The following is a 57,671-nucleotide window of genomic DNA, read 5'->3' as shown; positions in this document are numbered from 1 at the left end:
CAATGCGATTAAGAGAAAAAGAAGGAATCAGCTACGGCGCAGGTTCTTATGTTTCGATTCCAAGCGATCCTAAAAACGACGTTTCTTCTTGGGGATATTATGCATTCTTGAATCCAACAAAACGTGAAGCGGTTGAAAAAGCATTGAAAGAAGAAGTTGCAAAAGCATTGAAAGATGGTTTCACAGCGGACGAATTGAAAACAAATATTGTAAGTTGGAAAAACGGACGTACGACTTCTTTGGGAACTGACGGAACTTTATTAGGTTTATCGAATGGTTATTTATTGAACGGAATTTCGTTTGATGAATTTGATAATTTAGAGAAAAAAGTAGATGCATTGAATGTAAACCAAGTAAACGAGGTTTTCAAAAAGTACATTTCTTTGGATAAATTGACTTCTGTTTACACAGGAACTTTTGATAAAAAGTAAATACAATTCATATTAATTAAAAGAAAGCTTCAGATTATTCTGGAGCTTTTTTTATGATTTATTTAGAATAAAATTCTATCTGATTATTCATTTTCGGTCTAAAATGTGAAAAAATTTGTTAAAAAACCCTCATTTTAACATCATCATAAGTTTTTGGCATCATAATTTCTTAACACTAGAAACAATAAAAAAACAATTAACCTTAAATAATAATTCATATGCAAGGATTAGAAGAAAACAATCAACCAACAAACAAAGGAAAAAACGGTTTAGTAGTTCCTTTGGCATTAGTCGGAATCTTATTAGCAGGAAGCGTAGGATATAATATTTATCAAGCAAACCAAATCGGGAATCTTGAAAAAAATGAATCTTTAAATTCTCAAATCCTTAAAAACGAAACGGGTCAAAAAGATCAAATTCGTAAACAATATGATTCTATTTTAAACGACTATACACAATATAAAGCTCGTATCGAAGATCGTAACAATTTATTGGGCGATAAAGAAAATATGATTCAGTTAAAGAATCAAGATATTCAAGAAATTCTAGATAAAGACAATCCTACTGCAGAAGAAATGAATCGTGCTCGTAAAATGATCAACGATTTAGAAGGAAGTGTAAAAAATTACAAATCTGAAGTTGCTCGTTTACAAAAAGAAAATGCAATTCTTGTACGTAGCGTTGACGAATTAAATAATAAAAATTCTGCTTTAACAACAGACAACAACAATTTAAGAGAAAACAATAAAGAGTTAACATATAACTACGAAACAGAAAAAAGTGTTCGTCAAAAAGACAATGCAATTTCGAAAGGAAAGATCAATGAATTAAGTTCAACTTTATCTGTTTCTAATCAACAAATCAAAGGAATTCGTGTAAGAAATAGCGGAAAAGAAGTTGAAAAAACACGTGCAAAACGTATTGATAAAATTCGTGTTTCTTTTGATGTAGATCGTAATTCGAGAACAGAATCTGGAGACAAAAAATTATATGTTGCTATCTATAATCCTGACGGAACATTAGGAAGATATGGAAATGCGCAAGGCGGACAAATTGAATTGAGATCTGGAGATACAGTTAATTTCTCTGATGCAATCAACTTTAATTACACAAACGGACAAACAAAAAATATTACGTTTGATTGGGAAAACGAGGAATTCCAAAAAGGAGTTTACACGTTCAATGTTTACGAAAATGGATTTAAGATTAGTCAAGCAAAAATAACCCTAAACTAATTATTGACACAAGACTAACCAAGAAAGCTCAGCAATTGCTGAGCTTTTTTTGATTTAATATATCTTTTAAATATTATCGTTTCAAAAGATTGATACTAACAGTTGCCAATTCACTGTTTGGATATTTTTTGAACAATGTTTTATCTGGAACTAAACCAGTTTCTTGACAAATTCGATGAAAAACATCGACTTCTACAATATATTGATCCGAAAATCCATGCGTTGCATCATACGCTGTTGCAGGTGTATTTCCTAAATTCTCCGCCGTTAAATCTGGAGCAATCGTATGTAATTCGATCAATAACAAACCAAATTTATCTACATAAGGCGCCCATTTTTTGAGATGATTCAATAAATTTTGTTCCACATCATTATTTGACAATCGTTTTCCTCTAAACGCAAAAGCTCCTGTAGAAGCACTAATTCGATTTGTTTTGATATCTTCTACATCTTCCCAAATTCGATTATGATCTAAAAATGTTCTAATGTTTAATAAATCACTCAACTCTATTGAATAATCATTTTTCAAATCTGTTGCCAAACGATCTGGATCACCAATATCACCCCAAATCACTTTTGCCCAAATATCATTTTTAATTAAATTGGCACGCGTTACTTTCAGCGCTGCTTGATTATAATCTGCACCAACCAAAAAAAGTGGATATTCGTCGAGATGTTTTCCCCGTAAGGTTTGACGTTCTATCACATCATACAAATGTTGTAAAAGCGCTCCATTCCCGCATCCCATATCCAAAATTCCTTTCGGTTGCTCTTCTATTGGACGATTAAAAATATCTACAATAAACTCATCAATCACTTTGAAATAAGTGGAATGCGCTCCTCCACTACCCCAAACATTCATTTCGCGATTCACGTGTTGTTCATCTTCGCCTTCGGTAATTTCACGCAATTTTGTTGGCGAACCAAAAAGCAAATCATTCAACTTCGCGAACATTGGTAAATAAGAAACTGTAACACCATAAGATGTTGCACGGCGCGCAAAAAATAATCCTATTTCTGTGAATTTATAGTTTTTTTCGTGTTTTGTAAACCAACCTAATTCGGTTAATCGTTCCAATATTTTCTCGAAAGTTTGTGGGTTTTTGTGAAATTCATCTGGATTGAAAGAAGCTTCCATAAAGTATTTATGAAACAAACCACTCATTCCCATTCGCACAATAATTGGTCCAACTAAAACGCCTTCGATATGTTTGGTAATTTGATAATGCAAAGGTTTTTCAAGAAACTCTTCGTCGTCAGCAGTCATCAAATAAGTTTTATATTTATCAAATAATTTAATCCATTTTTTACAAAATTCATCCGAAAAATCATGTTGATTAATTACTTCATTTTCTGCCAAAAAAACAGCTAAATCATGGTAAATATCAACATTAGTAAATGCGCGATCTGAATATTTATTGGTTTGAATCTCGACGCTATTTTCTGCATTATTCACTGAATATTCTAACATATTCTGCGAAGCCAACACACGCAAAGCAACATTTAGATAACCTTCGTTTGCCTGAAATTCGTTTGTCAATTCTTCTAACTGTATAGTTTTACGCTCGACGATATAATGCAAAGCTCCTTTTTTAGCCAAAGCACTTAATACCGGAGCCGTTACCAAACCATCGAGATGTCTAAAAATTAACGATCTCAAATATTTTTTATCCATTTTGGGCGATTTTTTCTACTATAAATATATTGAAAATTGCGAAAAGTTGATGTGAAGGTTATTGTAAAATTTTAAAAATTAGAAATTAAAAAAAACCTCATCTATTGACAAGGTTTTTGATGTATTTGATTAATCAATTTTGATAAAATTACCATTCAAATCAAATTTCAAATCGACATTATTTTGTAACAATTCTACTTTTATTTCTTTGTCTTTTGTATCCATTTCAATTGATTTCGCATCGATTTTAGGATATTTTGATTGAAGATATTTTTGAATATTATCTGGGAAAAATTTAATCGGAATCGCTTTTCCTAAACCATTTTTCACCTCCTTCCAATCACCATTATCTGTAAATTCTATTTTTGTTCCGTCTTTCAACTGAATATTATATGTTGTGATATTGCGTTCAACTTCTTTTATCGCATTCACAAACTCCATATTACCAAAGTTTTTCGAAACAAAATTTTGTGCATTAATAGGTAAACTATTTGCTGAAATCACCGTTTCATTTGGATCAATATTTACCGTTTTTTGTTGACCATTATCTTGTAAAACCTCATAAGTATTTTGTGAAGTCGATGACTCTGGATGATTCGCAATATCACTTTCCGAAACAATTGGCTGTTCTGCAACTTCAGATTTACTTGTGATAACTTCTGAGTTTTCTGTTTTCTTCGATTCACACGAAGAGAAAACTAAGCTTAAAATGGCGGCTGTTGATAAAATTATTTTTCTCATGATTTGGATTTTAAACGTTTATCAACAAGCATTATACCATAAAAAAAGCTGATTAAAAATTTAACCAGCTTTTAAGAATTTATTTTTTCTTCTGAACTAAAATCAGGTATTCCCAAGGTTTTAATTTCAGTTTTGTTGTTGCATCAAATGTAACATCTTCGTTGTTCATAAAGTTTTTGTACACACCATTAATTGGAACTATAATTTCTTTATTTGCTTTCGTAAAATTCGCAATAAAATAAGCTTCTGTCGTATTTTTATGACGTTTGAACGCTAAGATAGATTTATCATCAGATGTTTTCAAACGTTCGTAAGAAGCCGCTTTTTTCGCTCCATTAAATGCTTCATTTGTGATTTTAAGTTCTCCTAACTTTTCATAAACGCCACGCATTTTTGCTGTTGGATTACGATCAATAGAATCTTTGACAAAGAATTTTAAACGACGATTAAAATCTTCTTCTTGTCCATTATAAATCAATGGAATTCCAGGTAAAGTATACGTTAATGCAGCAAATGTTTCTACCGCATCACCCATTCTTTCGTATTCAGTTCCAGCCCAAGAATTTTCGTCATGATTTGATGTGAATAATAATTTGTAATCATCTGCTTGCCATTTTTTCGGAATCGAATCCATGTACGCATCAATCGCAGAAACATTCTTTTTACCTTTTGCAATATCATTCATGATATGATGAATTTCCCATCCGTAAGCGGCGTCAAATGCATCATTTGCTAATAATTCTGGTTTCTCCGTTTCAGCTAACATAAAAATTTCGCGACCATTTGCCAATTGCGGTTTTGCTTCATTCCAAAAATCTGTCGGAACTTCGTGCGCCATATCACAACGGAAACCATCAATTTTGAAATCATCTAACCAATATTTCATATCGGCAATCATCTGTTTGCGCATTTCTTTGTTATCGAAATTTAATGCCACAACATCCGACCAATCGTAAGGAGAATGCATTTTTCCGTTCTTATCTTGTTCGTACCAATCGGGATGTTGTTTTACCCAAGGATGATCCCAAGCCGTGTGATTCGCAACCCAATCCAAAATCACATAGATTCCGTTTTTGTGCGCTTCATCAACTAATTTCTTAAAATCTTCGGCATTTCCAAATTCTGGATTGATTCCTCTATAATCTTTGATCGAATAATACGAACCTAAACCTTCTTTTCGATTTTCTTCTCCAATTGGATAAATAGGCATAATCCAAAGGATTTTAACACCTAATTTTTTGATATTCGAAATCTCATTTGTTACCGCAGCAAAAGTTCCTTCTGGCGAAAATTGACGAACATTCACTTCATAAATCACAGAAGTTTCCGCCATATCAGCCGTAAAAGGCAAAATACTTTGTTCTTTCCTTTCTTTTTTAACGTCTTCTGACTTTGTTTCCTTTTTGCTTTCACAACTTGTCAAAAACAAAGTTGTTATCAAGGTTAAACCAACTATTTTTTTTATCATTTTTCTTCTATTACTTCTCAAAAAATTAATTCACTTTTTCCAATAATACAATATCAGAAGTCGTATTCAATTCTAAATTTCCGTTCACAACTTTTCCTGAAAAACCTGAATAAGCATCGCGAATTTTAGTACCATCTTTCCAGATAGAACTTACATTAATTGTTTTTTTACCAATTGGCATTTCCAATCCAATCACCACTTCGTCTGTTTTATATTTTCTTGTAAAAATATACGGAGAATTTTGCAAATCTGTTTGATTTCCTGCTCCAACCGCTGGATGATCTCGTCTAAATTGTCCTAATTTTTGGTAATGATTCAATAATGATTCCGTTTCTGAATTTGGTTTAATAACTTCCCAGTTCATATTCGAACGAAGATTTGCATCTCCATCAACACCTTCAATCTCTAACGGACGAGCCGTTTCGTCTCCATAATAAATTTGCGAAATCCCTGGCGCCAATAACAATCGAGTTCCTGCATCCCAAGGATTTTGACGATTTTTATCAAAAGGCGAACCGTCATCGTGCGAGGTAATGTAGCTCATCACAGACTTTCCTTTCATCTTATTTTGAAGAATATCATTGTATCGATCAAAAACAGTTTGATTAGATTCTTTTTGAGTTGAACGCAAATCGAAATTGATTAATGCATCAAATCCATTCTCGAAATAATTAACTGTTTTATCAGGAAAATTATATTGCTGACCATCATTAATCGAATATCCATAAACTTCTCCTAACAAGAAAAACTTATTTTGATCCAATACTTTTGTAGGATTATTCGTTTTATATTCTGCGAAAGCATCTTGACAAATTTCTTCGAATTTCTTCCAAACATTTTCTTCCGTATGTTTCACCGTATCGACACGATAACCATCAATTCCATACTTTCTAATATAATCTGAAAGCCATTTCATAATATAATATTTCGGTGCTTTTGGAAGATTATATTTCGCGAAAAAAGCATTCAATTCAGCAACTTCTTTGTCTAAACGACCTTCTTGCGACCATTTTGCTAACAATTGCGGGGGCAACATCACATCATTTTCTGATTCCGTTAAAATGTCTGGAAGATTTTTTACCAACGTACATTCAATCGTCGTTTTGTAAGACTCATAAGTACATTGTGGCGAAACACGAACCCAATCAGCAGGAAACACACCATCCGAATTTGTAACTGGACCTGTGTGATTAATCACCGCGTCCAACATAATACGAATGCCTTTCGCATGTGCTTTGTCTACTAATTCCTGTAACTCTTTTTCAGTTCCCCAGTTTTTATCAATCGACGTCCAATCTTTTGTCCAATAACCGTGAAATCCATATGTTTTTCCTTGTCCTTCATCAACATATCCATGAATTTGCTCCACAATCGGTGTCATCCAAATCGCATTAACTCCTAAATCTGAAAAATAATTATCTTCGATTTTATTGATTACCCCACGAAAATCTCCTCCTTCAAAACCTCTTAATTTAGATGTTTTAGCAGTTCTCCCGTAATTAACATCATTCTTTTTATCTCCATTCTCGAAACGATCGGTCAATAAAAAATAAATATTTGCACCATTCCAAACAAATAGTTGTTTTTCTGAATGATTTGTCTGCGTAGCTTGTGTTGTTGTTTTTGAACAAGAGCTTAAAAACAATGAAGCTATTCCTAACGTGAAAAGTATTTTTTTCATACTAAAAAGTTTTGAGTAGTAAGTTTTGAGTATTGAGTAACAAGTTTCTCAATACTCATCACTCATTACTTATTTAATTTCTTTGATACTAATTGCAAAACCTCCACCAGCTTGAGATGTTAAATCTAAAACAGATTTTGAATCAACCTTTTTTGTTTCAATTTTATAGGCTTGTGGATTTGTTTTGTAATGCGCATCTTTTGCATCTGCATAAATTTTCGCTTCGTATTTTTTTCCTTTATCTAAGAAATCTAATTTAATTTTTGTTGAACGAGGCGTTTCACCATTTACATTTCCAACAAACCAATTGTTCGAATTTTTATCTTTACGCGCAATTGTTAAATATCTTCCTGGTTCAGCTTCCAAATAATTAGAATCTTGCCAATCTACAGGCACATCTTTGATGAATTGAAATGCATCAGAAAATTGTTTGTAATGCTCGATAATATCAGCAGCCATTTGTAAAGGAGAATACATTGTCACGTATAAAGCCAACTGATTTGCAATCGTAGAATTAACGTGAGAATGATTGTTTGGATTTAATTTTTTCACATCCATTTCGAAAATACCAGGCGTGTAATCCATTGGTCCACCTAATAGACGTGTGAAAGGTAAAACCGTTACGTGATTTGGTTTAGAACCACCGAAAGCTTGGTATTCTGTTCCACGTGCAGATTCGTTTCCGATTAAATTTGGCCATGTACGCGCAACTCCTGTAGGACGAACCGCTTCGTGTGCGTTGACCATTATTTTATAATCAGCCGCTTTTTCGATTGCATATTGATAATGATTAATTGTATTTTGGCTGTAATGATAATCTCCACGAGGAACGATATCACCAACATATCCACTTTTTACAGATGTATAACCATTATCGTTCATGAATTTATATGCTTTATCCAAATGTCTTTCGTAATTACGAATTGATCCCGAAGTTTCGTGATGCATCATAATTTTTACACCTTTTGATTTTGCATATTCATTTAATGCTTTTACATCAAAATCTGGATAAGGCGTTACAAAATCGAACACATAATCTTTGTGATTTCCGAACCAATCTTCCCAACCTTCGTTCCAACCTTCTACCAATACCGCATCGAAACCATGTTTTGCAGCAAAGTCAATGTAATTTTTTACATTTTCGTTATTAGCCGCATGTTTTCCATTTGGTTTTGCGTTTTTATAATCCGTTATTCCTAATTGCACTGTAGAAAAATCGTCTGTATAAGCCCAAGAACCACGACCTGTAATCATTTCCCACCAAATACCTACATACTTCACTGGTTTGATCCATGAAGTATCTTCAATCTTTGATGGTTCATTTAAATTATATACTAATTGTGGCCCTTTAAACGCAATATCTGCCGCATTATCACTTGCAATAACTGTTCTCCAAGGTGTATTAAAAGGCGCTTGTAAATATCCTTTATCACCTAATGCATCAGGCGTTAACCACGATTCAAATACTAAATTTTTATCGTTTAAATTTAGATTCATTGCTGGATAATTGATTAAAGCTGCTTCATGAATGTTGATGTATAATCCATTCTCAGCTTTCATCATTAATGAAGTCTGAACTCCTGTTTTAGAAAATGATTTTTGTGATGCATTTCCAGTATAGGCTTGATCAAATAATCCTCTAATTTCTGATAACTTTGATTCTGTGTAATCATATTCTTGCGTATCATAGTCACCCGGAATCCACCATGTTTTGTGATCTCCTGCCATAGCAAATTGAGAATGCTCTTCTTTTATCACAAAATATTTTAAATTCTTTTGCTCAGGAAATTCGTAACGGAATCCTAAACCATCATCAAATAATCGGAATCTAATCACCATTTGACGATCTGTTTTCGGTTGAGAAACTGTAACTGCTAATTCGTTAAAATTATTTCTGATTTTAGCTACTTCTCCCCAAACTGGTGTCCACGTTTCATCAAAAGTTGAAGTCTTTGTATCTACGATTTGAAAACCAGATACAAAATTTGTAAATGCATTTTTATCTCCGACTTGATTTTCCCATTCAAAACTCATTTGATTGTTCGCTTTAAATTCGAATCCTAAAGTTGAAGGTTTGATGACATCTTTCCCTTTGTATTTTAATTGATACGTTGGTTTTCCATCTTTCGATAAAGAAAAATCTAATTTGAAATTTCCATTTGGTGATTTCAATTCTTGACCGTAAACGACGCTCATCATTGAAATTCCTAACGCTATAATTGATTTTAAGTGTTTCATTATAATTTGTTTATTTTTTATATCTATATTTTTTTGTCTTTTTGAGATTGCCGAAGAATTAATTCTCCAATATTCTTTTCTTGATAAAAAAGTATTCAAATTGTCAAGCTAAATTTATTTCAGCTTCTCATCATCTTTAATTTGATCCTGCACTTCGACTTCGCTCAGTGACCTATTCAAGATTACTTTAAATAACATTCTAAGCTTATCAAAGAAGCTTAAAAATACACTTCGACAAGCTCAGTGTGACAATTTATTAATGAGAATTGAAAGAAGTTCTACGTAAAACGTATCACGTAGAACTTAAAACATTTTCTACTTTATTGGAAAAATCGAAATTGCTGTTCCTCCACTCGCCGCTAAATTCAATTTCAGTTTTGATTTTGAATTTACTTTTACTTTTTTGATGTCGTATGCTTTTGGATTTTTATCCCAATGTGCATTTTTCGCATCTTGGTAAATTGTTGCTTCGTAAGTTACTCCAGGCGTTAAGAAATCTAATTTAATTTCAGTTTTTCGAGGATTTTCATCTGTAATCGCACCTACAAACCAATTCTCCCTTCCTTTTGCTTTACGCGCTACTGTTAAATAATCACCAGGCTCAGCTTCTAAGTATTTTGTATCGTCCCAATCCACTGCCACATCTTTGATGAATTGGAAAGCATCGGCATACTTCTCGTAGTTTTCTGGTAAATCGGCAGCCATTTGTAACGGAGAATATAACGTCACATATAAAGCCAATTGTTTCGCTAAAGTGGTATGCACTTTTGTATCACGACCAACATTATACACTTTCATTTCTGTTTCAAAAATACCAGGCGTATAATCCATAGGACCACCTAACTGACGTGTGAAGGGTAGAATGGTTTCGTGCGCTGGAGGATTTCCATAACTCCATGCATTAAACTCGTTTCCTCTCCCTGCCTCAGCAGCAATATAATTTGGATACGTACGGTGATAACCCGAAGGACGAGAACTCTCGTGTGTATTGACTAAAATTTTATTTTCAGCGAAACGCTCTACCGTCCAATTGAAATGATTGACCATTGTTTGTCCATCGTGATATTCTCCTCTTGGAATGATGCGACCAACATAACCTGTTTTTACTGCAGGATATTCGTAATGTTTCATTACCTCCATTGCACGGTCAAAACGACGTTCGTAGTTGGCTACTGAACCAGAAGTTTCGTGGTGCATAATCATTTTTACACCTTTTGATTTTGCATAAGCAGAAATTTCTTTGATATCGAAATCAGCATAAGGTGTTGTGAAATCGAAAACATCTTCTTTCCAGTTCCCATACCAATCTTCCCATCCTTCATTCCAACCTTCCACTAAAACTCCGTCGAATCCGTGTTTCGCTGCAAAGTCGATGTAACGTTTTGTATTTTCTGTAGTCGCTCCGTGAGGAAATTTAATTGCCTCCTGTCCGACTTGGTTTTGTGCGTTTTGAGTTCCTTGACGATCCCACGTTGATTTCCCAACGTGCATTTCCCACCAAATTCCGACATATTTCATTGGTTTAATCCAAGATGTATCTTCAATTTTTGATGGTTCATTTAAATTTAAAATCATTTGAGGACCTTTCCCTACGATATCTCGGGCATCATCTGATACCATTATTGTACGCCAAGGTGTGTTGAAAGGCGCTTGTAAATAAGCTAAATCTCCAATTGCGTTTGGTGCTAAATGCGATTTGAATTGATAGGAGTTTTTATCAAATTCTAAATGCATTACTGGATAATTAACCACTGCAGCTTCGAAAATATTTAAGTAAATATTATCCGAAGTTTTCATTTGTAATGGCGTTTGAACTGAATTTGGTTTCCCAATTGATTTCACTCCAATCCCATTATTCATATCAATTTTACTGTGATCGATTCCTGAAATCTTCGATTCGATGTATGTATATTCTTGTGTATCGAAATCACCAGGTAACCAAAATGTTTGATGATCTCCTGTTAAATTAAATTGTGTTTTTTCTTCTTTTACGACAAAGTAATTTAAGTTTTGTTGCTTCGGAAATTCATAGCGAAAAGCTACACCTTCATCAAAAACTCGAAACGTAACATTTACATTTCGGTTAGTAGAAGTTTGCGTTAATTGAAACGTACCTTCGTTATGAATATCTTTAATTTCTTTGTATTCTCCTAAAACAGGTTGCCAAGCATCATTTACTGATTTAGTCGTATAATTTGTAACTGTAAATCCGTTTTCTAAAGCTTCTGCATCTTTTAAAATGAAACCTAATGTTGAAGGTTTTACAATTTCTTTTCCTTTATAAGTTACCGAATACGATGGTTGACCATTAGCTGTTAATTCGAAGTTAACTTTTACTTCCTTTGATGGCGATTCAATGATTTGGGCATTTAATGCGCCTATGGCAAGTAAAGTAAATATAGTTGTTGTTAATTTTTTCATTTGCTTTTTACGTTGTACGTGATATGTTTTACGTTATACGATTTTGTTATTCTGAGCTTTTTAAGAATTATAAAAAACATTTCGACAAGCTCAGTGTGACAGTAATTCTATTTCATCAATTCAATAATCATCGAAGATTTTCCATCAATTGTGATTTCACCGTTTGGATGAATTGTGAAATCTTGATTCGATAAAATATCTTTTCCAGTATGATATCCTTTGATCGATTCTTCAAAACGATCCAATTGGAGGGTTTGCTTATCTAATTTATTATTTAAAATCACCATTACCGATTCGTTGTCATTGTATCGGAAATACACATAGACATCATTGATTGGTGCATAATGTTTGGTTTTACCGGAATGAATCACCTCTTTATTTTTACGCCAATTGAATACTTTCGCTGTAAAATCATAGAACGCTTTTTGCGTTGCTGTTCGTGAATTTGGATTAAATGCATTTTGTGTATCAGACTTCCAACCACCAAGAAAATCTTGACGAATTGCTGCATCTCCACCAGTATTTTTATCTCCAGCCATACCGATTTCAGTGCCGTAATAAATTTGTGGAATTCCACGAACCGTTCCGATTAAAGTCGTTGCTAGTTGATACGGCTTAATATCTCCTTTGTAGATTTCGTTCCAACGTTCGGTATCGTGATTTTCAAAAAAGACCAATAAATTATTGATGTCTGGATATAAGAAATCATTCGTGAATGATTCGTAGATTTTCACCAAACCTTTATCCCACGATTCTTCTTCCTGAAAAGCTTTCGTCATATTTGCATACAACGAAAAATCCATCACCGCTGGTAAATTCGAATTGTACCCCGCCATTTCACCGATTTTCGAATCTTTTTGCCAATACGATACATGAGCTGGCGAATGCATCCACGCCTCTCCTACTACATTTAGATTGGGATATTCATCTGTAATTGCTTTTACCCAAGTTGCCATTCCTTCTTTGTTATTGTAAGGATATGTATCTACACGTAAACCTCCTAATTCGGCATATTCTATCCACCAAATGGCATTTTGAGTGATGTACTTTAATACTAATGGATTTGCTTGATTGATGTCTGGCATCGTCGTATCGAACCAACCATTTAATGCGCCTATTTTATCAATCTCTGAAGCATTAGGATCAAATTGGGTTGTTGTTCTATAATTCGAACGACGGAATCCATTTTCTCCTTCTGGAAATGTATGGATCCAATCTTTTGAAGGTAAATCCTGAATCATCCAATGTGAGATTCCCCAGTGATTCGTGACATAATCTTGAATCAAATACATTCCACGTTGATTCAATTTCTGAGACAATTCACGGTATTCTTCGTTTGTCCCGTAACGACCATCAATTTTATATAAATCGGTTTGAGCATACCCGTGATACGAATATTCTTTTTCATTGTCTTCGTTTACTGGAGTTAACCAAACTGCAGTGGCTCCTAAATTTTGGATATAATCTAAGTTGTTGATAATTCCTCGTAAATCTCCTCCGTGACGACCACCTGGCAATTGACGATTAACTTTCTCACGCAATTCTTTTTTCGAATCATTGCTTTCATCTCCATTGGCGAAACGATCCGGCATAATTAAATACACCACATCTTTTGATGAAAACGATGAACGATTCGCTGAATTTGGTTGACGATCTTTTAACTCGTATGTATACGAATCAACGATTTTATTTTTGTTTTTGATGTTAATTTTGAATGATGATTTGTTTACTTCATTCGTATTAATCGTTACAAAAACATAATTTGGATTTTCAGTTTTCTGTAAATTTTGAATTTTTACATTATCCGATAATTCAATATTGTATTTACTAATATCTTTTCCATAAACCAGAATTTGAACTTCTGGATTTTTCATTCCTTTCCACCAAAACATTGGCTCTACTTTTTGAATCTGTGCAAAAGCAAATGTTGATAGGAAAGATGATAATAATAGTATTTTTTTCATGTGTTTTGTTTTTTAGATTCCTCCATTCTGCGGAATGACATTTACTTTATTGTCGTTAATGAACTTGTCATTCTGAGTTTATCAAAGAATCTTTTTAAATTCTCTGTCCAGCTGAACTTGTTTCAGCTTCTCATTCTCTGCTTCATGCGATCCTGAAATGAATTCAGGATGACTTTTTTAAAATACGTTTTCAGAATAAACTTAGAACTTAAAACATCTATTCTAAATAAAAATACCCTGAAAACCGAAGCCTTCAAGGTATTAGATTCCCTTTATTAAATCGAAGGCTGAACAACTACTTTCTGGTCGAAAACATAAACCTCTAACGGTTCTGTTCCTTCCAGTTCAAAAATTGTTTCTCCTTTATTTACAATAACTTTTAGGATTTGATGACGGAAATTGACTTTGAACGAAAAACCTTCCCATTGTTCTGGTAAACGCGGCTCAAAATACAATTGATCGTTTTTCACACGCATTCCACCAAATCCTTCTACAATCGACATCCAAGTTCCAGCCATAGATGTGATGTGTAATCCTTCGTGAACTTCTTTGTTATAATCATCTAAATCTAAACGAGAAGTTCTCAAATAAAATGTATATGCTTGCTCCATTCTTCCTAACGTTGCTGCTTGGATGGAATGAACACAAGGCGATAATGATGATTCGTGAACCGTTAATGGTTCGTAAAAATCAAAATGTTTTTCTAATTGATCTTTCGAAAATTGATCTTCGAAATAATAGAACGATTGTAAAACGTCTGCTTGTTTGATATAAGCTGAACGTAAAATTCTATCCCAAGACCATTTTTGATTAATCGGACGTTCTTCTTTTGGTAATTCAGAAACAGGTGTTAAATCTTTATCCAAGAAACCATCTTGCTGTAAATAAATTCCTAATTCTTCACTGAATGGAAAATAAATATTCTCTGCAACTTCTTTCATTTCTGCTAATTCAGCATCAGTAATACTTCTCTTTGCAGCGATTCGAGCGAAATCCTCTGGATAATTTGTTTTGACGTTTTCAACTTGTTCCAACAAATAATTCATACACCATTGTGCACAATAATTTGAATGGAAATTGTTGTTGACATTATTTTCATATTCGTTAGGTCCCGTAACTCCTAACATCACATATTGTTTTTTGTCGTTTGACCAATTCACACGCTGTTTCCAAAAACGTGCAATTCCTAATAAAACCTCTAAACCAGCTTCTGGAATATACGTTTGATCTCCCGTAAAACGAACATAGTTGTAAATCGCAAATGCAATAGCTCCATTACGGTGAATTTCCTCGAATGTAATTTCCCATTCGTTATGGCATTCTTCACCATTCATCGTAACCATCGGATACAAAGCTGCACCTTTGTTGAAGCCTAATTTTTCTCCATTTTCAATCGCTTTATCCAATTGATTAAAACGATACATTAATAAGTTTCGCGCAACTTCTTGATTTTTTGTTACCATGTAAAATGGCAAACAATATGCTTCTGTATCCCAATATGTAGAACCTCCATATTTCTCTCCCGTAAAGCCTTTTGGACCGATATTCAAACGCTCATCTTTTCCAGAATACGTTTGATTTAATTGAAAAATATTAAAACGAATACCTTGTTGCGCTTTTGTATCACCTTCTATAGTGATATCAGCCATTTCCCAAATCTTTGCCCAAGCTTCTTTTTGGTTTATTAACAATTGTTCATAACCTTGTTCATTTGCTTGAGATAATACATTTTCGGCAGCGTTAATTAATTCATTTTTAGGATGATTTGTCGAAACTACATAACCTCCAAATTTCTCAATTGTCGCGGTATCATTCGCTTTTACCTCAACTTCATATGTAAATTCTACTTTTGTTTCAGTTTTAACATCACTTGTTGGTGTATTTTGTTGATAACTTCCATTTACCAAGATTTTATTCTGCATAAATGTTACGACTTCAAAATGAGTTTTGAACGTACGCGCTTGTACAAAACCTTGTTCACCTTTAATTTCAGAAAAAATTGGTTCCCAAAAAATCTCTTCCCAGTTCGCATCTTCGTTCTTTACAGCTGCATCAACATAAGGTTTGAAGACAATTTTCGCATCATCATTGATTGGTTTGATGTCATATTTAATTGCTCCTAATTCATCTAAATCAGCAGAAAGAAAACGTCGAACAAAAACCTCAATTTCTAATCCTGAAGGTAAAATCGCAATAAATGAACGATCCAATAAACCTTCTTTCATATTCAATTCGCGACGGAAATTTTTAACTTCTTTACAAGTGTTTAAATCAAATTTTTCACCGTTAATTTCGATGTCAATTCCAATCCAAACTGGCGCATTTAATACTTTTGCAAAATATTCTGGATAACCGTTTTTCCACCATCCCACTTTTGTCTTGTCAGGATAATAAACGCCGGCAATATAGCTTCCTTGAAATGTATCACCTGAATAAAATTCTTCGAAATTGGCACGTTGTCCCATTGCTCCATTTCCGATAGAAAATAAACTTTCAGACGATTTTACACGATCTTTTTCAAACCCTTCTTCGATAATTGACCACGCATTCGGGATGATATAATCTTGATTCATTTTGTTTGTTGTATGTAGTTTGTATAATTATTGATTGATTAATTCGACCAAGAAATCCTCTGAGATTTCAGTAAAATTTTTAAAGTTGTATTTCGCTTCATTCAAAACCGAAGCTTCTCCAATTCCGATGCTTGTCATTCCTGCTACATTTGCTGCTTCAATTCCTGCAACAGAATCTTCAAATACAATTGAATTTTCGTTTGTTTGATTCGCTTTTTTCGCTCCAACGATAAAAACTTCTGGATCTGGTTTTGCGTTAGAAACATCGTTTCCATCTACGATATCATCGAAATAATTTAGAATATTAACTTTCTCTAAAATTGGACGTGCATTTTTAGAAGCTGATCCCAAAATAATTGGTTGATTGTTTTCTTTTAGAAAGTTTAAAACGTCCATAACGCCTGGTAAAATTTCAGAATCGTCCATCTTATCAATGTATTCTAAATATTCTTTGTTCTTCTGAATTAACCATTCGTTTTTCTGCTCATCAGAAGCTTCAACATTTCCCAATCCAAGAATAATTTCTAATGATCGCACACGAGAAACACCTTTCAATAATTCGTTATGTTCGTGCGTAAAATCGATGTTTAGATTATTCGCTAATTTTTTCCATGCTAAATAATGGTACTTTGCAGTGTCGACGATGACACCATCTAAATCAAAAATAAATGCTTTAGTTTTCAAAATGATTATGCTTTGATTGGTTCATCCACATCTTTTACGCGCGTTACAAAAAGTGCTGCAATAATTAGCGCAACACCGCTGGTAACAATGGCGAAAATTGGATTATCGTGATATAAATATTTTACAATTGGACCGCCTAACAATGCGTTGACGATTTGAGGCATACAAATGAAGAAATTGAAAATTCCCATGTAAACACCCATTTTTTTCGCTGGAATTGCTCCCGCTAAAATTGCATAAGGCATCGATAAGATACTTGCCCAAGCGATTCCTACTCCGATCATGGAAAGGATTAGTAATTTTGGATCGTGAATAAAATAGATTGAAATTAATCCTAATCCTCCACAAATTAATGAAATAGCATGTGTTGTTTTTCGACCAAATTTTAAGGCTATTGCTGGTAAAAAGAAGGCGAATATTGCAGAAATTCCGTTGTAAACTCCGAAGATAATTCCAACCCAATCCCCTGCTTTTTGGTACGTTTCTGAATGTGTATCACTCAAAGACAAACCGTACACATGATGAGCGATTGCAGGCGTAGCAAATACCCACATACCGAATAATGCAAACCACGTAAAGAACTGTACCAAACCTAATTGTTTCATCGTTTTTGGCATATTCCCAAAATCGGTAAAAATCTGTGTTAAGCTTGCTTTTTCTTCAACAATTGGTTCTCTACCTTCTGCTTTTTCGAAAGCGTCTAATTCTTCTGGCGAATATTCTTTTGTGGTAAAAATGGTAATTAAAACGGTTACAATAATTGCAATTGCTCCAATAATGAATGATAAAATTAAGTGAAACGGAACTTCTCCTTCCGCTGCAATACTTGAAACACCAAACCAGTTGCTCAAAATATAAGGCAACCACGAACCGACAACAGCTCCTAAACCAATAATTACAGTTTGAATTGAATATCCTAATGTACGTTGATCCGAAGGCAACATATCTGCTACAAATGCACGCATCGGTTCCATCGCGATATTGAATGAAGCATCCATTATCATCAAGAATCCAGCACCCATCCATAATGCAGGCATCAATGCCGTAAATGCACCTGCTTGTGGCATTAAGATTAATCCGAAAGAAGCCAATAAAGCTCCTACTAAAAAGTATGGTTTTCTTCGTCCAAATTTAGACCAAGTATTATCTGAATAATGACCAATAATAGGTTGAACAATCAATCCCATTAGCGGTGCAACAATCCAAAACCAAGACAATTCGTGCACATCGGCACCAAATGAACTTAGAATACGGCTCGCATTTGCGTTTTGCAAGGCGAAACCCATTTGAACTCCTAGATATCCGAAACTTAAATTCCAGATTTCAAGAAATCCTAATCTACGCTTTCTCATTATCGTAATTTTTTTATGTATTTTACGATAAGCGTTTTATGCTTATCAAAACTATATTTTTGTAATTTGAGAAGTAAAAATATGTTTTGATTTGTTTACAATGTTAAAACTTTTTTTTGGGATTATTGCAACTGTAACAATTATTTAACCAAAAAAAACTTACTAAATCGTTGTAGTTTCTCTGTGTAATAATTCTGTTCCGACAACTTCGGTAATGTAATGCTCATGCTCGTTTTCTGACTCTAATTTTTGAATCAATAAACGCGCTGCAATCTCACCCATTTTGAATGCATTTTGTTTGACTGTAGAAATGCTTGGAATTGAGTTCTTGGAAATTACACCATCTGTAAAAGCTATTAAATGTAATTCTTCTGGCACTTTGATTCCTTTTTTCAGTGCTGCTCTCAACACTTTTACGGCATATAATTCATTTACTGCCATTACTGCGTCAAATTTATTTTTTTCGAAAAACTCATCAATCATAGTGTCCAACTGACTCTCGTCTTCTACACGCAAAATCAAGTTTTCGTCAACTGCAATTCCATTCGCTTCTAATGTTCTTTTATATCCTTCGGTTCTTAAGCGTCCAACACTTATATAATCTGGCGTTGTGATAAAACCGATTTTCTTGCGTTCTTTACTTATAAAATACTGAATTGCTTCTTGTGTCGCAAGTACATCATCAATAATCACTTTATCAGTATAAACCTCACGCGTTACACGGTCGAACATCACAACTGGCATTCCTTGGTTGATGATTTCTTTGATATGATGATAATCTTTTTTGGCTTGAGTTTCTTTCGAAAGAGAAATCACAAATCCGTCTATACTACCCGCTGCAAGCATCTCCATATTAATCACTTCACGTTCGTACGATTCATTTGACAAACATATTAAGACATTATAACCATATTGATTGGCTAAATTTTCGATTCCACTAATTACCATCGCAAAAAAATCGTGAACGATTTCGGGAATAATCACGGCAATGGTTTTCGTTTTACGATTCTTTAGACTTAATGCTATATTATTCGGTTTGTAGTTGTATAATTTTGCAAATGCCTGAATCTTTTGTTTCGTTACAGCACTAATCTCTTCGCTATTTTTCAACGCCTTAGAAACCGTTGATATCGAAACATCTAACTCTTTTGCAATCTGTTTTAATGTCAAATTCTTTTTCATAATCTTCTTTCTACCTTAACCATCAATCTTATTCTACTAATTTCCGTCTTTTTTATTAAAAATTAACATGCTATAACAATTAATTTAATTATTTATTAACACGAAAACGTTTTCGTTTAACTAGTTAGTGTATTACATACACAATCAATCAATTAAACAACTTATATTTGGTAATGAGAAGTAAAAATATAAATTAATAATTAACGAAACAAAACAAAAAATATATGAGGATTTTAAAACAATCTCTTCTAGCATTAGTTTTATCAAGCCCTGCTATTTTATCTGCACAAACTGCGATAAAAGGAACAGTACAAGATAGCGCTAATAACACGGTTTTAGCTGGTGCAGATGTTTCGAACATTACAACAGGAGAATCGACAGTTTCTGATGAAAAAGGAAATTTTACATTAGAAGCGAACGATGGTGATATAATTGTTATCAGTTTTTTTGGTTATGACGATCAAGAAATAACTTTTGCGGGACAAACGCAATTACAACTTCGTATGTCTAAAACGACAGAAAACTTGAAAGAAGTAGTTGTAATTGGATATGGTACAGCTAAAAAAGAAGATGTCACAGGTTCTGTAAATCAATTAAATTCAGAAGATTTCAACAAAGGATCAATCACTTCTGCGCAAGAATTAATGACAGGGAAAATCGCTGGTGTTGTGGTAACATCTGCTGGTGGAGCTCCTGGTGACGGTCAAAACATTATCATTCGTGGTAATAGTTCGTTATCATTAAACTCTCAACCATTATATGTAGTTGATGGTGTTCCTTTATCTGAAGTAAATATTGGAGGTTCTCGAAATCCTTTGGATTTCTTAAATCCTAACGACATCGAAACGATGACTATTTTGAAAGATGCTTCTGCAACTGCCATTTATGGTTCTCGTGCTGCGAATGGGGTTGTAATGGTTACAACTAAAAAAGGAAAAGGAAAAAAATTCCGTTTTAATTATAATTCAATTACATCAATTTATCAACCAGAAGGTTATATTGATGTAATGAATGCAGATCAATTCCGTGAATTGGTAAAATCTGTAGGAACAGCTGACGAAATTTCTCGTTTAGGTAACGCAAATACAGATTGGCAAAAAGAAATTTATAGAACAGCTGTAGGTTTTGATCACAACTTTAGTGCAACAGGAAATATTGGAGGTAAAATGCCGTCTCGTTTTTCTATTTCTAACACAGATCAAGATGGTATTTTGAAAGGAGATAACATCAATCGTACAACAGCTTCTATGAACTTAAGTCCATCTTTCTTAGATGATCACTTAAAATTTGAATTGAATGCTCGAGGTTCTTATATCGAAAATCAATTTGCAAACAGAGGTGCAATTGGAGCTGCTTTAGAGTATGATCCAACTCAACCAGTTTATTCTGGAGCAAATATATTTGGAGGTTACCACACTTGGATGGACGGATCTGTTAAACACAATTTAGCGCCAACTAACCCAGTTGCATTAATCAACGAAAACAGAGATACATCAGAAGTTCGTCGTTTTGTAGGAAATGCAAAAATGGATTATAAATTACATTTCTTACCATCTGTTACTGCAACAGTTAATGTAGGTTATGATATTTCTAATGCGAATGGACGTAATGTAACAACTGCAAATATGCCAAACTCTTCTTTGACATGGGATGGTTCTAAAACAACATTTAGCGCACAATTCTACAACAAATTATTTGATGCATATTTAACATTCAACAAAGATTTTGGACAACACGGATTAACTGTTGTTGGAGGTTACAGTTATCAATACTTTAATACATACAACACCAATTACGATAGTGAATTAGAACAACAAGGTTCTGATCAATTTACATTCGTAGACCGTGATCACTATTCTTTACTATCATACTTCGGACGTTTAAACTATAATTTTGATAATCGTTACATCTTAACAGCTACTATGCGTGCAGATGCTTCATCAAAATTAAGCCATGACAACCAATGGGGTTATTTCCCTTCTGCAGCTATTGCATGGAATATCTCTAAAGAAGAATTCTTGAAAGGAAGTTCTGTTGTAAATGATTTGAAATTACGTGTTGGATATGGTAAAGTTGGTAATGTGAACGGATTAGGAAACTTCCAATTCTTAACGCGTTATCAAGGATCAGAATCAACTGCTTATTATCAATTTGGTTCAACATTCTATCAAACTTATCGTCCTCAACCATTTAATGGTGATTTAAAATGGGAAATTTCTAGTACATTAAATGCTGGTATTGATTACTCTTTATTCAAAAATAGAATCTATGGTACATTAGACGTTTACAAGAAAAAAACAAGTGATTTAATTGCGAGTGTTTATGTAGATCCATTTACAAACTTTGGAAATATGATCGATAAAAATATCGGTGATATGGAAAATAAAGGAATCGAATTTAGCATCAATGCTGATATCGTAAAAACAAAAGATTTTGATTGGTCTTTTGGATACAACATCGCTTTTAATGATAATAAAATTGTCAACTTACCTACTGATAATTTAACAGGTGGTATCGATGGAGGAACTGGTAACAATATTCAAATTCAACGTGAAGGAGAAGAACCATTTAGTTTCTACGTATACAAACAAATTTATGATGCAAACGGAAAGCCTATCGAAGGAGCTTACGAAGATTTGAACAACGACGGAATCATCAACGAAAAAGACCGTTATATTCACAAAAGTCCTTTCGCAAAAGTAACAATGGGATTCAATACATTCTTCCGTTACAAAAATTGGGATTTAAGTGCAACTGCTCGTGCTAATATCGGAAACTATGCTTACAATAACATGGCTTCGTCTAAAGGTTACAGCAAAAAAGCGACAGGAAATGGTCAAAACTATTTATCTAATGTGCTTTCAAGCTACTACAACACAGGTTTCACAAGTATCACAGAAACTAATTTGTTAAGTGACCACTTTATAGAAGATGCATCTTTCTTCCGTATTGATAACATTACATTAGGTTACAACCTAAAACAAGCAATCAAAGGATTAGATATTCGTCTTTATGGAGCGGTTCAAAACGTAGCTGTATTCACAAATTACAGTGGTTTAGATCCTGAAATTTACCGCGGAATTGATAATAGTTTTTATCCAAGACCGAGAACGTATGTATTTGGTTTAAATGTTAATTTCTAAGAAAACTACAATGAAAAAGATTAAAATTTCAACATATATTTTAGCTGCGGCATTGGCTTTCTCTGTTTCTTCATGTCATGATGATTTAGATTTAATGCCAAATGATCCAGATACTTATACACAATTTGATGTATTCAAAGATGTTGCTACTGCAAAATCTGCTTTAGCAAAAGTATATTCTTCTTTAGCACTTACTGGACAAAAAGGTCCAGCGGGAAGTGGAGATATTCAAGGTATTGACGAAGGTGCTTCTCAATATACTCGTTTAATGTTCAACTTAAATGTATTAACAACAGACGAATCTATTGTTGGCTGGGGAGATCCAGGTTTACCAAACTTGCATGAGATTTCTTGGGGAGCAAGTAACAGTTTTGTTGAAGCGATGTATTATCGTTTAGCACAAACCGTTTCTTTCTCTAATTCATTTATTGCAAACGCTGAAGCTTTATCAAGCACAACTCCAGAAGTGAAAGAATATGTAGCTGAAGCGCGTTTCATTAGAGCATATGCTTATTATAGCTTAATGGATTTATATGCGAATGTTCCGTTAGTAACAGAAGTTTCTTCTGAATTACCGAAACAAAGCAATCGTAAAGAGATTTTCACTTTCGTTGAAAGCGAACTAAAAGCTATCGAAGCTGAATTAAAAGCTGGTCGTACAAACGAATACGGACGTGTAGACAAAGCAGCTGCCGAAGCATTATTATCTCGTTTATATCTAAATGCAGAAACTTGGATTGGTGAAGCAAAATATACAGAAGCCATCACTTATTCTAAATTGGCTATGCAAGCTGGATATACGCTTAACATAACTGATGGAAATAAAAATGGTTCTGCTTATGACGAATTATTTTTAGCTGATAACAATACGAATGGCGCGCAGAACGAAGCTATTTTCGTTTTAAATTTTGACGGAAATAATTCTCGTACATATGGAGGTTCTACTTTCTTAGTAAAAGCTGCAATTGGTGGAAAAATGACAGCTGCTGATTATGGTGTAAATGGTGGATGGGGAGGTCCTCGTTCTACAAAAGCATTGGTGAATCAATTTACAGATGCTGTAACAACGAAAGACAGTAACGGAAATCCAACTGCATGGAAAGATAAACGTGCGATGTTCTTTACAGATGGACAAACATTTGAAATTAACAACATAGGTACATTTGGAGAAGGTTATGCTGTTTACAAATGGTCAAATAAACGTTCAGACGGAAAAAGTGCAAACGACGCAACAGGAGAATATGTTGACACAGATGTTCCTATAATTCGTTTAGCAGAAGTTTATTTAAACTATGCCGAAGCTGTTTTACGTGGAGGAACTGGTGGTGATCGTGCAACTGCATTGAGCTTAATCAACGAATTAAGAACTCGTGCATACGGAAATACATCAGGTAATATTACTGACGGACAATTAAACTTAGATTTCATTTTAGCAGAAAGATCAAGAGAGTTGTACTGGGAAGGAACGCGTAGAACGGATTTAATTCGTTTCAGTAGATATACAAATAATTACAATTGGCCTTGGAAAGGAGGCGTTCAAAACGGAACTTCTGTAGATGCTACAAAAGCTATCTTCCCAATTCCAAACAATATTATTGTCATTAATCCAAACTTAACTCAAAACCCAGGTTATTAAGATGAAAAATTTTATAAAATATATTTCGTTAGCTTGTGCGAGTATTTTTGCCTTAAGCGCATGTAACGATGATGAAGATATCATCAAATTAGATCCCTCAAATTTTGTTGCACCGAAAGTAGAAACACCTGCTTCATCAACAATTGAATTATTAGAAGAAAATGCTGCAAATACAGCAATGACATTTAATTGGAGTGCCGCAAATTATGGAACAAATACTCCTCCTAAATATGAATTACAAATTGATGTAAAAGGAGATAATTTTGAAAATCATCAAGTTCTTACTTCAACTTCAACATTAACAGCTGATGTTACCGTAAAAGAATTGAATTTAGCAGTTATTGCTTTAGGATTAGAACCTTTTAAAGAAGGAGAAATAGAATATCGTATTGTCTCTACAGTTGGTACTCCTGGTTCTCAACAGTTAATTTCTAATGTCAATATATTAAAAATAACGCCATATCCAACAGATTTATCTACAAATTGGGGTGTTGTTGGTTCTGCTACTCCTAACGGTTGGGACGGGCCAGATGTTCAATTTTGGAAAACTGATGTTACAAATGTATTTGTAGCGTATACAGATTTAAAAGCTGGTGAAATCAAATTCCGTCAAGACAACAAATGGGAGTTAGATTATGGTGGATCTAATGGAAAACTTGAAAAAGGAGGTAAAAACATCGCAGTAGATGCCGGTACTTACAAGATAACTATGGACTTAACAAATCTAACTTATAAATTAGATAATTATTCTTGGGGATTAGTAGGTGACGCTACAGCAAACGGATGGGATGGTCCAGACCAAAAATTGTCTTATGATGGTACTTTAGATGCTTGGACTATTACTACAACATTAAAAGATGGAGAATTTAAATTCCGTTTAAATAATGATTGGGGAACAAATTTTGGTGGTACAAGTAATGCAGGAGAATTAACAGACAAAGACGGTACTAACATCAAAATAAAAGCTGGGAAATATAAAATCACAGCTAATTTCAACAAGAAAACTTATACAGTAGAAGCTCAATAAAATTTTTTCTCATCAACAAATAATTTTTTAAAAGCCATTAAAATTCAATTACGTTTTTTAATGGCTTTTTTCTAAAACTACACAAAACATGAAAAACATTCTATCTATTTTAATGCTTTTAATGGTAATATCTTTTACCAAAGCACAAATTACAACAACTCCTTCACCACCCGAAGCAAACCAAGCAGTTGTAATAAACTTCGATAAAACAGGAACAGGTCTTGCCAATTATTCAGGAGATATTTATGCGCATACAGGCGTAACTATTGATGGAAAACAATGGGAAAATATAATTGAAAGTTGGGGAAATAATACCACTCAACCCAAATTAACTTTCGTTTCTGGATCAACCTACAAATTAGAAATCCCTACATCTATTTATCAATTCTATGGAGTTGATACTTCTAAAAATATTACAGCAATAGATGTTGTTTTTAGAAGTGCAGATGGAAAACAACAAACTACGGATCTTTCTATTTCGGTAGGTTCTTTCAAAGTTACTTTAACTAATCCGCTCGAAAATTCAATTACAAATGTTTCTTCAGGATCAAGTTTTAACATCAAAGCGATAGCTACAAAATCTGCTAATTGGACATTATCTGCTAACGGAACTCAAATTGATGCATTAAATAATTCAACTTCTTTTGATAAAAATTATACCATTTTACAAAATCAGAATTATACATTAAATGCAACTTTTAATGGTCAAACAATAAGCAAATCTTTTACAATTAATATCAAACCAACGGTTAAAGATGTAGCCATTCCATCTAATTTACATGAAGGAATTAATTATTTGAATAATGATTTTACAAAAGCATATTTGGTTTTATACGCTCCACAAAAAGAGTTCATTCATGTAATCGGAAGTTTCAATAATTGGCAACTTTCTGATCAATATGTGATGAATCGAGATACAACTAACAAGGATTTATATTGGATTGAATTATCTAATCTTAAAGCAAGTGAAATCTATACGTTTCAATATCGAACAAGTGATGGAATCAAAACTGCAGATCCTTATTCGACTTTAGTTTTATCGCCTTATGATGATCCGTATATTACCGCAGCAACTTACCCAAATATGCCTGTATATCCTACTGGACAACAATTTGAAGTTTCGGTTTTACAAACAAATCAAGCAAAATACAATTGGAAAGTTTCAAATTTCAATCGCCCAAATAAAGAGAATTTGATGATTTACGAATTATTAATTCGTGATTTCAATTCGACAAAAACATGGCAATCTTTAATTGATGATTTTGATTATTTCAAAAAATTAAACATCAACGCAATCGAAGTTATGCCCGTAATGGAGTTTGAAGGAAATATTTCTTGGGGTTATAATACAGCTTATCATCTTGCTTTGGATAAAGCTTATGGACCAGCAGATAAAATGAAAAAGTTCATCGATTTGTGTCATCAAAATGGAATTTCAATCATTTTAGATGTTGCTTTAAATCATGTTTATGGTCGATCTCCGTTGGTTAGAATGTGGATGAATGATCCCGACAATGATGGTTTTGGAGAACCAACTACTACAAATCCTTATGTTAATCAAACCTCAAAACATAGTTACAATGTTGGATACGATTTAAATCATCAATTAACACCAACTCAAAATTATGTACAACGTACATTAAAACATTGGATTGAAGAGTTCAAAATTGATGGATTTAGATGGGATTTAACAAAAGGATTTACACAAAATTGTACACCTTCTGATGAAACTTGTACAAACGGATATCAGGCTGATCGTGTAGCAATTTTAAAAAAATATGCAGATATGCAATGGACAATTGATCCGAATTCCTACATCATTTTTGAACATTTAGGAAATAATGGTTCAGCACAAGAGGAAACAGAATGGGCGAATTATCGCATTAACGAAGGTAAAGGAATTATGCTTTGGGGTAAAGCGACTAATAATTTTAATCAAAATACAATGGGATATGCTTCGGATAGTAACTTTGATTGGTTGAAGCATACTGTAAAAGGTTTTACGAAAAAACATTTGGTTGCCTACGCAGAAAGTCATGATGAAGAAAGAATGATGTACAAGAATTTACAATATGGTGCATCATCAGGAACTTATAATGTAAAAGATTTAAAAACTTCTTTAGAAAGACAAAAAGCTTTAGGTGCCGTTCTATTTACGATTCCTGGTCCTAAAATGTTGTGGCAATTTGGAGAATTAGGATATGATTATTCGATCAATCATTGCGAAGATGGAACAAATAATGACGGATGTCGCACCAATCCAAAACCTATTCCAAGCGAAATTGGTTACTTAACAAATGCCGATAGAAAATCTGTTTATGAAGTTTGGTCAAAAATTATTGGTCTTAAATTAAACAACAAAGTTTTCGAAACTGATAATTATACAATTACATCTGGAGATTTAAAACCGCGTATTCAGATTACAAATAATTTATTATCGTCGTCTGATTTATATGAGGTAATTGTTATTGCAAACTTCACAACAAGCACTCAAGCAATTGCGCCACTTTTTCCATTTACAGGAAATTGGTACAATTTGATGGACGAAACAACGCTGAATGTCACCAATACAAATTCATCATTTACAGTTAATCTAAATCCAGGTGAATTTAGAATTTTCGGGAATGCAAAAGCAAATTTATCAACAGATAATATTGAGGTTAATTCAGAAAAAATCTCTGTAACTCCAAATCCAGTTTCTTCCTCTTTTTCATTAAATATTAATTCAGAAAAAGTAAAAATTTATGATTTATCAGGAAAGTTGGTCAAAGAATTTTCAGGAAAATTTTCAGCAATACATCAATTTAACATCAAAGAATTACCAAAAGGTATTTACATTCTTGACATTGAAGCTAAAAATCGAAAATCGTCGGCGAAACTGATTAAAAATTAATTTTAAAAAAAGCCATTAAAATTCGTTTTGATGGCTTTTCATTTTCACAAATCGTTGAAAAATCAATAACTTGTCGGTTAATTTACACCATGACAAAAAAGAAAAATTCTACTTGCCATTTTTTCCTTCGCTTATACGCTGGGATTTGCCCAAACCAACAAACAAGTTTTATTTACAATCAAAAATCAATCGGATGTCAAATGTTATCGCATTCAGAGTATCATTACATCAGCAAAAGGAATATTGATTGCGGCAATCGACGAGCGTGTTCCAAATTGTGGCGATTTACTTTACAATCCTAATATCAATATTGTGATTAGGAAAAGTGATGACAAGGGAAAAACATGGTCAGCAATCAAGCGAGTTATCGATTTTCCAGATCAAGAATCTGCTTCTGATGTATCGATGGTTTTGAATGAAAAGACAAAAGAAATTTATCTTTTTTACAATTACATGAATCAAAAAAATTGCGAAAAATGAATTTCGATTACATTTTGTAAAAAGTGCTGACAATGGAGAAACGTGGTCAAAACCTGTTGATATTACAGACCAAATTACGCCAACGGAATGGAAAAAAGATTTTAAATTCATTACTTCTGGTCGTGGCGCATACACAAAAGAAGGTTGGATTTTGAATACATTGGTTCGATTGAAAGACGGTGTTTACGTATTCGGAAGTAAAGATCATGGAAAAACGTGGGAACGAATTTCGAGTGTTGCAGATAAAGCAGACGAAACAAATATTGTACAACTTCCGAACAAAGATTGGATGTTAAATGCGCGCGTTCAAAATGCTGGTTTCCGTAAAATATTTATCTCAAAAGATCAAGGAAAAACGTGGGTTTCTAAAATGGAAGAACAATTAATTGATCCAATTTGTAATGCATCGACATTAGTTTTAGGAAAAAATATTGTGTTTAGTAATTTGCATGATTCAAAAGATCGTCAAAATCTGGGATTGAAAGTAAGTAAAGATCAAGCGAAAACATGGAATTTTATCAAAACTATTGAACCAAATTCTTCGGCTTATTCCGTTTTAACGAATATATCAAAAAATAAAGTTGGTATTTTTTATGAAGCTGATGATTACCAAGATATGTTTTTTGAAGTAGTTGATTTAAAATAAATTCAATCATAAAAATATAAAAAAACCTCATCAAATGATGAGGTTTTTTGTTGCTTAAAAATTAAGCTTAATATTATATTTTTCGTAGAAATTCTCGATGTGAGCAACTGCTTCTTCTGCTGTATCAACCAAACGGAAAAGATCCAAATCTTTCTCAGAAATATAACCTTCTCTCAAAACTGTTTCTTTGATCCAATCAATTAAACCTGACCAATATTCAGTTCCAACTAACACAATTGGGAAACGTCCTGTTTTCTTCGTTTGTACCAATGTCATCGACTCAAATAATTCGTCTAACGTCCCAAAACCTCCTGGCATTCCGATAAATCCTTGTGAATATTTCACAAACATTACTTTTCGTGCAAAGAAATAATCGAAATTAATTTCATATTCACGGTCGATATATTTGTTCAAGTCTGTTTCGAAAGGCAATGTAATTCCCAATCCAACAGAAGTTCCTCCACCCTTTTGCGCTCCTTTGTTTGCAGCTTCCATAATTGCCGGACCTCCACCAGTAATTACACCAAAACCTATTTGCGTTAATCGATACGCAATGTCCTCTGCTAATGCATAATATGGATGATCTGGAGAAGTACGTGCCGAACCAAAAATAGACACGCAAGGTCCTATTTTAGACATTACTTCGTAACCATTTACAAACTCTGCCATAATCTTGAACAACGCCCAAGAATCATTTATTCTAATCTCATTCCAATCTTTTGGTCGAAACGGAGATTGTATTCTATCGTCTTCTTTTTCTTTATCTGTCATAGTATCTTAAATAAAAAAACCGCAACAAAAATGCTACGGTTCAATATACAAATTTATTGTTTCTTCATGATTAATCTCTACTCATAAAAATTCTCGAAATATACCAAAACAATAACATTAATGAAGCAAATAACGACAATGCCGCTGCAACATACTGTTGTGTTCCGAACTCATATTTTAATTGGTGAGTGTTGTACAAAATTGCTCCACCAGCTAAGGCGCACATTCCAACTGAGAACCATAATCCTAGATCGAACCCGAATAACATCCCTGCAATAATCAATCCAATTGCTAAGAAAAATCCTATAGTTAATGCTCCTCGTAAAATAGAGAAATCTGCTTTTGTTAAAAATACAATAGCTGACAATCCTACAAATAATCCGCCTGTTACTACAGCTGCTTGTTTTATCACATAAGTTCCGCCATAATACAATGCGATGTAAAGCATTGGTACAAAAATTAAAGCTTCTGCAACTATATATAAAAAGTAGCCTAAATATTGTTTAGATTTTGAAATCGATCCGTACGCCATTTTTTGAGCAACCCATGTAATTCCCATGAAACCTGCTAATAAAATAAGCCAAAGATATCCAGAAGTTAAACTCAACATGAAGCTTACTAATGCTTCTGATTTTAACATCAAAGATTCGATTAAAACAAATACCAAAACTCCTCCAGCAACGTGTCCGTAAGTATGTTTATAGAAATTTGCCCTTTCTACGCTCGTTGCCTCTGCAACCAATTGGTTTTGTTGATATACGTGTTGATTTTCCATATTCGTAATTTTTATAGGTTTTTCAAATTCAATTTATAAGGCTAAAATACTAATTTTAAATTATTTCTTAGCTCACTATTTTTTGGGAGTTTTTTACTGATTTTATCCAATCGATTAATCCGATAAATGATAAAATCAATAAGACAATATATTGCACAGAAGTGATAACTGCTCCTTTGTAAATCATTAATGGAATCATGATTAAATCGCCGATAATCCAGAAATACCAATTATCAATTTTTCGTCGCGCCATCATCCACATTCCAATCAAAAAGATAGCGGTCGTCGAAGCGTCTACAAAATCAATTTTGGTATAATGTAATTTACATTGGTTGATAAAACTGAAATCAAAACCATTTTGAATAACTGGACGGAAATAATAAATCGTCAAAATAAAGATAAAACTCAACGCGAAAAGTAAAGTTGCATATAAATATTCTTTCTTCGAAGCCCACGAAACATCGACATGTTTATGATCTGCTTCGAGATTTTTTTGCCACAAAATCCAACCATAAATCGCCATTGAAGTATAGTAAATATTAATAATAGTTTCGCCGTATAATCCCCAATTAAAAAATAAATAGATGAAAATAAACGTCGAAATAATAGTGGTTGGATAAACCAAAATATTACGTTTGTAGGTATAATAAACGGAAATAATCCCAAATAAAGTTGCAATTATTTCAAGTAAAATATTCAGTGTAGAATAGGTTTTATAAGGAGCAAAGATGTAATCAATAAAATCGTTCATTCTTAAGTTGTGAGTTAAAATAATTCATTCTAAATCGTAAATCTAAATTCGTAATTATAATTTCTAACTTCAATCTATTCATAATCCAACACCCAAACCAAATAATGATCTTCAATCATTTTGTAGAACGCATGATATTTTCGAGATTTTACATCATCCGAAATCCAACAAATAAATTGTTTATTCTCTATTAATTCAAATTCTTCTGCACGATAATGATTCAGAAAATTCCAAAGATTTCCACCATTCAATTTGTACAAACCTTCTTTCATTCCCCAAATTACATGCAAATATTCAATTTCATGCTCTTGCGGAATCCAAGCGATTTCATCTGGACGCGCAAATTTGTGTTTAATGTTTAAAATTTTTCTTGGTCGAGCCAATTCAATATCTATCCCAATATTATATTCGCTCACGCCAACAGAAACCAATCCATAGGAATGTGTGATGGAAATTTCTTTATTTGTAGGTAAAAAAGGTTTTCCTCTTTCGTCATAATTTACATCATAATCCAAGTCCAATTTCTTTAGACAAGCGCGCAAACCAAGATATTCTCTGGCCTGTTTAGGTCGAAGATTATTATATTTTTCCATCCTATAATCCTCTAAATGAAGATATTCTAACAATTCTTCATTCGATTCTGTTACATTCCACGTAATAATGCGGGTATGTTTAAAATCGTTAATATAATCGATAACGGGCATTTTATTAATCGAAATTTGTTTGTAAATTTGTTCCTTATAAACTTTAAAAAAAAGTTAGTTAAATATATCAATTGATGGATACAAAAACGCAATACATTCCATACAAAGTTAAAGATATTTCTTTAGCTGAGTGGGGAAGAAAGGAAATTACGTTGGCTGAGGCAGAAATGCCTGGGTTGATGGCTATCCGTGAAGAGTACAAAGCTGCTCAACCTTTGAAAGGTGCTCGCATTGCAGGTTGTCTACACATGACAATCCAAACTGCAGTATTAATCGAAACGTTGGTTGCTTTAGGAGCTGATGTTACATGGTCGTCATGTAATATTTTCTCTACACAAGATCACGCTGCTGCTGCAATTGCTGCTGCTGGGATTCCTGTGTATGCTTGGAAAGGGATGAACGAAGAGGAATTCGATTGGTGTATCGAGCAAACATTATTCTTCGGAGAAGATCGCAAACCATTAAACATGATTTTGGATGATGGTGGAGACTTAACGAATATGGTGATTGATCGTTACCCAGAATTGGTTGCTGAGATCAAAGGATTATCAGAAGAAACAACTACGGGTGTACACCGTCTTTACGAAAGAATGGAGAAAGGTACATTGCCTATGCCTGCAATTAACGTAAATGATTCTGTAACAAAATCTAAATTCGACAACAAATACGGATGTCGCGAATCTGCAGTAGATGCTATCAAACGTGCTACTGACTTGATGATCGCTGGTAAACGTGTTGTAGTTTGTGGATTTGGTGATGTTGGTAAAGGTACAGCGGCTTCTTTCCGTGGTGCTGGAGCAATTGTTACAGTAACAGAAATCGACCCTATTTGTGCTTTACAAGCATCTATGGAAGGTTACGAAGTAAAAAAATTAGATACAGTGGTTGCAAACGCTGATATCGTAATTACGACTACTGGTAACTTTGGAATTGTACGTGCAGAGCATTTCGAGAAAATGAAAGACAAAGTAGTTGTGTGTAACATTGGTCACTTCGATAACGAAATCGATATGGCTTGGTTAAACGGAAATTACGGAAACACGAAAGAAGAAATTAAACCACAAGTTGACAAATACAACATCAACGGAAATGACATCATCATTTTGGCTGAAGGACGTTTAGTAAACTTAGGTTGTGCAACAGGACACCCTTCTTTTGTGATGTCAAACTCTTTCTCTAACCAAACTTTAGCTCAAATCGAATTGTGGACAAATTCATCAGCTTACAAAAACGAAGTATATACTTTACCTAAGCATTTAGATGAAAAAGTTGCAGAATTGCATTTAGCTAAATTAGGAGTAGAATTAGAAGTTTTATCTCAAGAACAAGCAGAATACATTGGTGTAACGGTTGAAGGACCATTTAAACCAGAATATTATAGATATTAATTAATTTTAATTCAAAATTTTTATTTGAAAAAAGAAAAAAGCACTTAACTATATGCCCTCGCCCTGAACAAGCGAGGGCTTTTTTGTTAGTCATTTTCTACGCCAGAAATTGATTCAAGTTCATTATTCAATTTATTTAGCTCTTCCTTTGTTGTATATTTTTTAGGAATATTTTTCTTAAATTAAATGTCGCTTCTTTTTTATTTTTTATCAAAATATCAGCATTGATTGCAGGCGTAATTCCTAATGGTGTTTTCATCCACACATCAGAATCAGTCGTTTTATATAAACATTTAGCCAGCAAAGCTCCACTAAAATAAATTGGCTTTTCAACTTCTGTTAATAATTCTACTTTGATGAAAAAATCATCTTGATATTTAATATTCAAATCACGTAAATCCATCGAAAAGACATCATTCTGTTGATATTCTTTTTTTACAACAACTTCAAAAGGTTTTTCTAAAATTGATTGAGCTGGTTTCCCATTATTCATTGCCGTTAAATCAACTTTCAAAAGAATAGAATCTAATTTCAAACTATTACTAAAATTGAAATTAATACGTTGAAAAGTGAATTCTTTTTTAGGCGCATTTATTGGAATTGCAAATTCTTTGGTAAACTTAGGAAGTGAATCTTTACTAAAATTAATATCAGCCGTTAATCCGATTAAAATTGATTTCGTCTTGGTATCCGAACCAACACGTTTCAATCGAAATTTGCTTTTATCATACAAAATCGTTTCATGTCATTCTATCGTATCTTTTTTATAATCTTGTGCATTTGCAAACGTTATAAAACATAAAAAAAGAAAGTAAATTTTTGTCATCTATTTGGTTTTTAAATCATTTATCAATTTTATAAAATATAGATGTTCAAAATTCACAAAGGTTACACAATGACATGTTAAAGTTTAACGCATTACATTAACAAAAGAAGAGTAACTTTTGGTTACTCTTCTAATTGATGCAATATATTTTCTAATTCTACCAGATTCTTTTTATAATAAGTAGAAATCCACCATTTTAATAATAAAACGCAAATTAATACATAAAAAAATAGTGTAAGAAAAATATAAAGATAAAACTGAAATTTGTATTCAAATTGCAACGAGTTAGGATGCTGGATATACGAAATCCCAATAATCATCAACACTAAAATAGAAATCAAGTACGAGTAAATACTGTAAATATCAATCGCAGATTTGTAATTATAATAAAACCAATTGATGTTCTTTAGCGAATTATATTCCAGATGATATGATCGTTTATAAAACTTGAAAACATAAATAAACGGCACCAAAAAAGTCAACGAAACACACAACAATGTCCACCAAATTGTTGGCGTATTTGCATCAAATAAGAAAGGAAAAGTATATAAAAACAATAATCCTAATAATTGAAAATAAAACTCTTGTTTCAATGTTTTTCTTACTTTATCAATAATGATATTTGCTTCTTGATTAAGCTCAAGATTTGGATCAATTTTCACTTCATCTGAAGATTGATTGTCCCATTGTTTTTGTAATTCATCAAAATTCATAACCGTATTTTTTTATGATGATTTGTATTTTTTCTTTCGTTCTGTTCAATTTCACACGTGCGTTTCCTTCCGAAATTCCCAAGTTCATACTAATTTCCTTGTGATTCTGTCCTTCCAAAAACAGAAAAATCAATGCTTTTTCTACTTTATTCAATTCATGAACTGCTTTATAAAACAATTCGAGTTGTGTTTCTTTTTCACCAGAATTCATCTCATCTACTTGATCAATATTTTCTAAAAAAGTATGACGATCTGCTTTTTTCTTTTCTTTTCTAAAATAAGTTAACGCCGTGTTCAACGAAACGCGATACATCCAAGTTGAAAATTGAGATTTACCTTCGAATCGATCAAAAGATTTCCATAGTTGCAAAACAATCTCTTGTATCAAATCATTTTGATCTTCAGAATTATCCATATACATCTTAGCGATTTTGTGTAAAATCCCTTTGTGTTGATCGATTAATTCTAAAAAAAGAGTTTGTTTAGCTTCCAAAATCGTTACTTTATTTTTTTCAACGCAACTTGTTCATCGTCGATAAATAAAATACAATTGACTCCGAAAAATTCTTGCAAAATATTTACTTTGATCTTTAACTTTTCATCTTTAGAATTTTTTAAATGCCCCGTTAAAATTGGTGCAGAAAAATAGTTAATTTGATAATCTTGTAATTTGTCATTTACAAAAAGTTTTTCGCCAGAAAACCAATTATTCTCGATTCTGATAACATTATTTTCAACTGTTGTTTCCCAAATAGATTTCATCGTTTAATTATTTTAGTGTTTACTAGTAAGTAGGAAAAAAGTAAAAACGTTACAAACTTTTTTGAAAAATATTTAGAATAGAGAAAGAGTTAATGCAGAAATATATAAGCCAAAACCAAAAATAAGATGTGTGAGTAAACTGCGAAAACGCATTACATTTGGCGACGGAAGTTTTGAAGATGCAATTCCAAGCCCAAATGCTGGTTGCATAATAAAAAAAGGTGCGACAATTGTAAATAATCCTACAAATAAAGCAGGAAAAATTGTAGGATGATTTAACCATTCTACCCCAAAAATCACGACTAATAAAATAGAAAATGTAATTCCGATTAAGTAATGCGCCAACCAACCGATAAAAACTTCATTTTGAATTGGTTTTGAATCAAATATTTTATCATGCGTAAACTTTCCATTTGCAAAATGTCCAATCCAACGGCCTACAAATCTATAGTCCAAAGATTTAATATTGAATAATTTCAAAATAAAAGCCCAAATATCCATCACAATTGTTGCTCCAACGCCAACCAATATTGTTTTTATAATTATCTCCATCATTTATTTTTTAAATAAAGATAGATTATTTTTTAATTAATGCAATACAATCGCATTAGTGTGTTTCAAAAATATTTGCTTAAAATTCCATTTCTAACCAAATTGGTAAACTGAATTCTTCTAATAAATGAGCCAATTGAAATTCTTTGTAATTTTCTTTCGTTATCCACACCATTTCTTCTATCTCAGAAGCGATTTTAAGCGTTTCTAATGATTTTAATTTAACATGAAACACATTTGCATGAACTTCAGTATTCGCTTCGTTAACGGCAATAGAAGTATGTTGTCCTAAAAATGAAACATCGTTCTGTAGAATATCAACATTAATCTCTTCTAAAAATTCGCGTCGAAGCGTTGTTAATAATTCTTCATCTTGCTCTCGTTTTCCTCCAACCATCTGAAAAAATTTCGATTTCTTTTTTCGGACAGCTAACATTCTACCTATTTCATCTGTAACCAAGGCGTTCACCAAATAAATATAATTCATTGTTATGCGTTATGCGTTATGCAAAAGTAGAATTTAGGAAAGTTTGGAGCAAAAAAAAGCTTCACAATAAGTGAAGCTTATAAAAGTTGGCGATCCGGACGGGACTCGAACCCGCGACCACTTGCGTGACAGGCAAGTATTCTAACCAACTGAACTACCGGATCAGTCTGTTTTTTTTATTTATAATTTTCGATCGCACTAAAATAGAAAAAGAAATAGATGCGATCCGGACGGGACTCGAACCCGCGACCACTTGCGTGACAGGCAAGTATTCTAACCAACTGAACTACCGGATCAGAAAATTATAAATTGATATATTTTTTATGAATTTTTATAAAAAATTGCGATCCGGACGGGACTCGAACCCGCGACCACTTGCGTGACAGGCAAGTATTCTAACCAACTGAACTACCGGATCAGAAATTATAAAAAATATATTGTGTAAAAGAACGAACTTTTTGCGATCCGGACGGGACTCGAACCCGCGACCACTTGCGTGACAGGCAAGTATTCTAACCAACTGAACTACCGGATCAAAATCTGTATCGATTTCGGATTGCAAATATAGGCGGTTTTCTGATAAAACCTAAACTTTTTTCAAAAAAAATCTCGGAAATTTTGCATCCGAGATTCTTTTATTTCAAAATCAGCGATTTAATTTATTATAAAATCGCGTTTAATTTTTCTACTAATTGCTCTTTTGGAACAACTCCTACAACTTTGTCTACTACTTCTCCGTCTTTGAAGAATAAAATTGTAGGAATGTTGCGGATTCCATATTTCGCAGCAACTTCTTGGTTTGTGTCTACATCAACTTTACCAATAACTGCTTTTCCTTGATATTCTGTAGCAAGCTCTTCCACAACTGGACCAACCATTCTACAAGGACCACACCAAACAGCCCAAAAATCAACCATTGCTGGTTTTCCTGACTCTATAATATCTGATGCAAATGATGCGTCTGTTACTTCTAATGCCATAATCTTATATTTTTTTATCTAATCTTAAGTTTACAAATCTACATAAAATTTTATTCTTGAAAAATTTCGTTCATATTATCTATCAATTATTGAATAGATGAAACGAATAATTAATTCAGTTTGAATGTAATTTCCTGCAATTCATCTAATTCTTTCAACAAATCTCGACAAATGTTAATTTTGATTTTACTTGCTGGTAAATCCAAATTGTTCAAATAATCTTTTGGATCAATTAATTGAATTTTTAATAATTTATCTCCTTGATATTTGAACATAATATCTGATAATTTGCTAAATGTTTCTTCCGAAAATTCTGGAACTTCAATCTTCACCGTCATTTTTTCGGCTTGCTTTTCCACAATTTCATTCAACAACAAAATATTTGTGATGTTTTTATACACACGACCTTGTGTTACATTTCCTTCTTTGTCTTTGAATTCTTTTTTCGAGATATTCAATTTCAAATTCAAGAACATATTTTCTTGCATAAAGTGTCTATACTTCATATAATCGCTCCCAAAAACCATGATATCCATCGAATCTGTATAATCGCTAAACGTAAAAATACCAAATTCGTTTCCATTTTTGGCAATTCTATGTTGAATATTTGACATCATTCCACAAATCGAAACTTCTTTGTTGACAAAATTATCTTCATTCGCATTGATATCAGAAATACTACAATTTGAAGCCATTTTCAACTCATGTTTGAAATCATCCAAAGGATGCGAAGAAATATAAATTCCAACAACTTCTTTCTCCTTCGACAAACGTTGTAACATATTCCATTTCTCACAATCTGGCAACATCGGAACCACATCTTCTACAACAGAATCTCCTCCGAAATCACCAAATAAAGAAGTTTGAGAAGAGTTTTTTTGCTCCTGATAATTTCCTCCATATTTGATTAATTTTTCCAGATTCGTCGTTGTATTATCGATAAAAAAATAACGTCCACGATGAAATTCAAACGAATCAAAACCTCCAGCTAAAACTAAGTTTTCGATTGTTTTTTTGTTCACTGTTCGCAATTCGACACGTTTAACAAAGTCGTATATATCTTTGAACGGACCATTTGCTTCACGTTCAGAAATTATCGAGTTTACTGCGGCTTGCCCAACACCTTTTACAGCTCCCATTCCAAAACGAATTTCATAATTTTCGTTTACGTTAAACTTCGTAATCGATTCATTGATATCTGGACCAAGAACCGCCAATCCCATTCGCTTACACTCTTCCATAAAGAAGGTCACTTGCTTGATATCATTCATATTATTTGAAAGAACAGCCGCCATATATTCTGCTGGATAATGTGCTTTCAGATAAGCTGTTTGATACGCTACCCATGCATAACACGTCGAGTGCGATTTATTGAAGGCATAGGATGCAAAGGCTTCCCAGTCTGTCCAAACTTTTTCTAAAATCTTAGGATCATGCCCTTTTTCTGAAGCTTGCGCAACAAATTTTGGTTTCATTTTATCCAAGACAGCTTTTTGCTTTTTCCCCATTGCTTTACGCAAAACGTCGGCATCACCTTTCGAGAAACCTGCTAATTTTTGCGAAAGCAACATTACTTGCTCCTGATAAACCGTAATTCCGTAGGTTTCTGATAAATATTCTTCCATCGCATCCAAATCGTACTGAATTGGTTCTTCACCATTTTTACGGCGAACAAACGACGGAATATATTCGATAGGCCCAGGACGATAAAGGGCATTCATGGCAATTAAATCCGCGAAAACTGTCGGACGTAAATCCTTCATGTATTTTTGCATTCCGGGTGACTCGTATTGGAAAACCCCAACCGTTTCTCCACGCTGGAAAAGCTCATATGTTTTTTCGTCGTCAATCGGAATTTCATCCGGATTGATTTCGATTCCTGTTCTCGCTTTTACTAATTTGATGGTATCTTTAATCAAGGTTAAGGTTTTCAACCCCAAAAAGTCCATCTTCAATAATCCGGCACTTTCTGCAACCGAGTTATCAAACTGCGTTACATATAAATCTGAATCTTTAGCTGTTGTTACAGGTACGAAATTCGTAATATCATCTGGCGTAATAATTACCCCACACGCGTGAATTCCCGTGTTACGAACAGAACCTTCTAAGATTTTTGCTTGCTGAATAGTTTCCGCAGCTAAATCGTCTCCATTCGATAAACGTTTTAATTCGCTTACAGCATCAAACTCTTCTGGTTTTAAGGCTCCTTTTAATGCAGCTTCATCTAAATTGAAGATTTTAGATAACTTCATATTCGGAATCAAACCTGCAACACGGTTCGCATCAAACAATGGTAAATCCAATACACGCGCCGTATCTTTAATCGAAGATTTCGCCGCCATTGTACCATAAGTGATGATTTGCGCTACTTGATTTGCTCCATATTTATCAATCACATAATCCATTACCAACGATCGACCTTCGTCATCAAAGTCGATATCGATATCGGGCATAGATACACGATCAGGATTTAGGAATCGCTCAAAAAGTAAATCGTACTGAATTGGATCTAAATTGGTAATCCATAAACAATAAGCAACTGCTGATCCTGCCGCCGAACCACGACCTGGACCAACCGATACGCCCATTTTACGCGCCGCAGCAATAAAATCTTGTACAATCAAGAAATAACCAGGATAACCTGTTTTTTCAATTGTGGCTAATTCGAAATCCAAACGTTCTTTAATTTCGTCTGTCAATTCTGGATAACGAATTTTTGCACCTTCGTAGGTTAAATGTTTTAAATAAGCATTCTCACCTCTTTTCCCTCCATCTTCATCATCTTCTGCGTGATGAAATTCTTCGGGAATATCAAATTTTGGAAGTAATACATCTCGATAAAGCGTGTATTCTTCTATTTTATCAACAATTTCTTGAATATTAATAATTGCTTCGGGAATGTCTTGAAACAATTGTTTCATTTCTGCTTCCGACTTAAAATAATATTCTTGATTTGGCAAACCAAAACGGAATCCACGACCACGACCAATTGGCGTTGATTGTTTTTCTGCATCGCGCACACACAACAAAATATCGTGTGCATTCGAATCGTCTTGATTGATATAATACGTATTATTTGTCGCAACAACTTTTACATTGTGTTTACGCGCAAACGCAAGCAAAGTCTGATTAACACGATCTTCATCTTCTTGTCCGTGGCGCATCAATTCGATGTAAAAATCATCACCAAACTGCTCTTTCCACCAAAGTAAAGCTTCTTCGGCTTGCTTTTCACCAAGATTCAAAATTTTGTTTGGAACTTCACCTTGTAAGTTTCCAGACAAAACAATTAAATCTTCTTTATATTCTTCAATAATCGCTTTATCAATTCGAGGCACGTAGTAAAACCCATCAGTATAAGCCTTCGATGCCATTTTTGCTAAATGATGATAACCATTTTTGTTCTTTGCAAAAATTACAATTTGATAGCCATTATCCTTTTTTGTTTTGTCTAAATGATTTTCACAAACAAAGAATTCGGAACCAATAATAGGTTTTAAGATAACTTCCGTTGGTTCTGCTCCGTCAGCAATTAACTCTTCATTCTTTACTTTTGCAGCTTTATTATGATTTTGTACTTCTGCATTAAAATGAAAAGCTCCCATCATATTTCCATGATCGGTAATTGCAACTGCAGTCATTTTATTTTTTGCCGCAGCACTCACCAAATCGTTTACAGAAATAGTCGATTGAAGAATTGAAAATTGTGTGTGATTATGTAAATGTGCAAATTTTGCTTTCTCGAATTGTGCTAAAACTTCTTCCGAAATATCAATAACCTCATCTCCTCCATCTTCTTTGGCTTTAATTTTCGCAATTTCTTGTGAAGCTTTTTTAAGATTTACGTGATTTAGTCCAACTGGCTGAATATTTGTTTCATTAATTGCATTAAATCGAACAAAATATTCATCTTCAACTTCTAACTCGTTTTTTGTAAAAATACCTTTACGAATCAACTCGAAAAAACAACGCGTAGTTGCCTCCACATCGGCAGTTGCGTTATGCGCTTCGCCAAACGGAACACCAAAAAGATATTGATGCAATTCCGTTAACGTTGGTAATTTGTAACGACCTCCACGACCTCCAGGAAGTTTCAATAACTCAGCAGTCACCTCGGTACAGGTATCCAAAACAGGTTTTTCGGCTAAATTATTTTCATAATTCAGACGATAAAATTCGGCTCCCATAATGTTAATATCGAAACCTAAATTTTGTCCAACAATAAATTTAGCTTTACCTAAAGCTTCGTTGAATTTATCTAAAACTTCTTTTAATGGAACACCTTTTTCGGTTGCTAAATCAGTTGAAATTCCGTGAATACGTTCAGAATCATACGGAATATCAAAACCATCTGGACGCACCAAATAATCTTGATGTTCAATAATTTGCCCCATTTCATCGTGCAATTGCCAAGCGATTTGTATACAACGCGGCCAGTTGTCGGAGTCAGAAATCGGCGCATTCCAATCTTTCGGAAGACCAGTTGTCTCTGTATCGTATATTAAGTACATTGAGTTTTCGTTTGAATCTGTAAATTTACGAAATCTTAGCAGAAGATTTTCTTAAGATAAGTTAAGAATAATTATCTATTTTAGATGTTCAAATCAACGAAAATGAAAAATATTTTCATCATTAATGGAAGCACAAGCGAAAATTCATCTAATCAAAAAATCATAGAAAATTTTATTTCTTCTACATCTCAATATTTCAAATGTACTGTTTTTGATGAATTAAAAACTCTTCCTCATTTTGATCCAGAACGTTCTATCGAAAATACGCCGCAAGAAATACTTGGTTTTAGAACTGAAATAGAAAAAGCTGATGGAATAATTATTTGTACGCCCGAATATATTTTTAGTATTCCGAGTGGATTAAAAAATGTATTAGAATGGTGCGTTTCTACAACTATTTTTGATGGAAAACCTTTAGGAATTATCACTGCGTCTGCAAATGGAGAAAAAGGACATGAAGAATTGCAATTGATAATGAAAACGTTGATGACAAACTTCAATAATGAAACAACTTTACTCATTCAAGGTGTTAAAGGAAAAGTAAATTCGGAAGGAAAAATTATTGATAAAGTAACTTTACAACAATTGGAAGAGTTCATCGTAGCTTATAACCAACTATTAACCTAAAATATGTTTTACGTTTATACTATTGCAATACCACTTTTGATTATTTTGACTTTTTATTTCGTTGAACGAAAAATATTCAAAATAAATAACCTTCTCATTTTAGTTTTTTTATTCTGGCTTTACTTGATTAGCTTATTTTTTTTACAATATTTTAAAATTTTAAATGATTTTTGGAGTTTATACTCCATTTTACTCTTCTTACTTCCAATCACTATTATTGTATTAATTATAAAAATTGTAATGATTATTCTAAATAATTTTAAAAAATAAATGAAACAAAAACTAATCTATATACTTTATTGGTCAGCAATATTTACGGTTTCAATATCAATGTTTGTGTATGGAATTGTAAAACCTACTCAATTCACAAATATGGATAACAGCATTAATAATCATCTTTCTGAAGGTCATCGATTGATGTGGAATTTTTATAGTTTTACCAAAGGGTATCCAATAATCATCGGAATTTTTGAAGTGATTGGTGCAATCACATTACTTTTTAGAAGGACAAGAATTTTTGCATGCTTGTTATTAACTACAATTTTAATCAATATTATTCTACAAGATTATTTCTATGAAATTGTTGCGCTAAATTCTTCTATTTTTTATCAAGTTTTAGTCTTTGTTATCTTAATTATTGACAAAGAAAGAGTGATTGAAATTTTTTCGAAACTATTTGAATTAAAAACTAAACTAAAACCAAACTGGATTCTAATCATTATAAGTTTTATACTTGCAATTGGCTTTAAATTTATTGAAACAAAAGTTTTATAACCAAAAAAGATGAACTTAATTCAGTTCATCTTTTTCTAAAATTTCTTCCGACTCAAAACTCATTTTAAGTTTGATGAGTTCATCTTTTATATTTTCTAATCGCTTCACAACATCTATTTCATCTGTTGTTGTCGCAATTCCTTTTTTACCAATCGCTTGTTTTGCACCTTCTAACGTATAGCCTTTTATTTTTACCAAATAATAGATATTCTTGAAACAATCAATATCATTTTTGGTAAATAATCGATTTCCTTTTTTGTTCTTTTTGGGTTGAATAATTTCAAATTCTTTCTCCCAAAATCGAATCAACGATGCATTTACATCAAAGGCTTTGGCGACTTCGCCAATCGAGTAATATAGTTTATCAGGCAGGTCTACGTTCATTATCAGCGTTTAATCCAAAGATAATGACAATTTTTTAGAGTTTTGATAAATTTTAATGAAATCGTCTGGATCTACATCATTGTAGAAATACATAATTGGATCTACAGGTTCTCCATTCTTGTGAATTTCGTAATGCAAATGCGCTCCTGTCGACAATCCAGTCGTCCCAACATAACCAATTACATCGCCTCTTTTCACTTTTTGTCCACTACGAACTTTCGCACGAGACATGTGAGCATACAAACTTTCGTAACCATTTCCGTGTTTCAAGACCACCATATTTCCGTAACCCGAATTAAATTCAGAAACTTTTACAGAACCATCTCCAGTTGCATAAATTGGTGTTCCTGTAGAAGCTGCAAAATCTAAACCTTTGTGCATTTTATTCACTTTCAAAATTGGGTGAAAACGAGATCCATAACCAGAAGCTAATCTACTTACATATTTATCTGCAACAGGTTTTAGAACTGGCATTGATGATAAATTGGCATCTTTTACACCAGCAGAACGAAATACTTCGTCCAACGATTTTGATTCAATTTCGATTTTATCAATCAATTTTTCGATATCTTCTGCTGTATAATTATCAATTTCTTTGTTTACAGAATCGATATTTTCATTGACACGCATATCATAAATTGTACGATAAATATTGCGATCTTTTTCTTCGATTTCTGTCAAAGCCTCTTCAACTTCTTTGAATTTTTTATGTAATTGCTGATTTTCATTTTCCATTCTTTCCAACTCAGCCAATAATTTGCTTTTGTCGTCTTTGAATTTCCCTGCTCTCGATGCGTATTCAGAATCATTAAAATGATAACCAATCATTCCAGCAGATATTGTCGATAGACATAAAAATAGTAATACGTATAATGCTGTTTTAGGAGTTTTTTGGACTCTTTTCTTCGCCCAACTCATTAAAAATTTCACAGAATTATACTTATAGTTTTTATTTTCCATTACTTAACCAACCTTTTATTATCTTTGTAAAACGTTTGCAAAGTAACGAATATTGTACGAGTAAACTTGTTAATCAAATGATAAAAATAATTTAATTAAATGAAATCCAAAGATATAAGAAAAGAATTTCTGCATTTTTTTGAGACAAAAGGCCACTTAATAGTAGACTCTGCGCCGATTGTTTTGAAAGACGATCCGACATTAATGTTCAATAATTCGGGGATGGCACAATTCAAAGAATATTTTTTAGGAAACGGAACTCCAAAAAGTAATCGTATCGCGGATACACAAAAATGTCTTCGTGTTTCTGGTAAACATAATGATTTGGATGATGTAGGAAAAGATACTTACCACCACACGATGTTCGAAATGTTAGGAAACTGGTCTTTTGGTGATTATTTCAAAAAAGAAGCAATCGCTTGGGCGTGGGAATTACTAACAGAAAAATACGGAATCTCTAAAGATCAAATTTATGTAACAGTTTTTGAAGGTGATAAAGGTGACGGAACATCATTAGATGAAGAAGCATTAGAACTTTGGAAACAACATATTGCTGAAGACAGAATTCTTTACGGAAATAAAAAAGATAATTTCTGGGAAATGGGTGATATCGGACCATGTGGACCATGTTCTGAAATTCATGTTGATATTCGTCCAGAAGCTGATCGTTTAGCTGTTGATGGTAAAACATTGGTTAATATGGATCATCCACAAGTTATCGAAATTTGGAACTTGGTATTTATGCAATACCAACGTAAAGCTGATGGTTCTTTAGAATCTTTACCAGCGCGACACATCGATACAGGAATGGGATTTGAGCGTTTAGCAATGGTTTTACAAGGAAAATCATCAAATTATGATACAGATGTTTTTCAACCAACAATTCAAAAATTAGAAGAAATTTCTGGTGTAAAATATGGCGCAGCAGAAAAAACAGATATCGCGATTCGTGTTGTAGTTGACCATTTACGTGCAGTTTCTTTTGCAATTGCAGACGGACAATTACCATCAAACACAGGAGCTGGATATGTAATTCGTCGTATTTTACGTCGTGCTATTTCTTACGGATATCGTTTCTTAGGTCTTAAAGAGCCTTTTATCTATAAATTATATCCAATCTTGAAAGCTGAAATGGGCGATTTCTTCCCAGAATTAGTAAAACAAGAAACAATTGTAACTGGCGTTATTCGTGAAGAAGAAGCATCTTTCTTACGTACAATTGAACAAGGATTAAATCGATTAAATCAAATCATTGAGCAATTAGGAGATTCTAAAATTGTTCCTGGTGATGTGATTTTCGAATTATATGACACGTTTGGTTTCCCTGCAGATTTATCTCGTATTGTAGCAGAAGATCACGGTTTCACAATTGACGAAGCTGGTTTTGAAGCTGAAATGGCGAAACAAAAAGAACGTTCGAAAAAAGCAACTGCTTTATTAACGGATGACTGGGTTATTTTAGATGATAAAGGAAACGAAACCTCTATCGCTTATGATAACACAGAAGCTGAAGTAAAAATTACACGTTACAGAAAAGTAAAAAATAAAAAAGGAGAATTTTTCCAATTAGTATTCAATCAAACGCCATTCTATGCAGAATCTGGAGGACAAATTGGTGATACAGGATCAATTTCTACTTTGAATGAAACAATTGAAGTTGTTGACACGAAAAAAGAAAATAACTTAGTAATTCATTTCGTTGAAACTTTACCAGAAAATGTAAACGCTACATTCAATGCGAAAGTTGACACAGAAAAACGTAATGAGACAACTAAAAATCACTCTGCAACACACTTAATGCACGAAGCTTTACGCGAAGTTTTAGGAACGCACGTAGAACAAAAAGGTTCGTATGTTGGAGACGATTATTTACGTTTTGACTTTTCTCATTTCTCTAAAATGACAGATGAAGAATTGGCTATTGTTGAGCAAAAAGTAAACGATAAAATTGCAGAAGCTTTACCATTAATCGAAAAAAGAGATTGTGATATCAACGAAGCTATTGCTGATGGAGCTATGGCTCTATTTGGTGAAAAATATGGTGATAAAGTTCGTGTCATTCGTTTCGGATCTTCAATCGAATTATGTGGTGGTACGCACGTAAAAAACACAGCAGATATTCGTTTGTTCAGAATTTTATCTGAATCTTCTACTGCTGCTGGTATTCGTCGTATCGAAGCAATTACATCAAACAAAGCAATCGAAGCATACAAAGATGCTGAGAAAAATTACAATGATGTTTTAGCTGCACTTAAAACGAAAAATGATGCGGTAAAAGCGGTTCAACATTTATTAGATGAAAATGCAGAATTGAAAAAGCAATTAGAGTCTTTTGTTGCGCAACAAGCTGCTGCTGAGAAAGCGACTTGGAAAGCTGCGATTAAAGAGATTAATGGTGTTAATTTCTTAGCGGTTAAAACGAATTTAGATACAAATGCCGCAAAACAAAATGCAATTGATTTAACAAAAGAAATCGAAAATGCATTTATCGTTGTTGGTACGAATGATGCCGTAAAACCATCGATTACAATTTCTATCGCAAAAAACCTTGTAGATGAAAAAGGTTATAACGCAGGACAAATTGTAAAAGAAATCGCGAAGCACATCAATGGCGGCGGAGGTGGACAAGCTTTCTTAGCTACAGCAGGTGGTAAAGAGGTTTCTGGATTAGATGCTGCACTAAAACAAGCAGAGGATTTTGTTAAATAATAAATCTCTATTATAATACTTTAAAAGCGACTTGGTTTATCAAGTCGCTTTTTTTTTATTTTTATAATTCTATTTTAGAATTAACACTTTTAACTTTTTTATCTTGAAAGAGATCAAATTATTGATTGCCGTTAGTATAGTTGCAATTGTTTGGGGAACAACTTTCCTCGGAATTCGTATAGCTGTAGAAACTATTCCTGGTTGGTTTGTTGTTGAAATTCGTCAATTTTTGGCAGGACTAATTATGCTAATTATTTTACTATCTAAAAAGGAATTAAAATAGATTGGCTGGAAAAATTTGTCTTATCAACTTATATTTTCAAGTTTGATGTTAATCGCTGCAAATGGATTAACTACTGTTGCCGAAGAAAATTTATCGAGTAGTTTAGCTGCATTAATCAGCGCAACCTCTCCTATTTTAGTCTTTTCAGGAAGTATTTTTATTGGTTTACAAAAATTTAGTTACCGCGGATTATTAGGTGTTTTACTTTGTTTTTGCGGCGTAATATTTATTTTTTGGGATGGAATTAAAGAATTAGCAAATCCAGAATATAGAACCGGAATTATTTTACTTTTTTGTGCGATTACAGGTTGGGCAACAGGAACTATTTTCACCAAGAAAATGAATATTCAATCTAAAAATATTTCTCTCAATCTTTTTTACCAATTTATATTTGCTGGAATTGTTCAAATTATTTTTGCATTCGCTTTTACTAAAAATTATAATTTCGAGAATTGGAGTACAAAAAGTATTTCTGCCATGCTTTATTTAGCTGTTTTTGGTTCTGTGATTACGTTTTTCTCTTTTCATTATGCATTGACCAAAATTTCCCCTATACAAGTTTCTATTCTTTCTTATTTCAATACGATTATTGCAATTATTTTGGGTTGGTTAGTTCTTGACGAGCAGATTTCATCAAAGTTTATCGTCGCTACTATTCTAATTATTCTTGGTGTTTTTATTATTAATTATAAGCCAGAAATGTTCAAAACTAAACGTTTAAAAGCAGATTAAGAGTTACGTAATAAAATTTATTTTAATATTTTTAACATAATTTAACAACTTAATCTATGATTGAAATATACAAACGAGTAATGTTTGACAATTACGCCAATTTCTCGGGAAGAGCCCGCAGAAGCGAATTTTGGTATACAACTTTAATTAATACTATATTTTTTATAATATCTTTCATTTGTTTATTTAAATTTATAAATATATCAGACATAGTTTCATATACTATTGGAGGAATAATAGTTTTATTTTTTTTTATAACTCTTATACCAAGATTAGCTTTAATAAGTAGAAGATTGCATGACACAGGAAAAAGTGGATGGTTCTATTTATTAACTTTTATACCTGGAGGAAATCTTATTTTATTAATATTTTTTATTATGGATAGTCAACCAGGTTCTAATCAATGGGGACCAAACCCAAAAGAAACTGATGATTCTATCAACGAAATAGGAAACGATTTAATCGAAAGATATTAAAATTAAAAAGCGAGATTAATTCTCGCTTTTTAATTGGATCAATTTTATCCATTGTTTTAGATTATATCGTCTAAAAATTCCGAAATAACGTTGATTAAAAGAGTTCACCCAAATCGAATTGTCTTCACAATAAATCACAACTGTTTCGATATAATCTCTTCTTCGGTAATTGTATTTATAAAAAATATTTCGTTCTGAATATTCAAAAAGAAACAAACCTTGTTCATCCAACGATTGCGTAAAATTATGTTGACGCTGCGCTAACTCTTTGATTAAATTAATATTTTCACTTAACGATTTTGATGTTTTAATTTCTACAAAAAATCTGTCATTAATTGTCGTTATTATTCGAATTCCAAAAATTACAATCAATGAAATAAAAATAATATTGATTTCACTTGATGCATAAGCAAAAAACAAAATAAGTAAAAGCATCCAACCTAAGTCCAAATAATTCCAAATTTCGAAAGGCAGAAAATATTTATCACCAACCTTTTTGAGTTTCGTTTTATGATGAAATGTGGAAAGATTATTTGTGTTCATAACTTTAGATTTATCTTAAAAATAAGAAATATTATCGAATTGAAACAATTGTAAATAAATAACAATTAACACATTTTATTAAAACAAGAAATTTTAATCATAAAACATAAACATTCGAATCATTTTTGTAATTTTGCACCTCAAAAATTAAGTAATAAATACAATTCAATAAAATGGCAAACATTACATTCACAATGATTAAGCCTGATGCAGTTGCAAAAGGACACATCGGAGATATTTTAAAAGACATTACTGACGCTGGTTTCAAAATCAAAGCGGCTAAAATGACTCAATTAGCAAAACAAGATGCTGAAGCATTTTACGCTATCCACGCAGAGCGTCCTTTCTTCAAGGATTTAGTAGAATTCATGACTTCTGGACCAATCGTTGCTGCAGTTTTAGAAAAAGACAACGCAGTTGCTGATTTCCGTACTTTAATCGGTGCTACTAACCCAGCTGAGGCTGCAGAAGGTACAATCCGTGCTAAATATGCTGAATCTATCGATGCTAACGCTGTTCACGGTTCTGATTCTGACGAAAATGCTGCTATTGAAGCTGCTTTCCACTTTGCTGCGAAAGAAATTTTCTAATCGAATAAGATTACAAAACATTATACAAATCCTTCTGAAAATATTCGGAAGGATTTTTTTTGGCTCAAAATTTACTTACCTTTAAATCAAATTCTAAAAAATGAAAAAAATAATTTTAGCCACATTTACAATCGCAGCTTTTGTTGTGTCAAGTTGTAAAAGCGAAACAGAACCTGTAAAAAATGATGTAGAAAATGTAGAAGATTCAGTAAAAGTTGAAGCAAAAACTGCCGAAGAATCTATTCAATACGAAGGAGCTTACAAAGGAATTTTGCCTTGTTATGAGAAAGATTGCAAAGAGGTTGAAATGGAAATAAAATTATTACCAAACAAAGGATATGTCTATTCTACAAAACGTCTGGGGTTAGATAAAATGGCAATTATGACAACTGGAACTTTTCAGTTTAAAGAAGATGGAAATACAATTGTTTTTCCTGAAATTGCCAATGTTCCGAATGCTTTTTTGGTTGAAGAGGGAAAAATTACTCAGTTAAATAAAAATCAGAAGAAAATAGAATCGGCCGATTCTGCTAAATTTGTTTTGACAAAAGAAAAATAGATAAAAAAAGGTTTCGATATGAAACCTTTTTTTATTGTAATAATTTTAGATTCTTTGATAAACTCAGAATAATTGTTTTCAAAACTCTGATAAAGTAAATGTCATTCCGACGAAAGGAGGAATCTGAGATTCTTCATTCCACTTACGTTGCATTCTGACTTATTATCCATAAGTCATGTTGAACTCATTTCTACATCGCATTATACAAAGTATTTTACCTCAACTCCAATCGACAAACGAAGTTTACTTTTTCTTGATTAACAACTTTAAACTGAATTAAATTCTTAGTTTCTAATTTCTGAATTTCTATTTTGTCATGTAAACTTAATTCTTTCAAGAAATTCATATCAATCGCTTTGATACGATGTTTGAATATTATTTCAGGATCAATAGTATTCAAGCACCAGTCCAAATATTTGGTATTATTTGCATGTTTTACGATATCCAAATCAGAGAATTGAACTTTATACTGAATAACTTCTGTTGGTTCAAAATCAATGTTCAAAATCGAATTCTCGATTTCTGTTGGTTTTAGATTAGGAAATCGTTCAATGTGAGATGAATCAAGTTGAAGAATATCCGGACGACGTTTTTCTGTATTGAAAACCGCCCACAAACTTGAAGCGCCAATTAATTTTTTTCCATTTTTCTCAATCGTAAAATCACGAATAGATTTTGCTCCTTTCAGCACTTCAATCCACGTTTTTACATCTACAAAATCTGTCCAAGAAGGTAATTGATCAATTTCTATTCGAAGTCGATTCATTACCCAAGATTGATTAAATTCTTGCAAATCAAAGAAACCTAAGCCTCCTTTTATTGCGTGTTCTGAAGCCGTTAATTGAAAAAGATTTGCCATTTCAGACAATTTCATTTTACCTGTCGGATCACATTGAGAAAAATAAATTTCCCAATTTTTCGTATAAATTGATTTAAAATCTTCTGCTATTGGCATCGATAAAATTTTGAATCTTTTATAGTGAAATTATTTACCTAATTTCTTTTTCATATCCGCCATCATAACCGCAGCTACACCAGCTTCCACTCCTTTATTTCCATGTTTTCCTCCGGAACGATCAATTGATTGTTGTTCATTTTCGTCTGTTAAAACACAAAAAATAATTGGCATATTGTGTTTGATATTCAAATCTTTTACACCTTGCGTTACACCTTGACAAACATAATCGAAATGCGCTGTTGCTCCACGAATCACACATCCAACAACGATAATTCCGTCCAAATCTGGATGAACTTGCGCGACTTTATCAGCTCCATAAATCAACTCAAAACTACCAGGAACTTCATATAATGTAACATCATCAGGATTTGCGCCCAAATCAATCAATGTATCTTTTGCTCCATCTCGTAAATTAAATGTGATATGATTATTCCATTCAGATGTAATGATTGCAAACTTAGAGCCCGCTACATTTGGTAATTCTGCTTTATTATATTGAGATAAATTTTTATTTTCTGTTGCCATTTTGTTTAAAATTTGAATGGTAAAATTACAAAAATGATTTAGGATAAACTTTGATTTGAATCAATAAAAAAAGCCGAACAAATTGTTCGGCTTGTAATTATCTTTTGAAGTGAATTATTTTGCAGTTTCAGAAGCGTATTTTAAACGCTCAATAAACTTCGCAGTTTCACCATTATTTGCATTTGGATATTTATCCTCTAAAGCTTGAAAATATTTTAAAGCATCAGCATTTTTACCTAATTCCATTGCAATTTCACCTGCTTTTGTGTAGTAAGTTGATTGTAAAGTTTCAACTTCTGTCGCTTCAGCAGCTTTTACATAGTAAGGTAAACCTTCTTCTAATTTGTTAGAAGCAACTAATGCGTTTCCTAACATACCATATTTTTGCGCTAACATCACATTGTCATCTGTATCAAAATCTTCTAATAATTTTACAGCAGATGCGTAATCTCCTAATTTATAATAAGAACTTGCCGCTTTGAAACGTGCTAAATTACCAGCATCAGTATTTCCATATTCATCAACAATTTGTTGTAAACCTTGGAAACTTCCTGCGCTACCATTAAGAGCAACGTTAATAGAATCTTGATCAAAAAGACGTTCTGCTTGAACCATTTCTTTGAAAGCATCATCCGATTTAGGTTCTACGACTAGTTTTAAGTAAGCAAAATAACCTAAAACAGCTACAATAATTACTCCTAAACCAATACCAATTGCTTTAGCATATTTTTCAACAAAAAACTCTACGTTGAAAGCTGTTCTATCTAATTTTTCTACGAATTGCTCTGTAGCGAATTCTTCTTTTTTATTATTTTTTGCCATTTTAATAATTTACGAGGTTGCAAAAATACAATTTGGAACAAATATATCCAATAAATTTATTTACAAACAACCTTTTAGAATAAATATGCTACTGATAAGTTTAACATTTGCGGACGATTTTCTGTTCTATATTGTCCATTTGATCCGTTCAAAATGTCAGATCCAACTTTTCCTAAACCGAATTCGTAACGTAAATCGAATAATAATTTAGAAACTTCTACACCTGCACCAATTTGCATTCCGACATTGAATTCGTCTTGTTTTGCAGTTGTAAAATCTTTTACAGATAATTTATCATCAAAATAGTAAGAGAAAACTGGACCAGCTTGAACGTGTCCGATTCCTAAAAATCTTTTTCCAACATTTACAGGAATATCTAAACGTTTTTTAGTTACATCAAGATTTTGTCCATCAACATCATATTCATTTTTGAATTGCGTATACAATAACTCTGGCTGAATGTAAATTCCTGCTAAAGAAACGCGCGCTAAAGCACCCGCTTGAAATCCAGCAGAAGCTTTTCCATCTCTCTTGAAAATATTTCCAGCATCTTGCCAAACTTTTCCTTTATCTGTATTGAAAACAGCTCCACCTTTGATACCAAAATCGATATTTTGTGCTGTAGCAAAATTTGCAGCTAAACCTACAATTGCAGTTAAAATTAATTTTTTCATAGAATTTTTATTTTTATTGATTTATTGTTGCTCTTTTAATAAGGCTTCTCTTAATTTCTTGAAAAGATTTGACGAATATACAAAATCAATAACATTTGGATTATCAGCCACCAAAATCTCCTCTTTTGTCCCTTCCCATTCCAAGAAACCATTTTTTAAGAAAACAATATGATCTCCAATTTCCATTACTGAGTTCATATCATGTGTATTTACAACGGTTGTTGTGTTATATTCTTTTGTGATATCATAAATTAATTGGTCGATAACTAAAGCCGTTTTCGGATCAAGACCAGAGTTTGGCTCATCAGCAAACAAATATTTTGGATTATTTACAATCGCACGCGCAATTGCCACACGTTTTTGCATTCCTCCAGATATTTCTGACGGATATTTTTTTAGCGCTGTACGAGCTATTTCTACACGATCTAACACTTCACGTGCACGTTTTTCGGCATCAGCATTTGACATATCCGAAAACATTTGCAATGGAAATTTTACATTTTCAACAATATTCATCGTATCATACAAAGCCGAACCTTGGAAAACTACTCCAATTTCTGAACGTAAACGTTGTTTTTCTTTGTAATCAAACTCGATCATATTATCTCCTTCGTACAAAATTTGACCTGAAGTTGGTGTTAATAATCCAATCAAATTTTTCAAGAAAACTGTTTTTCCAGAACCACTTTGACCAATAATTAAACTAACTTTTCCTTTCTCGAAAGTGACAGAAAAACCTTTCAGTACTTCTACTGCATCAAATGATTTTCTGATATCTTTTACTTCAATCATTAGCTCAAAATTGTTTGTGTTAATATTAAATTGATCACAATAATTGCTACTGATGTCCATACAACAGCTGTTGTTGCAGAACGACCAACTTCTAACGAACCTCCTTTTACTTTATAACCATAATATGCCGGAATTGTTGCGATAACAAACGCGAATACCATTGTTTTAAGGAATGTATAGACAAACAATTTTGTTGCCATATTCATTTGTAAACCTGTAATAAAATCGGCCGCTGACCATAGTTTTGTAAAAACACCAATGTAGTAACCTCCTAATAATCCAAATCCAATAGAAATCATAACCAATAAAGGATTGAAAAATACACAGGCGATAATTTTTGGTAAAATCAAGAAGTTTGCAGAATTGATTCCCATAACATCTAACGCATCAATTTGTTCGGTAACACGCATGGTTCCGATACTCGAAGCGATATACGAACCTACTTTACCAACTAAAATTAGCGACATAATGGTTGGAGCAAACTCTAATACCAAAACCACTTTGGTTGCATAACCAATGTAGGCATCTGGAACAGGAATAGAAGCTCCCTGAAAGTTTTGCGCCATTTGTATTGCTACAACTGCACCCATAAATGTTGAGATAAAGGTTACAATCCCTAAAGAGTTGACACCTAAATCATATATTTCTCTAACGGTCAATTTCCAGAAAACGCTCAATTTTTGAGGTTTGCTAAATACTTTACCCATAAGCATAAAGTATGACCCTAAATTTTCGATTAGTTTCATTACGACAAAATTAATATTTTTATTGGAAAGGCTTTTTATTTATCTTGCACAATGTGAATTTAGAACATTTAACTTCTTATCTCCCTCATAATGCAGACTTGTATGTAAAAAAGTGGTTAGAAAATCATTTTATAACGTTAAAAATTACAAGAAGACGTGAAACTAAGTTGGGAGATTATCGCAAATTGGTCGAAAATAATCGTCATCAAATTACAGTGAATGGCGACTTAAATCAGTATGCTTTCTTTTTTGTTTTTACACATGAAGTGGCGCATCTCAAAACTTTTGTTCAGTTTGATTCGCGTAAAATAAATCCGCATGGAAAAGAATGGAAAACCATTTTTGGGCATTTATTATTAGAATCTCTTCACATTTATCCCGAAGAATTGCAACCGTATATTCTTCATCATGCCAAACATCCGAAAGCGAGTTTAGGAGCAGATATTAATATCTCAAAATATATTATAGATGATAAAAATCCTGCTCAAATTTATCTTGAAGATTTGGAGGATGGTACAATATTTTCGATAGGAAAAAGAATCTTTAAAAAAGAATCTAAAAGAAAATTAAGGTATCTTTGTTTAGAGTTGAAAACCAAGAAAAAATATTTGATAAACGCAACTGCAACTGTAAATAAACTTTAAAAGACAATCATGAATAATAAAGATAACTACGCTGTTATCCTTGCCAGTGGTACAGGAGTGAGATTATGGCCTTTGAGTACAATTAAAAAACCAAAACAATTTCATGATTTATTAGGAATAGGAAAAACTTTTATTCAATTAACGTATAATCGCCTTAAAAAAGTCGTTCCGCAAGAAAATATTTTCATTGTAACTATTCAAGATTATAAAGAGATTGTAAAAGAACAATTACCAGATTTTGAGGATAAAAATTTTATCATCGAACCAAGAGTCATGAATACCGCAGCTTGTAATTTATTGGCCGCAATGACAATCCAACAATTTAATCCAAATGCAAAATTGATTATTTCTCCTTCAGATCATTTTATTTTTGATGAAGATGAATTTGTAGAAAAAGTAAATCTTGCTTTCGAGGATGCTGACAACGATCGATTGATTACTTTGGGAGTAGCTCCAACGCGTCCAGATGTTAATTACAGTTATATTCAGTTCATCGAAAATACAACACCTATAAAAAAAGTAAAATCTTATATCGATAAACCTGATTTAGAATTTGCTGAATCTTTTATAACGAGTGGTGAATTTATTTGGAATACAGGAATCCTTGTTTGGTCTGTAGATAGTATTGTAAAAGCTTTTCAACAACATTTACCTTCGATGAAAGAAACTTTAAAAAAATATTTTGATCTTGATCGTTCTTTACAAAATACAGAAACTTTAAAACCTATTTACACAACGTTAGACGTAACTTCTATCAACAAAGGAATTTTAGAACAAGCAGATAATGTTTATGTCATTCCAACAACTTTTGGCTGGAGTGATATTGGAACTTGGTCTGCAATCAACGAAAAGTATAAATACACAGGTGAAGATCAGGACGAAAATCACAATACATTATTATGCAAACATTTTTCTGGTTACAACGCTAAAAATAATTTTATTTATTCTACACAAGACAAAGCTATTATTATTGATGGATTAGACAATTATGTGGTTATTAATTCGGAGAAAGGATTACTCATTTGTCCTCGAAGCAATGTACAGTTTATAAAAACTTATGTGAGCGATTTGAAATTACAGAAAAACGGAGAAAAATATTGTTAAATAAAAAAATCTCTTCAATATTATTGAAGAGATTTTTTTATGTATTTATAATTTTAATAAGGACTGTCTCTTAAAGTGT

General features: G+C 32.8%; 49 protein-coding genes, 4 tRNA genes and 1 pseudogene (1 of these 54 running past the window's edge). 18 read left to right on the top strand and 36 right to left on the bottom strand.

The genetic code is table 11. The features are described from left to right. Window positions 1-431 carry the 3' portion of a M16 family metallopeptidase gene (locus B3792_RS01620; RefSeq protein ID WP_291068679.1) on the top strand. Its footprint begins 2,311 nt before the window's first position, so 431 of the gene's 2,742 nt are visible here — the last part of the coding sequence; its start codon lies beyond the left edge, outside the window; its stop codon occupies window positions 429-431. Window positions 432-649: 218 nt separating this feature from the next. Further along, entirely contained in the window at window positions 650-1,666 is a 1,017-nt protein-coding gene (locus B3792_RS01615; protein WP_114998837.1) for a hypothetical protein, read from the top strand. Window positions 1,667-1,739: 73 nt separating this feature from the next. Here B3792_RS01615 and B3792_RS01610 read toward each other — a convergent pair whose 3' ends face one another. The 11 genes from B3792_RS01610 to B3792_RS01560 all read right to left on the bottom strand — a co-directional run bounded on the left by B3792_RS01610 (window position 1,740) and on the right by B3792_RS01560 (window position 19,645). Then, on the bottom strand, window positions 1,740-3,341 hold the full coding sequence (locus B3792_RS01610; protein WP_221853989.1) for a class I SAM-dependent methyltransferase: 1,602 nt from the start codon (window positions 3,339-3,341) through the stop codon (window positions 1,740-1,742). 129 nt (window positions 3,342-3,470) lie between these two features. After that, entirely contained in the window at window positions 3,471-4,082 is a 612-nt protein-coding gene (locus B3792_RS01605) for a PepSY-like domain-containing protein (protein ID WP_286495093.1), read from the bottom strand. Between the two features lie 79 nt (window positions 4,083-4,161). Continuing rightward, window positions 4,162-5,550 carry an alpha-amylase family glycosyl hydrolase gene (locus B3792_RS01600; RefSeq protein ID WP_291047717.1) on the bottom strand — a complete coding sequence of 463 codons (1,389 nt, stop codon included), beginning with the start codon at window positions 5,548-5,550 and terminating at the stop codon, window positions 4,162-4,164. Between the two features lie 25 nt (window positions 5,551-5,575). Next, a complete protein-coding gene (locus B3792_RS01595; RefSeq protein ID WP_291047715.1) occupies window positions 5,576-7,231 on the bottom strand; it encodes an alpha-amylase family glycosyl hydrolase in 1,656 nt (551 codons plus the stop codon). Between the two features lie 69 nt (window positions 7,232-7,300). Continuing rightward, a complete protein-coding gene (locus B3792_RS01590) occupies window positions 7,301-9,469 on the bottom strand; it encodes a glycoside hydrolase family 97 protein (protein ID WP_221853992.1) in 2,169 nt (722 codons plus the stop codon). Window positions 9,470-9,784: 315 nt separating this feature from the next. Then, window positions 9,785-11,890, bottom strand: a complete 2,106-nt coding sequence (locus B3792_RS01585) for a glycoside hydrolase family 97 protein (protein ID WP_219033777.1) — start codon at window positions 11,888-11,890, stop codon at window positions 9,785-9,787. 107 nt (window positions 11,891-11,997) lie between these two features. Beyond that, complete coding sequence (locus B3792_RS01580) at window positions 11,998-13,854, bottom strand: glycoside hydrolase family 13 protein (protein WP_291047710.1); 1,857 nt, start codon at window positions 13,852-13,854, stop codon at window positions 11,998-12,000. 275 nt (window positions 13,855-14,129) lie between these two features. Then, entirely contained in the window at window positions 14,130-16,427 is a 2,298-nt protein-coding gene (locus B3792_RS01575; RefSeq protein ID WP_114998830.1) for a glycoside hydrolase family 65 protein, read from the bottom strand. Window positions 16,428-16,454: 27 nt separating this feature from the next. Beyond that, window positions 16,455-17,111: a beta-phosphoglucomutase gene (pgmB, locus tag B3792_RS01570; protein WP_221853995.1), complete on the bottom strand. Its 657-nt coding sequence runs from the start codon at window positions 17,109-17,111 to the stop codon at window positions 16,455-16,457. A gap of 5 nt (window positions 17,112-17,116) precedes the next feature. Beyond that, the gene (locus tag B3792_RS01565; protein ID WP_038331042.1) at window positions 17,117-18,463 is read right to left on the bottom strand and encodes an MFS transporter; all 1,347 of its coding nucleotides are present in this window, start codon (window positions 18,461-18,463) and stop codon (window positions 17,117-17,119) included. Window positions 18,464-18,625: 162 nt separating this feature from the next. Then, the gene (locus B3792_RS01560) at window positions 18,626-19,645 is read right to left on the bottom strand and encodes a LacI family DNA-binding transcriptional regulator (RefSeq protein WP_038331040.1); all 1,020 of its coding nucleotides are present in this window, start codon (window positions 19,643-19,645) and stop codon (window positions 18,626-18,628) included. 224 nt (window positions 19,646-19,869) lie between these two features. On the opposite strand from B3792_RS01560, the gene B3792_RS01555 reads away from it, so the two are divergent. The 6 genes from B3792_RS01555 to B3792_RS01530 all read left to right on the top strand — a co-directional run bounded on the left by B3792_RS01555 (window position 19,870) and on the right by B3792_RS01530 (window position 29,470). Beyond that, window positions 19,870-22,788 carry a SusC/RagA family TonB-linked outer membrane protein gene (locus B3792_RS01555; protein WP_125349452.1) on the top strand — a complete coding sequence of 973 codons (2,919 nt, stop codon included), beginning with the start codon at window positions 19,870-19,872 and terminating at the stop codon, window positions 22,786-22,788. Window positions 22,789-22,798: 10 nt separating this feature from the next. Next, the gene (locus B3792_RS01550; RefSeq protein ID WP_038331160.1) at window positions 22,799-24,424 is read left to right on the top strand and encodes a RagB/SusD family nutrient uptake outer membrane protein; all 1,626 of its coding nucleotides are present in this window, start codon (window positions 22,799-22,801) and stop codon (window positions 24,422-24,424) included. A gap of 1 nt (window position 24,425) precedes the next feature. After that, window positions 24,426-25,451, top strand: coding sequence for a SusE domain-containing protein (locus tag B3792_RS01545; protein WP_125349454.1), 1,026 nt, complete (start codon window positions 24,426-24,428; stop codon window positions 25,449-25,451). 88 nt (window positions 25,452-25,539) lie between these two features. Next, window positions 25,540-28,344, top strand: a complete 2,805-nt coding sequence (locus tag B3792_RS01540) for an alpha-amylase family glycosyl hydrolase (protein ID WP_291068675.1) — start codon at window positions 25,540-25,542, stop codon at window positions 28,342-28,344. Window positions 28,345-28,587: 243 nt separating this feature from the next. Continuing rightward, complete coding sequence (locus tag B3792_RS01535) at window positions 28,588-28,824, top strand: sialidase family protein (protein ID WP_257468011.1); 237 nt, start codon at window positions 28,588-28,590, stop codon at window positions 28,822-28,824. After that, the gene (locus B3792_RS01530) at window positions 28,802-29,470 is read left to right on the top strand and encodes a sialidase family protein (protein WP_349676201.1); all 669 of its coding nucleotides are present in this window, start codon (window positions 28,802-28,804) and stop codon (window positions 29,468-29,470) included. The genes B3792_RS01535 and B3792_RS01530 overlap by 23 nt, the downstream gene beginning before the upstream one ends. A 54-nt stretch (window positions 29,471-29,524) precedes the next feature. Here B3792_RS01530 and B3792_RS01525 read toward each other — a convergent pair whose 3' ends face one another. From B3792_RS01525 to B3792_RS01510, 4 genes are all read right to left on the bottom strand, one after another. Further along, window positions 29,525-30,241: a TIGR00730 family Rossman fold protein gene (locus B3792_RS01525; protein WP_219033784.1), complete on the bottom strand. Its 717-nt coding sequence runs from the start codon at window positions 30,239-30,241 to the stop codon at window positions 29,525-29,527. 70 nt (window positions 30,242-30,311) lie between these two features. After that, window positions 30,312-31,016, bottom strand: a complete 705-nt coding sequence (locus B3792_RS01520) for a Bax inhibitor-1/YccA family protein (protein ID WP_291068673.1) — start codon at window positions 31,014-31,016, stop codon at window positions 30,312-30,314. A gap of 67 nt (window positions 31,017-31,083) precedes the next feature. Beyond that, window positions 31,084-31,767, bottom strand: a complete 684-nt coding sequence (gene pnuC, locus B3792_RS01515) for a nicotinamide riboside transporter PnuC (RefSeq protein ID WP_291068671.1) — start codon at window positions 31,765-31,767, stop codon at window positions 31,084-31,086. A 74-nt stretch (window positions 31,768-31,841) separates the two neighbouring features. After that, complete coding sequence (locus tag B3792_RS01510; RefSeq protein ID WP_291068669.1) at window positions 31,842-32,471, bottom strand: 4'-phosphopantetheinyl transferase family protein; 630 nt, start codon at window positions 32,469-32,471, stop codon at window positions 31,842-31,844. A gap of 74 nt (window positions 32,472-32,545) precedes the next feature. Between B3792_RS01510 and ahcY the strand changes: the two genes are divergently transcribed. Beyond that, window positions 32,546-33,859, top strand: coding sequence for an adenosylhomocysteinase (ahcY, locus tag B3792_RS01505; protein ID WP_038331025.1), 1,314 nt, complete (start codon window positions 32,546-32,548; stop codon window positions 33,857-33,859). A 136-nt stretch (window positions 33,860-33,995) separates the two neighbouring features. On the opposite strand, the gene B3792_RS01500 is transcribed toward ahcY, so the two are convergent. The 12 genes from B3792_RS01500 to dnaE all read right to left on the bottom strand — a co-directional run bounded on the left by B3792_RS01500 (window position 33,996) and on the right by dnaE (window position 42,690). Next, a complete protein-coding gene (locus tag B3792_RS01500) occupies window positions 33,996-34,568 on the bottom strand; it encodes a hypothetical protein (protein WP_280049877.1) in 573 nt (190 codons plus the stop codon). Window positions 34,569-34,807: 239 nt separating this feature from the next. Then, the gene (locus B3792_RS01495; RefSeq protein ID WP_291068666.1) at window positions 34,808-35,398 is read right to left on the bottom strand and encodes a hypothetical protein; all 591 of its coding nucleotides are present in this window, start codon (window positions 35,396-35,398) and stop codon (window positions 34,808-34,810) included. Beyond that, on the bottom strand, window positions 35,388-35,819 hold the full coding sequence (locus B3792_RS01490) for an RNA polymerase sigma factor (RefSeq protein WP_244958052.1): 432 nt from the start codon (window positions 35,817-35,819) through the stop codon (window positions 35,388-35,390). Before B3792_RS01490 ends, B3792_RS01495 begins: the two co-directional genes overlap by 11 nt. Before the next feature lie 77 nt (window positions 35,820-35,896). Continuing rightward, window positions 35,897-36,160, bottom strand: a complete 264-nt coding sequence (locus B3792_RS01485; protein WP_180905782.1) for a hypothetical protein — start codon at window positions 36,158-36,160, stop codon at window positions 35,897-35,899. Window positions 36,161-36,232: 72 nt separating this feature from the next. After that, window positions 36,233-36,712 (bottom strand): DUF2938 domain-containing protein, encoded by a 480-nt coding sequence (locus B3792_RS01480; protein ID WP_180905781.1) that lies wholly within the window; start codon window positions 36,710-36,712, stop codon window positions 36,233-36,235. Between the two features lie 79 nt (window positions 36,713-36,791). Further along, on the bottom strand, window positions 36,792-37,199 hold the full coding sequence (locus B3792_RS01475) for an NUDIX hydrolase (protein ID WP_180905780.1): 408 nt from the start codon (window positions 37,197-37,199) through the stop codon (window positions 36,792-36,794). Between the two features lie 87 nt (window positions 37,200-37,286). Continuing rightward, window positions 37,287-37,363 (bottom strand) — tRNA-Asp (locus B3792_RS01470). A 58-nt stretch (window positions 37,364-37,421) separates the two neighbouring features. Then, window positions 37,422-37,495 (bottom strand) — tRNA-Asp (locus tag B3792_RS01465). 48 nt (window positions 37,496-37,543) lie between these two features. Next, window positions 37,544-37,617, bottom strand: a tRNA-Asp gene (locus B3792_RS01460). A 43-nt stretch (window positions 37,618-37,660) separates the two neighbouring features. Then, a tRNA-Asp gene (locus tag B3792_RS01455) sits at window positions 37,661-37,734 on the bottom strand. Between the two features lie 127 nt (window positions 37,735-37,861). Then, window positions 37,862-38,179, bottom strand: coding sequence for a thioredoxin (gene trxA, locus B3792_RS01450; RefSeq protein ID WP_038331009.1), 318 nt, complete (start codon window positions 38,177-38,179; stop codon window positions 37,862-37,864). A 110-nt stretch (window positions 38,180-38,289) separates the two neighbouring features. After that, entirely contained in the window at window positions 38,290-42,690 is a 4,401-nt protein-coding gene (gene dnaE / locus B3792_RS01445; protein WP_291068662.1) for a DNA polymerase III subunit alpha, read from the bottom strand. Between the two features lie 102 nt (window positions 42,691-42,792). On the opposite strand from dnaE, the gene B3792_RS01440 reads away from it, so the two are divergent. Next, entirely contained in the window at window positions 42,793-43,317 is a 525-nt protein-coding gene (locus B3792_RS01440) for an NADPH-dependent FMN reductase (RefSeq protein WP_115001941.1), read from the top strand. Between the two features lie 270 nt (window positions 43,318-43,587). Next, window positions 43,588-44,091 (top strand): hypothetical protein, encoded by a 504-nt coding sequence (locus B3792_RS01435; protein WP_038331001.1) that lies wholly within the window; start codon window positions 43,588-43,590, stop codon window positions 44,089-44,091. Between the two features lie 15 nt (window positions 44,092-44,106). Here B3792_RS01435 and B3792_RS01430 read toward each other — a convergent pair whose 3' ends face one another. Beyond that, the gene (locus B3792_RS01430) at window positions 44,107-44,475 is read right to left on the bottom strand and encodes a MerR family transcriptional regulator (RefSeq protein ID WP_038331000.1); all 369 of its coding nucleotides are present in this window, start codon (window positions 44,473-44,475) and stop codon (window positions 44,107-44,109) included. A gap of 9 nt (window positions 44,476-44,484) precedes the next feature. Beyond that, window positions 44,485-45,435 carry a M23 family metallopeptidase gene (locus B3792_RS01425; protein WP_038330999.1) on the bottom strand — a complete coding sequence of 317 codons (951 nt, stop codon included), beginning with the start codon at window positions 45,433-45,435 and terminating at the stop codon, window positions 44,485-44,487. 99 nt (window positions 45,436-45,534) lie between these two features. Between B3792_RS01425 and alaS the strand changes: the two genes are divergently transcribed. The 3 genes and pseudogenes from alaS (at window position 45,535) to B3792_RS01410 (ending at window position 49,635) form a co-directional block, all read left to right on the top strand. Further along, window positions 45,535-48,144 (top strand): alanine--tRNA ligase, encoded by a 2,610-nt coding sequence (gene alaS, locus B3792_RS01420; RefSeq protein WP_291047676.1) that lies wholly within the window; start codon window positions 45,535-45,537, stop codon window positions 48,142-48,144. A 103-nt stretch (window positions 48,145-48,247) separates the two neighbouring features. Continuing rightward, window positions 48,248-49,159: pseudogene (locus B3792_RS01415) on the top strand (DMT family transporter). Between the two features lie 56 nt (window positions 49,160-49,215). Next, complete coding sequence (locus B3792_RS01410; protein WP_180905777.1) at window positions 49,216-49,635, top strand: DUF805 domain-containing protein; 420 nt, start codon at window positions 49,216-49,218, stop codon at window positions 49,633-49,635. A gap of 15 nt (window positions 49,636-49,650) precedes the next feature. Here B3792_RS01410 and B3792_RS01405 read toward each other — a convergent pair whose 3' ends face one another. After that, window positions 49,651-50,178: a hypothetical protein gene (locus B3792_RS01405; protein WP_291068660.1), complete on the bottom strand. Its 528-nt coding sequence runs from the start codon at window positions 50,176-50,178 to the stop codon at window positions 49,651-49,653. A 173-nt stretch (window positions 50,179-50,351) separates the two neighbouring features. Here B3792_RS01405 and B3792_RS01400 point away from each other — a divergent pair, with 173 nt between their 5' ends. Then, window positions 50,352-50,768: a nucleoside-diphosphate kinase gene (locus tag B3792_RS01400; RefSeq protein ID WP_038330990.1), complete on the top strand. Its 417-nt coding sequence runs from the start codon at window positions 50,352-50,354 to the stop codon at window positions 50,766-50,768. Between the two features lie 100 nt (window positions 50,769-50,868). Next, entirely contained in the window at window positions 50,869-51,327 is a 459-nt protein-coding gene (locus B3792_RS01395; RefSeq protein WP_180905775.1) for a copper resistance protein NlpE N-terminal domain-containing protein, read from the top strand. A 214-nt stretch (window positions 51,328-51,541) separates the two neighbouring features. Here B3792_RS01395 and B3792_RS01390 read toward each other — a convergent pair whose 3' ends face one another. The 6 genes from B3792_RS01390 to B3792_RS01365 form a co-directional block, all read right to left on the bottom strand. Then, complete coding sequence (locus B3792_RS01390; RefSeq protein WP_291068658.1) at window positions 51,542-52,282, bottom strand: acyl-[acyl-carrier-protein] thioesterase; 741 nt, start codon at window positions 52,280-52,282, stop codon at window positions 51,542-51,544. Window positions 52,283-52,312: 30 nt separating this feature from the next. Next, a complete protein-coding gene (gene ribH, locus B3792_RS01385) occupies window positions 52,313-52,810 on the bottom strand; it encodes a 6,7-dimethyl-8-ribityllumazine synthase (protein ID WP_291068657.1) in 498 nt (165 codons plus the stop codon). Between the two features lie 114 nt (window positions 52,811-52,924). Beyond that, the gene (locus tag B3792_RS01380) at window positions 52,925-53,632 is read right to left on the bottom strand and encodes a tetratricopeptide repeat protein (protein WP_221856203.1); all 708 of its coding nucleotides are present in this window, start codon (window positions 53,630-53,632) and stop codon (window positions 52,925-52,927) included. Window positions 53,633-53,706: 74 nt separating this feature from the next. Beyond that, window positions 53,707-54,306 carry a porin family protein gene (locus B3792_RS01375; RefSeq protein ID WP_286479239.1) on the bottom strand — a complete coding sequence of 200 codons (600 nt, stop codon included), beginning with the start codon at window positions 54,304-54,306 and terminating at the stop codon, window positions 53,707-53,709. Between the two features lie 21 nt (window positions 54,307-54,327). Continuing rightward, a complete protein-coding gene (locus B3792_RS01370; protein WP_280045469.1) occupies window positions 54,328-55,098 on the bottom strand; it encodes an ABC transporter ATP-binding protein in 771 nt (256 codons plus the stop codon). Next, entirely contained in the window at window positions 55,098-55,844 is a 747-nt protein-coding gene (locus tag B3792_RS01365; protein ID WP_171622564.1) for an MlaE family ABC transporter permease, read from the bottom strand. The genes B3792_RS01370 and B3792_RS01365 overlap by 1 nt, the downstream gene beginning before the upstream one ends. A 53-nt stretch (window positions 55,845-55,897) precedes the next feature. On the opposite strand from B3792_RS01365, the gene B3792_RS01360 reads away from it, so the two are divergent. Together B3792_RS01360 and B3792_RS01355 are read left to right on the top strand one after the other, a co-directional pair. Next, the gene (locus B3792_RS01360; RefSeq protein ID WP_180905771.1) at window positions 55,898-56,488 is read left to right on the top strand and encodes a SprT-like domain-containing protein; all 591 of its coding nucleotides are present in this window, start codon (window positions 55,898-55,900) and stop codon (window positions 56,486-56,488) included. Between the two features lie 9 nt (window positions 56,489-56,497). Continuing rightward, window positions 56,498-57,592, top strand: coding sequence for a mannose-1-phosphate guanylyltransferase (locus B3792_RS01355; protein ID WP_180905770.1), 1,095 nt, complete (start codon window positions 56,498-56,500; stop codon window positions 57,590-57,592). Window positions 57,593-57,671 lie beyond the last annotated feature (79 nt).

This window comes from Empedobacter sp. UBA5924, assembly GCF_002431085.1.
Classification (GTDB): Bacteria; Bacteroidota; Bacteroidia; order Flavobacteriales; family Weeksellaceae; genus Empedobacter; species Empedobacter falsenii_B.
This window is presented reverse-complemented; position numbering and strand designations above follow the sequence as displayed.

Excerpts from the sequence above, each read along its gene's own strand:
- B3792_RS01615 (WP_114998837.1), top strand. The coding sequence starts at position 650 with ATGCAAGGATTAGAAGAAAACAATCAACCAACAAACAAAGGAAAAAAC.
- B3792_RS01610 (WP_221853989.1), bottom strand. The coding sequence starts at position 3,341 with ATGGATAAAAAATATTTGAGATCGTTAATTTTTAGACATCTCGATGGT.
- B3792_RS01605 (WP_286495093.1), bottom strand. The coding sequence starts at position 4,082 with ATGAGAAAAATAATTTTATCAACAGCCGCCATTTTAAGCTTAGTTTTC.
- B3792_RS01600 (WP_291047717.1), bottom strand. The coding sequence starts at position 5,550 with ATGATAAAAAAAATAGTTGGTTTAACCTTGATAACAACTTTGTTTTTG.
- B3792_RS01595 (WP_291047715.1), bottom strand. The coding sequence starts at position 7,231 with ATGAAAAAAATACTTTTCACGTTAGGAATAGCTTCATTGTTTTTAAGC.
- B3792_RS01590 (WP_221853992.1), bottom strand. The coding sequence starts at position 9,469 with ATGAAACACTTAAAATCAATTATAGCGTTAGGAATTTCAATGATGAGC.
- B3792_RS01585 (WP_219033777.1), bottom strand. The coding sequence starts at position 11,890 with ATGAAAAAATTAACAACAACTATATTTACTTTACTTGCCATAGGCGCA.
- B3792_RS01580 (WP_291047710.1), bottom strand. The coding sequence starts at position 13,854 with ATGAAAAAAATACTATTATTATCATCTTTCCTATCAACATTTGCTTTT.
- B3792_RS01575 (WP_114998830.1), bottom strand. The coding sequence starts at position 16,427 with ATGAATCAAGATTATATCATCCCGAATGCGTGGTCAATTATCGAAGAA.
- B3792_RS01565 (WP_038331042.1), bottom strand. The coding sequence starts at position 18,463 with ATGAGAAAGCGTAGATTAGGATTTCTTGAAATCTGGAATTTAAGTTTC.
- B3792_RS01560 (WP_038331040.1), bottom strand. The coding sequence starts at position 19,645 with ATGAAAAAGAATTTGACATTAAAACAGATTGCAAAAGAGTTAGATGTT.
- B3792_RS01555 (WP_125349452.1), top strand. The coding sequence starts at position 19,870 with ATGAGGATTTTAAAACAATCTCTTCTAGCATTAGTTTTATCAAGCCCT.
- B3792_RS01550 (WP_038331160.1), top strand. The coding sequence starts at position 22,799 with ATGAAAAAGATTAAAATTTCAACATATATTTTAGCTGCGGCATTGGCT.
- B3792_RS01545 (WP_125349454.1), top strand. The coding sequence starts at position 24,426 with ATGAAAAATTTTATAAAATATATTTCGTTAGCTTGTGCGAGTATTTTT.
- B3792_RS01540 (WP_291068675.1), top strand. The coding sequence starts at position 25,540 with ATGAAAAACATTCTATCTATTTTAATGCTTTTAATGGTAATATCTTTT.
- B3792_RS01525 (WP_219033784.1), bottom strand. The coding sequence starts at position 30,241 with ATGACAGATAAAGAAAAAGAAGACGATAGAATACAATCTCCGTTTCGA.
- B3792_RS01520 (WP_291068673.1), bottom strand. The coding sequence starts at position 31,016 with ATGGAAAATCAACACGTATATCAACAAAACCAATTGGTTGCAGAGGCA.
- pnuC (WP_291068671.1), bottom strand. The coding sequence starts at position 31,767 with ATGAACGATTTTATTGATTACATCTTTGCTCCTTATAAAACCTATTCT.
- B3792_RS01510 (WP_291068669.1), bottom strand. The coding sequence starts at position 32,471 with ATGCCCGTTATCGATTATATTAACGATTTTAAACATACCCGCATTATT.
- ahcY (WP_038331025.1), top strand. The coding sequence starts at position 32,546 with ATGGATACAAAAACGCAATACATTCCATACAAAGTTAAAGATATTTCT.
- B3792_RS01495 (WP_291068666.1), bottom strand. The coding sequence starts at position 35,398 with ATGAATTTTGATGAATTACAAAAACAATGGGACAATCAATCTTCAGAT.
- B3792_RS01490 (WP_244958052.1), bottom strand. The coding sequence starts at position 35,819 with ATGTATATGGATAATTCTGAAGATCAAAATGATTTGATACAAGAGATT.
- B3792_RS01485 (WP_180905782.1), bottom strand. The coding sequence starts at position 36,160 with ATGAAATCTATTTGGGAAACAACAGTTGAAAATAATGTTATCAGAATC.
- B3792_RS01480 (WP_180905781.1), bottom strand. The coding sequence starts at position 36,712 with ATGGAGATAATTATAAAAACAATATTGGTTGGCGTTGGAGCAACAATT.
- B3792_RS01475 (WP_180905780.1), bottom strand. The coding sequence starts at position 37,199 with ATGAATTATATTTATTTGGTGAACGCCTTGGTTACAGATGAAATAGGT.
- trxA (WP_038331009.1), bottom strand. The coding sequence starts at position 38,179 with ATGGCATTAGAAGTAACAGACGCATCATTTGCATCAGATATTATAGAG.
- dnaE (WP_291068662.1), bottom strand. The coding sequence starts at position 42,690 with ATGTACTTAATATACGATACAGAGACAACTGGTCTTCCGAAAGATTGG.
- B3792_RS01440 (WP_115001941.1), top strand. The coding sequence starts at position 42,793 with ATGAAAAATATTTTCATCATTAATGGAAGCACAAGCGAAAATTCATCT.
- B3792_RS01435 (WP_038331001.1), top strand. The coding sequence starts at position 43,588 with ATGAAACAAAAACTAATCTATATACTTTATTGGTCAGCAATATTTACG.
- B3792_RS01430 (WP_038331000.1), bottom strand. The coding sequence starts at position 44,475 with ATGAACGTAGACCTGCCTGATAAACTATATTACTCGATTGGCGAAGTC.
- B3792_RS01425 (WP_038330999.1), bottom strand. The coding sequence starts at position 45,435 with ATGGAAAATAAAAACTATAAGTATAATTCTGTGAAATTTTTAATGAGT.
- alaS (WP_291047676.1), top strand. The coding sequence starts at position 45,535 with ATGAAATCCAAAGATATAAGAAAAGAATTTCTGCATTTTTTTGAGACA.
- B3792_RS01410 (WP_180905777.1), top strand. The coding sequence starts at position 49,216 with ATGATTGAAATATACAAACGAGTAATGTTTGACAATTACGCCAATTTC.
- B3792_RS01405 (WP_291068660.1), bottom strand. The coding sequence starts at position 50,178 with ATGAACACAAATAATCTTTCCACATTTCATCATAAAACGAAACTCAAA.
- B3792_RS01400 (WP_038330990.1), top strand. The coding sequence starts at position 50,352 with ATGGCAAACATTACATTCACAATGATTAAGCCTGATGCAGTTGCAAAA.
- B3792_RS01395 (WP_180905775.1), top strand. The coding sequence starts at position 50,869 with ATGAAAAAAATAATTTTAGCCACATTTACAATCGCAGCTTTTGTTGTG.
- B3792_RS01390 (WP_291068658.1), bottom strand. The coding sequence starts at position 52,282 with ATGCCAATAGCAGAAGATTTTAAATCAATTTATACGAAAAATTGGGAA.
- ribH (WP_291068657.1), bottom strand. The coding sequence starts at position 52,810 with ATGGCAACAGAAAATAAAAATTTATCTCAATATAATAAAGCAGAATTA.
- B3792_RS01380 (WP_221856203.1), bottom strand. The coding sequence starts at position 53,632 with ATGGCAAAAAATAATAAAAAAGAAGAATTCGCTACAGAGCAATTCGTA.
- B3792_RS01375 (WP_286479239.1), bottom strand. The coding sequence starts at position 54,306 with ATGAAAAAATTAATTTTAACTGCAATTGTAGGTTTAGCTGCAAATTTT.
- B3792_RS01370 (WP_280045469.1), bottom strand. The coding sequence starts at position 55,098 with ATGATTGAAGTAAAAGATATCAGAAAATCATTTGATGCAGTAGAAGTA.
- B3792_RS01365 (WP_171622564.1), bottom strand. The coding sequence starts at position 55,844 with ATGAAACTAATCGAAAATTTAGGGTCATACTTTATGCTTATGGGTAAA.
- B3792_RS01355 (WP_180905770.1), top strand. The coding sequence starts at position 56,498 with ATGAATAATAAAGATAACTACGCTGTTATCCTTGCCAGTGGTACAGGA.